Annotated in this window: 53 protein-coding genes, 1 tRNA gene and 3 pseudogenes (1 of these 57 only partly in view); 25 read left to right on the forward strand and 32 right to left on the reverse strand. The window is 68.4% G+C overall.

Features of this window, described 5'->3' with window-relative positions; translation table 11 throughout:
* A partial coding sequence (locus ACFRMN_RS14435) for an alpha/beta hydrolase (protein WP_383018515.1) occupies window positions 1-212 on the reverse strand: 212 nt, incomplete at its 3' end.
* A gap of 157 nt (window positions 213-369) precedes the next feature.
* Between ACFRMN_RS14435 and ACFRMN_RS14440 the strand changes: the two genes are divergently transcribed.
* Window positions 370-1,230, forward strand: coding sequence for a helix-turn-helix transcriptional regulator (locus ACFRMN_RS14440; RefSeq protein WP_383018518.1), 861 nt, complete (start codon window positions 370-372; stop codon window positions 1,228-1,230).
* A 39-nt stretch (window positions 1,231-1,269) separates the two neighbouring features.
* Window positions 1,270-1,455, forward strand: coding sequence for a hypothetical protein (locus ACFRMN_RS14445; RefSeq protein WP_383018522.1), 186 nt, complete (start codon window positions 1,270-1,272; stop codon window positions 1,453-1,455).
* 114 nt (window positions 1,456-1,569) lie between these two features.
* Here the strand turns inward: ACFRMN_RS14445 and ACFRMN_RS14450 are convergent, their stop codons facing one another.
* Window positions 1,570-1,968 carry a hypothetical protein gene (locus tag ACFRMN_RS14450; protein WP_383018525.1) on the reverse strand — a complete coding sequence of 133 codons (399 nt, stop codon included), beginning with the start codon at window positions 1,966-1,968 and terminating at the stop codon, window positions 1,570-1,572.
* 241 nt (window positions 1,969-2,209) lie between these two features.
* Window positions 2,210-3,124: an alpha/beta hydrolase gene (locus tag ACFRMN_RS14455; RefSeq protein WP_383018528.1), complete on the reverse strand. Its 915-nt coding sequence runs from the start codon at window positions 3,122-3,124 to the stop codon at window positions 2,210-2,212.
* A 108-nt stretch (window positions 3,125-3,232) separates the two neighbouring features.
* On the opposite strand from ACFRMN_RS14455, the gene ACFRMN_RS14460 reads away from it, so the two are divergent.
* Window positions 3,233-3,646, forward strand: a complete 414-nt coding sequence (locus ACFRMN_RS14460) for a MarR family winged helix-turn-helix transcriptional regulator (RefSeq protein ID WP_383018531.1) — start codon at window positions 3,233-3,235, stop codon at window positions 3,644-3,646.
* Window positions 3,647-3,678: 32 nt separating this feature from the next.
* On the opposite strand, the pseudogene ACFRMN_RS14465 reads toward ACFRMN_RS14460, so the two are convergent.
* Window positions 3,679-3,888, reverse strand: a pseudogene (locus ACFRMN_RS14465) ((4Fe-4S)-binding protein); the annotation flags it as partial.
* A 31-nt stretch (window positions 3,889-3,919) separates the two neighbouring features.
* Window positions 3,920-4,228 (reverse strand): GNAT family N-acetyltransferase, encoded by a 309-nt coding sequence (locus tag ACFRMN_RS14470; protein WP_383018534.1) that lies wholly within the window; start codon window positions 4,226-4,228, stop codon window positions 3,920-3,922.
* 376 nt (window positions 4,229-4,604) lie between these two features.
* Between ACFRMN_RS14470 and ACFRMN_RS14475 the strand changes: the two genes are divergently transcribed.
* Window positions 4,605-5,072 carry a MarR family winged helix-turn-helix transcriptional regulator gene (locus ACFRMN_RS14475; protein WP_383018537.1) on the forward strand — a complete coding sequence of 156 codons (468 nt, stop codon included), beginning with the start codon at window positions 4,605-4,607 and terminating at the stop codon, window positions 5,070-5,072.
* Window positions 5,073-5,471: 399 nt separating this feature from the next.
* Here the strand turns inward: ACFRMN_RS14475 and ACFRMN_RS14480 are convergent, their stop codons facing one another.
* The 3 genes from ACFRMN_RS14480 to ACFRMN_RS14490 all read right to left on the reverse strand — a co-directional run bounded on the left by ACFRMN_RS14480 (window position 5,472) and on the right by ACFRMN_RS14490 (window position 6,441).
* Window positions 5,472-5,705 carry a putative quinol monooxygenase gene (locus tag ACFRMN_RS14480; protein ID WP_383019058.1) on the reverse strand — a complete coding sequence of 78 codons (234 nt, stop codon included), beginning with the start codon at window positions 5,703-5,705 and terminating at the stop codon, window positions 5,472-5,474.
* A gap of 188 nt (window positions 5,706-5,893) precedes the next feature.
* Window positions 5,894-6,085, reverse strand: coding sequence for a hypothetical protein (locus ACFRMN_RS14485; protein WP_383018540.1), 192 nt, complete (start codon window positions 6,083-6,085; stop codon window positions 5,894-5,896).
* 200 nt (window positions 6,086-6,285) lie between these two features.
* A complete protein-coding gene (locus ACFRMN_RS14490) occupies window positions 6,286-6,441 on the reverse strand; it encodes a hypothetical protein (RefSeq protein WP_383018543.1) in 156 nt (51 codons plus the stop codon).
* 466 nt (window positions 6,442-6,907) lie between these two features.
* Between ACFRMN_RS14490 and ACFRMN_RS14495 the strand changes: the two genes are divergently transcribed.
* On the forward strand, window positions 6,908-7,978 hold the full coding sequence (locus ACFRMN_RS14495; protein ID WP_383019061.1) for an LLM class flavin-dependent oxidoreductase: 1,071 nt from the start codon (window positions 6,908-6,910) through the stop codon (window positions 7,976-7,978).
* Complete coding sequence (locus tag ACFRMN_RS14500) at window positions 7,975-8,721, forward strand: NADPH-dependent F420 reductase (RefSeq protein ID WP_383018546.1); 747 nt, start codon at window positions 7,975-7,977, stop codon at window positions 8,719-8,721. The genes ACFRMN_RS14495 and ACFRMN_RS14500 overlap by 4 nt, the downstream gene beginning before the upstream one ends.
* Before the next feature lie 210 nt (window positions 8,722-8,931).
* Here ACFRMN_RS14500 and ACFRMN_RS14505 read toward each other — a convergent pair whose 3' ends face one another.
* From ACFRMN_RS14505 to ACFRMN_RS14515, 3 genes are all read right to left on the reverse strand, one after another.
* Complete coding sequence (locus ACFRMN_RS14505) at window positions 8,932-9,585, reverse strand: NAD(P)H-binding protein (protein ID WP_383018549.1); 654 nt, start codon at window positions 9,583-9,585, stop codon at window positions 8,932-8,934.
* Window positions 9,586-10,887: 1,302 nt separating this feature from the next.
* Window positions 10,888-11,076 (reverse strand): hypothetical protein, encoded by a 189-nt coding sequence (locus tag ACFRMN_RS14510; RefSeq protein ID WP_383019063.1) that lies wholly within the window; start codon window positions 11,074-11,076, stop codon window positions 10,888-10,890.
* A 21-nt stretch (window positions 11,077-11,097) separates the two neighbouring features.
* The gene (locus ACFRMN_RS14515) at window positions 11,098-11,754 is read right to left on the reverse strand and encodes a hydrolase (RefSeq protein ID WP_382881561.1); all 657 of its coding nucleotides are present in this window, start codon (window positions 11,752-11,754) and stop codon (window positions 11,098-11,100) included.
* A 435-nt stretch (window positions 11,755-12,189) separates the two neighbouring features.
* On the opposite strand from ACFRMN_RS14515, the gene ACFRMN_RS14520 reads away from it, so the two are divergent.
* The 3 genes from ACFRMN_RS14520 to ACFRMN_RS14530 all read left to right on the forward strand — a co-directional run bounded on the left by ACFRMN_RS14520 (window position 12,190) and on the right by ACFRMN_RS14530 (window position 14,280).
* Window positions 12,190-12,714 carry a hypothetical protein gene (locus ACFRMN_RS14520; protein WP_383018552.1) on the forward strand — a complete coding sequence of 175 codons (525 nt, stop codon included), beginning with the start codon at window positions 12,190-12,192 and terminating at the stop codon, window positions 12,712-12,714.
* Window positions 12,704-13,567, forward strand: coding sequence for an AraC family transcriptional regulator N-terminal domain-containing protein (locus ACFRMN_RS14525; RefSeq protein WP_383018555.1), 864 nt, complete (start codon window positions 12,704-12,706; stop codon window positions 13,565-13,567). The genes ACFRMN_RS14520 and ACFRMN_RS14525 overlap by 11 nt, the downstream gene beginning before the upstream one ends.
* 176 nt (window positions 13,568-13,743) lie before the next feature.
* Window positions 13,744-14,280 carry a YbhB/YbcL family Raf kinase inhibitor-like protein gene (locus tag ACFRMN_RS14530; RefSeq protein ID WP_383018558.1) on the forward strand — a complete coding sequence of 179 codons (537 nt, stop codon included), beginning with the start codon at window positions 13,744-13,746 and terminating at the stop codon, window positions 14,278-14,280.
* On the opposite strand, the gene ACFRMN_RS14535 is transcribed toward ACFRMN_RS14530, so the two are convergent.
* The 6 genes from ACFRMN_RS14535 to ACFRMN_RS14560 form a co-directional block, all read right to left on the reverse strand.
* Window positions 14,252-14,902, reverse strand: coding sequence for a Tn3 family transposase (locus ACFRMN_RS14535; protein ID WP_383019066.1), 651 nt, complete (start codon window positions 14,900-14,902; stop codon window positions 14,252-14,254). The genes ACFRMN_RS14530 and ACFRMN_RS14535 overlap by 29 nt on opposite strands.
* Before the next feature lie 470 nt (window positions 14,903-15,372).
* Window positions 15,373-19,107, reverse strand: a complete 3,735-nt coding sequence (locus ACFRMN_RS14540; RefSeq protein ID WP_383018561.1) for a CHAT domain-containing protein — start codon at window positions 19,105-19,107, stop codon at window positions 15,373-15,375.
* A 905-nt stretch (window positions 19,108-20,012) separates the two neighbouring features.
* The gene (locus tag ACFRMN_RS14545; RefSeq protein WP_383018565.1) at window positions 20,013-22,835 is read right to left on the reverse strand and encodes an aKG-HExxH-type peptide beta-hydroxylase; all 2,823 of its coding nucleotides are present in this window, start codon (window positions 22,833-22,835) and stop codon (window positions 20,013-20,015) included.
* Window positions 22,832-24,019, reverse strand: a complete 1,188-nt coding sequence (locus ACFRMN_RS14550; RefSeq protein WP_383018568.1) for an FxsB family cyclophane-forming radical SAM/SPASM peptide maturase — start codon at window positions 24,017-24,019, stop codon at window positions 22,832-22,834. Before ACFRMN_RS14550 ends, ACFRMN_RS14545 begins: the two co-directional genes overlap by 4 nt.
* Window positions 24,012-24,257, reverse strand: a complete 246-nt coding sequence (locus ACFRMN_RS14555; RefSeq protein ID WP_383018571.1) for a hypothetical protein — start codon at window positions 24,255-24,257, stop codon at window positions 24,012-24,014. The genes ACFRMN_RS14550 and ACFRMN_RS14555 overlap by 8 nt, the downstream gene beginning before the upstream one ends.
* Window positions 24,258-24,585: 328 nt before the next feature.
* A complete protein-coding gene (locus ACFRMN_RS14560) occupies window positions 24,586-24,768 on the reverse strand; it encodes a hypothetical protein (protein WP_383018574.1) in 183 nt (60 codons plus the stop codon).
* Window positions 24,769-25,130: 362 nt separating this feature from the next.
* Here ACFRMN_RS14560 and ACFRMN_RS14565 point away from each other — a divergent pair, with 362 nt between their 5' ends.
* Both ACFRMN_RS14565 and ACFRMN_RS14570 read left to right on the forward strand, forming a co-directional pair.
* A complete protein-coding gene (locus ACFRMN_RS14565; RefSeq protein ID WP_383018577.1) occupies window positions 25,131-26,141 on the forward strand; it encodes a hypothetical protein in 1,011 nt (336 codons plus the stop codon).
* Complete coding sequence (locus ACFRMN_RS14570; protein ID WP_383018579.1) at window positions 26,138-26,599, forward strand: hypothetical protein; 462 nt, start codon at window positions 26,138-26,140, stop codon at window positions 26,597-26,599. Before ACFRMN_RS14565 ends, ACFRMN_RS14570 begins: the two co-directional genes overlap by 4 nt.
* A 37-nt stretch (window positions 26,600-26,636) precedes the next feature.
* On the opposite strand, the gene ACFRMN_RS14575 is transcribed toward ACFRMN_RS14570, so the two are convergent.
* The gene (locus ACFRMN_RS14575) at window positions 26,637-27,155 is read right to left on the reverse strand and encodes an NUDIX hydrolase (protein ID WP_383018582.1); all 519 of its coding nucleotides are present in this window, start codon (window positions 27,153-27,155) and stop codon (window positions 26,637-26,639) included.
* Between the two features lie 198 nt (window positions 27,156-27,353).
* Here ACFRMN_RS14575 and ACFRMN_RS14580 point away from each other — a divergent pair, with 198 nt between their 5' ends.
* From ACFRMN_RS14580 to ACFRMN_RS14605, 6 genes are all read left to right on the forward strand, one after another.
* Window positions 27,354-27,638, forward strand: a complete 285-nt coding sequence (locus ACFRMN_RS14580; RefSeq protein WP_383018585.1) for a hypothetical protein — start codon at window positions 27,354-27,356, stop codon at window positions 27,636-27,638.
* Complete coding sequence (locus tag ACFRMN_RS14585) at window positions 27,635-29,386, forward strand: hypothetical protein (protein ID WP_383018588.1); 1,752 nt, start codon at window positions 27,635-27,637, stop codon at window positions 29,384-29,386. The genes ACFRMN_RS14580 and ACFRMN_RS14585 overlap by 4 nt, the downstream gene beginning before the upstream one ends.
* Window positions 29,383-31,077: a hypothetical protein gene (locus ACFRMN_RS14590; RefSeq protein WP_383018591.1), complete on the forward strand. Its 1,695-nt coding sequence runs from the start codon at window positions 29,383-29,385 to the stop codon at window positions 31,075-31,077. The genes ACFRMN_RS14585 and ACFRMN_RS14590 overlap by 4 nt, the downstream gene beginning before the upstream one ends.
* Window positions 31,078-31,142: 65 nt before the next feature.
* The gene (locus ACFRMN_RS14595; protein WP_383018594.1) at window positions 31,143-32,264 is read left to right on the forward strand and encodes a tyrosine-type recombinase/integrase; all 1,122 of its coding nucleotides are present in this window, start codon (window positions 31,143-31,145) and stop codon (window positions 32,262-32,264) included.
* The gene (locus ACFRMN_RS14600; protein ID WP_383018597.1) at window positions 32,261-32,608 is read left to right on the forward strand and encodes a helix-turn-helix domain-containing protein; all 348 of its coding nucleotides are present in this window, start codon (window positions 32,261-32,263) and stop codon (window positions 32,606-32,608) included. Before ACFRMN_RS14595 ends, ACFRMN_RS14600 begins: the two co-directional genes overlap by 4 nt.
* Window positions 32,605-35,889, forward strand: a complete 3,285-nt coding sequence (locus ACFRMN_RS14605; RefSeq protein WP_383018600.1) for an ABC transporter permease — start codon at window positions 32,605-32,607, stop codon at window positions 35,887-35,889. Before ACFRMN_RS14600 ends, ACFRMN_RS14605 begins: the two co-directional genes overlap by 4 nt.
* Here the strand turns inward: ACFRMN_RS14605 and ACFRMN_RS14610 are convergent.
* A pseudogene (locus ACFRMN_RS14610) lies at window positions 35,886-36,116 on the reverse strand (hypothetical protein); the annotation flags it as partial. The gene ACFRMN_RS14605 and the pseudogene ACFRMN_RS14610 overlap by 4 nt on opposite strands.
* Before the next feature lie 47 nt (window positions 36,117-36,163).
* Here ACFRMN_RS14610 and ACFRMN_RS14615 point away from each other — a divergent pair.
* Window positions 36,164-36,475: pseudogene (locus ACFRMN_RS14615) on the forward strand (integrase core domain-containing protein); the annotation flags it as partial.
* Between the two features lie 86 nt (window positions 36,476-36,561).
* Here ACFRMN_RS14615 and ACFRMN_RS14620 read toward each other — a convergent pair.
* A tRNA-Pro gene (locus ACFRMN_RS14620) sits at window positions 36,562-36,638 on the reverse strand.
* Window positions 36,639-36,776: 138 nt separating this feature from the next.
* Between ACFRMN_RS14620 and ACFRMN_RS14625 the strand changes: the two genes are divergently transcribed.
* The 3 genes from ACFRMN_RS14625 to ACFRMN_RS14635 all read left to right on the forward strand — a co-directional run bounded on the left by ACFRMN_RS14625 (window position 36,777) and on the right by ACFRMN_RS14635 (window position 39,180).
* A complete protein-coding gene (locus ACFRMN_RS14625) occupies window positions 36,777-37,478 on the forward strand; it encodes a transketolase (protein WP_383018603.1) in 702 nt (233 codons plus the stop codon).
* A gap of 92 nt (window positions 37,479-37,570) precedes the next feature.
* Window positions 37,571-38,473: a transketolase family protein gene (locus ACFRMN_RS14630; protein ID WP_383018606.1), complete on the forward strand. Its 903-nt coding sequence runs from the start codon at window positions 37,571-37,573 to the stop codon at window positions 38,471-38,473.
* A 194-nt stretch (window positions 38,474-38,667) separates the two neighbouring features.
* Window positions 38,668-39,180: a DUF664 domain-containing protein gene (locus ACFRMN_RS14635; protein ID WP_383018609.1), complete on the forward strand. Its 513-nt coding sequence runs from the start codon at window positions 38,668-38,670 to the stop codon at window positions 39,178-39,180.
* Window positions 39,181-39,229: 49 nt separating this feature from the next.
* Here ACFRMN_RS14635 and ACFRMN_RS14640 read toward each other — a convergent pair whose 3' ends face one another.
* Window positions 39,230-40,132: a LysR family transcriptional regulator gene (locus ACFRMN_RS14640; protein ID WP_383018612.1), complete on the reverse strand. Its 903-nt coding sequence runs from the start codon at window positions 40,130-40,132 to the stop codon at window positions 39,230-39,232.
* A gap of 165 nt (window positions 40,133-40,297) precedes the next feature.
* Between ACFRMN_RS14640 and ACFRMN_RS14645 the strand changes: the two genes are divergently transcribed.
* From ACFRMN_RS14645 to ACFRMN_RS14655, 3 genes are all read left to right on the forward strand, one after another.
* Entirely contained in the window at window positions 40,298-41,155 is an 858-nt protein-coding gene (locus ACFRMN_RS14645) for an aldo/keto reductase (RefSeq protein WP_383018615.1), read from the forward strand.
* A 439-nt stretch (window positions 41,156-41,594) separates the two neighbouring features.
* Complete coding sequence (locus tag ACFRMN_RS14650) at window positions 41,595-44,993, forward strand: ThuA domain-containing protein (RefSeq protein WP_383019068.1); 3,399 nt, start codon at window positions 41,595-41,597, stop codon at window positions 44,991-44,993.
* A 17-nt stretch (window positions 44,994-45,010) separates the two neighbouring features.
* Window positions 45,011-45,889: a sugar phosphate isomerase/epimerase family protein gene (locus tag ACFRMN_RS14655; protein WP_383018618.1), complete on the forward strand. Its 879-nt coding sequence runs from the start codon at window positions 45,011-45,013 to the stop codon at window positions 45,887-45,889.
* Between the two features lie 86 nt (window positions 45,890-45,975).
* Here ACFRMN_RS14655 and ACFRMN_RS14660 read toward each other — a convergent pair whose 3' ends face one another.
* The 5 genes from ACFRMN_RS14660 to ACFRMN_RS14680 all read right to left on the reverse strand — a co-directional run bounded on the left by ACFRMN_RS14660 (window position 45,976) and on the right by ACFRMN_RS14680 (window position 49,997).
* Window positions 45,976-46,533 carry a GNAT family N-acetyltransferase gene (locus tag ACFRMN_RS14660; RefSeq protein WP_383018621.1) on the reverse strand — a complete coding sequence of 186 codons (558 nt, stop codon included), beginning with the start codon at window positions 46,531-46,533 and terminating at the stop codon, window positions 45,976-45,978.
* The gene (locus ACFRMN_RS14665; protein WP_383018624.1) at window positions 46,530-47,138 is read right to left on the reverse strand and encodes a helix-turn-helix domain-containing protein; all 609 of its coding nucleotides are present in this window, start codon (window positions 47,136-47,138) and stop codon (window positions 46,530-46,532) included. The genes ACFRMN_RS14660 and ACFRMN_RS14665 overlap by 4 nt, the downstream gene beginning before the upstream one ends.
* A 44-nt stretch (window positions 47,139-47,182) precedes the next feature.
* On the reverse strand, window positions 47,183-48,043 hold the full coding sequence (locus ACFRMN_RS14670) for an ABC transporter ATP-binding protein (RefSeq protein WP_383018627.1): 861 nt from the start codon (window positions 48,041-48,043) through the stop codon (window positions 47,183-47,185).
* On the reverse strand, window positions 48,040-49,059 hold the full coding sequence (locus ACFRMN_RS14675; protein ID WP_383018630.1) for an ABC transporter substrate-binding protein: 1,020 nt from the start codon (window positions 49,057-49,059) through the stop codon (window positions 48,040-48,042). Before ACFRMN_RS14675 ends, ACFRMN_RS14670 begins: the two co-directional genes overlap by 4 nt.
* 110 nt (window positions 49,060-49,169) lie before the next feature.
* Window positions 49,170-49,997 (reverse strand): ABC transporter permease, encoded by an 828-nt coding sequence (locus ACFRMN_RS14680; RefSeq protein WP_383019071.1) that lies wholly within the window; start codon window positions 49,995-49,997, stop codon window positions 49,170-49,172.
* Window positions 49,998-50,279: 282 nt separating this feature from the next.
* On the opposite strand from ACFRMN_RS14680, the gene ACFRMN_RS14685 reads away from it, so the two are divergent.
* Window positions 50,280-51,329: a LacI family DNA-binding transcriptional regulator gene (locus ACFRMN_RS14685; protein WP_383019073.1), complete on the forward strand. Its 1,050-nt coding sequence runs from the start codon at window positions 50,280-50,282 to the stop codon at window positions 51,327-51,329.
* 34 nt (window positions 51,330-51,363) lie between these two features.
* Here the strand turns inward: ACFRMN_RS14685 and ACFRMN_RS14690 are convergent, their stop codons facing one another.
* From ACFRMN_RS14690 to ACFRMN_RS14715, 6 genes are all read right to left on the reverse strand, one after another.
* Window positions 51,364-51,894: a GAF domain-containing protein gene (locus ACFRMN_RS14690; protein ID WP_383018633.1), complete on the reverse strand. Its 531-nt coding sequence runs from the start codon at window positions 51,892-51,894 to the stop codon at window positions 51,364-51,366.
* Window positions 51,895-51,907: 13 nt separating this feature from the next.
* Window positions 51,908-52,600: an ATP/GTP-binding protein gene (locus ACFRMN_RS14695; protein ID WP_383018636.1), complete on the reverse strand. Its 693-nt coding sequence runs from the start codon at window positions 52,598-52,600 to the stop codon at window positions 51,908-51,910.
* A complete protein-coding gene (locus ACFRMN_RS14700) occupies window positions 52,578-52,949 on the reverse strand; it encodes a DUF742 domain-containing protein (RefSeq protein ID WP_383018638.1) in 372 nt (123 codons plus the stop codon). The genes ACFRMN_RS14695 and ACFRMN_RS14700 overlap by 23 nt, the downstream gene beginning before the upstream one ends.
* 2 nt (window positions 52,950-52,951) lie before the next feature.
* On the reverse strand, window positions 52,952-53,389 hold the full coding sequence (locus tag ACFRMN_RS14705) for a roadblock/LC7 domain-containing protein (protein WP_383018641.1): 438 nt from the start codon (window positions 53,387-53,389) through the stop codon (window positions 52,952-52,954).
* A gap of 7 nt (window positions 53,390-53,396) precedes the next feature.
* The gene (locus ACFRMN_RS14710; RefSeq protein ID WP_383018644.1) at window positions 53,397-55,259 is read right to left on the reverse strand and encodes a sensor histidine kinase; all 1,863 of its coding nucleotides are present in this window, start codon (window positions 55,257-55,259) and stop codon (window positions 53,397-53,399) included.
* 343 nt (window positions 55,260-55,602) lie between these two features.
* Window positions 55,603-56,013, reverse strand: partial view of an SIS domain-containing protein gene (locus ACFRMN_RS14715; protein ID WP_383018647.1) — the end only. The gene runs 477 nt beyond the window's last position; only the last 411 of its 888 coding nucleotides appear in the window; its start codon lies beyond the right edge, outside the window; it ends in the stop codon at window positions 55,603-55,605.

A 56,013-nucleotide genomic window follows, 5' to 3' on the forward strand; every position in this document is an offset into this window, starting at 1 on the left:
TCGCTGTCGCCGTAGCTGGTGTGGTCGAACGCCAGGGCCGCATAGCCGAGTTCGGCGAGCCGGGCGCCGTAGGCCGCCGGGGACTGCTCCTTGGTACCGGAGGCGGCTCCGACCACGACGACGGCGGGGAGAGCGCCGGTGCGGTTCTCGGGGAGGTAAAGGTGGCCGACGAGGCGGTTGCCGTGACTGTCGAAGGAGATGTCGAGTCGCATGACTGACTGCCTTTCAGGGGAAGTTCTCTCGGGCTCGACCATGAGTATTCGGCGGTAACACCACTCTGACCAGGGGAAAGAGTCTTCCTGGGAAAGAGCTTTCCTAGGTTCGCCATACCCCTTCATGTCGGTCTGTCCATGGGAGACCATGAGTGGCATGAGCCCACGCACGGACCGTCCCAGGGAACTCGCCGCGTTCCTCAAAGCACACCGCGCCCGCCTCGACCCGGCGGACGTCGGCCTGTCCACACCCGGGCAGTCCCGCCGCGTCCCGGGCCTGCGCCGCGAGGAAGTCGCCCAACTGGCCTCGATCAGCACCGACTACTACACCCGCCTCGAACAGGGCCGCCTCGCCGGCGCCTCCCCGGTCGTCCTGGCCGCCCTGGCCGACGCCCTGCGCCTGGGCGAAGACGAACGCAACTACCTCTTCCAACTCGCCGGCAAAACCGACCAGCGCCCCCGCAAACAGACAGGGCCTGAACGAGTGCGCCCCCAGCTTCAGCAACTGCTGGACAACCTGCGCGACAGCCCCGCCCTCGTCCTCGGCCGCTACCTCGACATCCTGGCCTGGAACCCGCTGGCCACCGCCGTCTTCCGAGACTTCGCCCACGTGCCCCACCGCGAACGCAACTTCCTGCGCATGCTCTTCCTCGACCCCCGGATCCGCGGACGCTACACCGACTGGGCACCCCTCGCCCGGATCTGTGTCGGCTTCGTCCGCGTCACCGCCAACGGACACAGCGAACCCAGAATCTCCTCCCTCATCGGCGAACTCTCCCTCACCGACGCCGACTTCCGTACCTGGTGGGCCGAACAGCACACCAGCTACGAGACCACCGGCACCAAGCACCTCACACACCCCGACACCGGCGACTATCCCCTCGACTGGCAGGTCCTGCGCACCTTCGACGAACAGCAACTGCTCATGGTCATGACCGCACCGCCAGAGAGCAACAGCCTGGACGTGTTGCGCCGGCTCGCCTGCGCCACCCCCACCCCCACCGACTCCGACACCTGAGCTCCGGTCTCGGTGACTGCCCCGGACCCGTATCACGCCATGGAGGCCACCCTGACCAAGCAACTGGTCATGGTCGTCCCATGCCTCATCGATTGGTCCGACCCCACCGACCCCGGCCGCTGGTCGTTGTGGGTCAACGGACACCGGGCCTTCGGCAAGCCCGTCCTCCTCGGCTTCAACGCCGGCCGCCCCGCGCACGACCACGCCCACCTCACCGACCGCTAAGTCCTCGACAGCGCCATGGACGCCCTGCGCCGCATGCACGCCTGACCCCGGGACCATCGGACAGCCGCCCCCAGTCCTGATCACCGTCACCGCTCCGTGGACAGAGCGCCCCCGTCACGAGTGGTAGAGCACCCGCACGACCATCGTGTCGCCGGGCAGGCCGTCCAGGCAGGCGTTGAACATCCGCTCGTAGTCGGGGCCGCCGCCCTCCACCCAACGCCCGTCGAGGGTGAGCAGGGCAGGGGTGCACAGCACGGCGCCCACATGACGGGCCACATAGGTTATGCCGCGCGGCCCGCCGTGGCAGCGGGACGGCGGCAGGTCCTCGGGAGGTTCGGCCCAGTCGTCGTACCGCACGAGCCGGGGGTCGCCCTCCTGGCCGGGCAGCACATCGAAGGGACAGCCCGCCCCGGAGACGAACCAGTAGCCGTCACGGCTGCGCGGGTGCCGTCGGGGCGTCGAGGTGACGCGCGTGGTGGTGGCCCAGGCTCCGGTTCGACCGCCCCGTCGCACGCGTCACCGCGGTGCGGCGTCCCCGGTCGAGGCCCATTTCGGGGGTCACCAGGAGCTTCCATGAACGTGGCCGGCCGAATGATGGTGCCGGCGATGTCCAGATTCCGGACATGGGCCTCGATACGGCTCTTGGTGTCGAGATGGTCCACGCCCGTTGGCGAACCCGCGGCGACCGCCGGACTGTAGACGAGGTGGGCGACGCCGCGGCGCTGTGACCACGTGGGTCCGCCGGTTTGGATGCCTACAGGTTGTTGACGTAGAAGTTGGTGAGCCGTTCGACGGCGGCGTCGACGTATTCGGGCTCGTCGTACATCTCGTAGTGGCCGGCGCCCTCGATCACCATGAGGTCGACCGGGTTGGGGGCCATCTTCCACAGCTGCGTGCCCGCCTCGTAGGAGCCGGTGTTGCCGATGCGTCCGGCGAGGATGACCTGCAGTGGCTGGGTCATGAGCTGGTCGACCAGGTGGAACGCGTCGTAGCCCAGCAGGAGGGAGTCGCCGCGCGAGAGGCGGCGGTTGGTGGAGTGCTCGTTGCCGCCCCGCTCGGTGCGGTAGTAGGTAATGGCCTGGGTGGTGTCGATGTCGGTCAGCCCGGCTGACGCGGCGTCCTCCAGGGTGTCGGGCAGCCAGTTCACACGGGTCATCTCGCCGGAGCGTGTCTCTTCGGTGCGCGCGTCGGCGAGGGCGTCGAGTGCGGCGGCCGGGCCGTCGGGCTGGAAGCTGCGGAACGAGGTGCCCATGTTGCCGGGAACGACGGTTCCGACCGCCTTGATGCGGTGGTCCGTGCGGGCGGTGTGCACGGCGTAGCCGCCGCCGGCGCAGATGCCGAGGACGCCGATGCGCTGCGAGTCGATGCCGGGGGTCGTGGTGAGCGCGTCGATGGCGTAGGAGATGTCCTCACCGCGGCGGTAGGGGTCTTCGAGGTCGCGGGGCTCGCCTCCGCTCTGCCCTTGGTGAGCGGGATCGAAGACGAGCGCCGCGATGCCGCGGGCGGCGAGGCGGGACGCGTAGTTCGCACCGATCTGCTCCTTCACGCTGCTGCCGGGCGTGGAGAGCACCACGGCGCGCAGCGGCGCGGTGGTCTTGGCATTGTCGGGCAGGTAAAGGTCGGCCGCGAGCTCGATCGGTCCGCGCGGGATCGTGATGCGCTGAAGCATGGACAGCACCCTTCGTGAGATCATTGTTCCAAACTGCACTAGTACAAAAACGCTACTAGTGCAGTTTGGAACTAATACAGAACGGTACCACCTCATTGGGGGACTCACATGTCGGTCGACGGTGCGCGGCTGTGGACGCTGAACCAGCGGCTGCTGAGTGTCGTGATGGATGCCTGCACGGAGGAGCTGACTGATCTCGGGCTGGAGACGAAGGAGTTCTTCGTCCTGGCGGAGGTGGCCGCGTCGCCGTACCCGGCAGAGATCGCGGCGGCACTGCTGCTGCCCAAAGCAAGCGTGACGGTCTACGTCCGCAACCTCGTCGCCAAGGGGTTCATCCGGCGCGAGATCGACGACGCGGACCTGCGGCGCCACCGCCTCGCACTGACCTCCGCGGGCACAGAGGCGCGAGACCGTGCACTTGCGGCCCTGGCGGCGGAGTACGACCGCAGACTGGCGAGGATCACCCCGCAGGACCGCACCGAACTGCAGCGCATCCTTCAGGAGATGCTCTCGCCCGTATGAATCCATGGTGACGAGCGGTTCGCCTGTCCGGTGTACTGGAGCGCGCCCGAGGGACAGCGCCGCACCACCTCCGCCAGGCGCTCGGCCGTAGCCTGGTCCGGCTGGATCCACGGTCGCTTCGTCGGGTCGAACACCTCGGGCAGGCCATGGACGCATTCGGCGGCATGGAGGCAACGCCTGGCCTCGAAGGTCACCGTGATCGACTCCGCCCGGTAGGCCTTCCGCTCGGATTCGCCGCTCATGCCCGCCTCCGCTTCTGCCGTGCTCGGCTTTTCAGTCACTGACCTTGCTGCGGGACTGGTACAGCAGGTCCTGGTACTCGGGGTGCCGGCTGATCCAGCCCGCGAAGAAGGGACAGGTGGCCAGCACCCGCAGGTTGGCGGCGCGTGCCTCGTCAAGGGCTGTACGGGCCAGCGCGGACCCGACTCCCGCGCCCTCGTACTCCGCCTCGACCTCGGTGTGCACGAACGCAACGAGTTCCGTCGTACGGATGTATTCCGCGACGCCCGCCACCTTGGACTCTCCACCGACACGGGCCTCGTAGCGCTTCGCCTCGGGCACGTCGCTCACTTCGACCGTCATGTGTCCTCCTTGTGGGGTCTGATCCCGCTCTACTCGGCAGAATCCCGTCAGCCAGGACATCAGCCTAGCCCCACTAGGTTGATGCATCAACTTAACCCTCGACGAGGGCGTCCGCCGCGCAGAGCGAGCATGGACGGGGTGCCGGCCTCCGGACCCGCAGGAGACGCGGCTCGCACCACTCGCCCTTGACTCCAAACCGGACAAATTCGGTACGTTCTCCACCCGCCCGACAGGTATCGATCCCGGCACCTTCCGGCTCGCGCACCAGGGCCGGGCGTGAACCGCAGCATCATGGCCACGACGGACGCGGCCCCACTGAGGGGTGCGTCGCCGCCGCCAGTAGATGAGCTGTCAACGATTTCGTTAGACTGCCCTTATGGACGCACCACCGCGCTGGCTCGACCCAGAACAAAAGGCCGCCTGGGACAGCTTCATCCGAATGCAGGAGACACTCATCGGACGGCTGTCCCGACGCGTCCAGGCCGACTCCGGAATGTCAGCCTCCGACTACATCGTGCTCACCAGCCTCACCGAAAGAGGCAACGGGCGGATGCGCTTCTTGGATCTGGCCAAACTCGTGGAGTGGGAGAAGAGCCGGATGTCCCACCAGGTCACGCGGATGGCGAAACGCGGGCTCGTGGCCAGGGAGGAGTGCCCCGACGACGGACGCGGAGCATTCATCGTCGCCACCCCGGCCGGCTACAAGGCGATCGAAGAGGCCGCACCCCAGCACGTCGAGCACGTCCGCCGCCTTTTCGTCGATGCCCTGACCCCGAACCAGCTCAGCACACTCGGCCGGATCTCCAAGCGCGTCCTGGACCACATGGAGAAGCAGCCGGACTGACCGGGCGAGGGGACGCGACTGCCTGGATCACGCTGAGAACAGCCGCAGCAATGTACACGGGGGCTCCCTCCACTCCTCCCACGCCAGGACTGGAAGGGCGCAGGGTCAGCTGAGCTTTCAGCCAGGACCCTAGGGCAACATAGTGGACCTGTCAACTTCTGATGATCGGGACAGACGTAGCCGCACCCTGCATCACGTTCGCCGTCGGCAGCAGTCTCCGTGGTGCGTCAACTGACCTACGCCGTCACGTAGTTGATCGGCAGTGACGGCGGTCGCGGCCAGCACCGCGCCCGTCGGCCGCCCTTGGCGGCGGCAGGTCGGCCAGGGTCCAGCCCAACCGCGTCGGCTCCCCCGGCCCCAGGCTGCGTACCCACGTCGATGCTCGGCTGTCAACGACAGTCAGAGCGCTCCCCGCTGGGGCGTACCAGCCGGGTGGGGTCGCAAGACCTGCCCGTCCAGCTCGCCGACGATCTTCCCCTCGATCTCCTTCAGAAGGTGGCCTACCGCGGGCCCTTTGAGGTGCGGGTCCAGCGCCTCAGGGCTGGACCACTTCTCGATTTCGACGAGGCGGTCGTCGCCCTCGTGCAGAGCGTAGAGAAGACAGCCCTCATCTTCGACGTGAGCGCGGGTGATCGCCCGTTCGAGGGCAGATCGCTACAACAACCACGACTGCGATCATGGTCTCTCCGTTGCATGCTTGATGGTTCGATGGGCCGGCCGCAAGGGATCCGTCGGAAGACGTCTGCCACAGCGGCATCGCCTTCGGGAAGGAAGCCGCTGACTCTGGCGAGCGCGATGACGCGGTCGCCGTCCTCGAACGTTCACAGCATGGTGTAGCGGAAATGGTCGGGGAGAGTTGGCACGATTGCCCGAAGGCCTGCACGGCCGTCGGTAATCGCCGGGTTGTACTGGATGCAGTTCTCGGTGAGGTGTCGATCCAAGGCCGTCAAGTCCCGCCGCTGGTTGAGTAGTTCATCCATGGCCTTGGGCGCGGTTTCTTTGTTGACCGACATAAGAGGTCTCCATTCTCTGGCGCTATCCGCGCAGGCGGCGACAAGGCCGGCGTCGGGCGGCGCTGCCGACGCAAGAAGGCGCCGTACGGGCGCCGCCCCACCTGGACGCTCAGGGACTCAACCGGCGCTCGGTGTCCTGGAACGATGAGCGCAGGACCGGTGCTACGAGACGATGAGATCGAGATGTCCACCCGCCGGGTCTACACCATTGTGTTGCCGTTGGCAGATTCTTCGGGAGAGACGATGTCCTGGACTACGTCCCAGTGTTCCACGATGCGTCCGTTGTCCAGCCGGAAGATGTCGACGGTGGCCACGGGGTTCGGGGCCCAGCCGTGGACGATGCTGTGGGTGAACACGAGGTCGACCCGGGCTGCGATTCCCGGTTGTCATGGCGGACTACACGATCATCTGAGCGCCGCCGGGCCTGTTAAGAGGGGCGCCCCCGGCCGGCGAACTGCCCGACCAGGCCCCCCCGGTCGGCCCTGTTGTGGACTAAGCACCAGTTCGCTGACGTGCAGTCGCACCCACCACGCCACGATCTAGTTGACACGTAAACCATAGGGTGTCATTGTTTACGTGTCAACTAGATCGGCGGAGGTGGTGTGGGTGACCAAGGGATTGCGAAGCAGAGCATCCGACTGTTCGGCGAACCGGCTCCCCTCCCCCGTCCGCGCGCGAACTGCCGGCCGGCGATGACGACACGCGAGACCTGACCGGCAGGGAACTCGTGCGGGTCGCCCGGGACGGACGTCCCGCCCGGTCGTCACGAACCACGCACCACCACACCCCGACACAACGAAAGCGTTGAACGAAGTGAACACGATGGATGTTTCGCAAATCGAGTTCGGTATCGACAGCTTCGGAGACCGGCCCCGAAACGACCAGGGCGTGATCGTCTCGCACGCGCAGGCGATCCGCGCTGCGGTGACCGAAGCGGTCCTTGCCGACCAAGTCGGAATCGACGTTGTTGCGTTGGGCGAGCACCACCGACCCGAGTACGCGATCTCCAGCCCTGAGACAGTACTGGCGGGCATCGCGACCGCCACGAAACGTATCCGGCTCGCCTCGGGCGTGACGGTGCTGTCCTCGGACGACCCGGTGCGAGTGTTCCAGCGGTTCGCCACGGTCGATGCGCTCTCCAACGGCCGCGCCGAGGTGATCCTCGGACGCGGTTCCTTCACCGAGTCGTTCCCCCTGTTCGGGTACGACCTAAAGGACTACGAGGTGTTGTTCGAGGAGAAGATCGACCTTTTCCATCGGCTCCTGGACGAGAGGCCGGTCACCTGGGAAGGCACCACGCGCGCCGCCCTGCACAATGCAGACGTGTACCCGAAGACGGATTCGGGACGTCTCAACACCTGGGTAGGGGTTGGCGGGACACCACAGTCCGTGCTCCGCACCGCTCAATACGGCTTCCGGCTCATGCTCGCAATCATCGGTGGCGCCCCTGACCGGTTCGCTCCCTACGTGGATCTGTACCGGCGTGCTAGCCAGGAGTTCGGCACGACCGCGCAGCCGATCGGGACGCATTCGCCCGGCTTCGTCGCCTCCACTGACGAAGAGGCCATGGAGCTCTTCTACCCTGGGTACAAGGAGATCCGCGACCGGATCGGGGCGCAGCGCGGCTGGCCGCCGCTCCGCCGGGAAGAATTCGACGCCGAGGTGGACCGCGGGTCGCTGTATGTCGGCTCGGTTGAGAAGGTCGCGGCCAAGATCGCCCATGCTGTCCGGGTACTGAACGCGGGCCGGTTCGACATGATTTACTCCGCCGCCGGCACCGTTTCGGCCTCCGCACGTCTACGTTCGGTCGAGCTGTACGGCACCCAGGTCATCCCTCGGATCCGCGAGCTTCTGGCCGAGCAGCCCGCGGCCACGGCGGGAGCGACGCGATGACCAGCCCTGTCACCACTATCGGGATCCTGGGTGCCGGGAAAGTCGGTACCGTCCTGGCGCGCCTGGCGGTCGCCGCCGGCTATCGAGTCCTGATCTCCGGGTCCGGTGACCCCTCCAAGATCGCGCTCACCGCCAAAATCCTCACCCCCGGAGCGACCGCCGTGTGGCCGGCCCAGGCCGCGGATGCCGCCGACGTGGTGGTCCTGGCTCTCCCGCTCGGCAAACACCGCGACCTCCCAGTTGCGAAGCTGGAAGGAAAGCTGGTCATCGACGCGATGAACCACTGGTGGGAGGTCGATGGTCCCCGCGACGCGATCCTCCCGCCCGAGACCTCTTCGAGCGAAGTCGTTCAGCGGTTCCTGACGGGCGCACGTGTCGTGAAAGCCCTCAACCACATGGGCTACCACGACCTCGAAGACGGGGCTCGTCCAGCTGGCGGCCTCGGACGCAAGGCCATCGCGATCGCCGGTGACTCGCCCGAGGATCTCGCCGTCGTGTCTGCGCTGATCGACACTCTCGGATTCGACCCACTCACCATCGGCGACCTCGCGGCGGGCGTCCGGCTTGAGCCCGGAACCCCCGCCTTCGGAGCCAATGTCGACGCCGACCAGCTCCGCCTGCTTACCGCCACCCCTGCTCCGAGGGGTGCCGGAGCCACCGGCGAAGCGGTCACACGTACCATGACCGCAGTCATCGTCAACAGCGTCATCAGCACAGCCGCCGTAGCGTCGCCGCATCAGTGAGTGTTCTCAGAGTGGTCGCTGATCCGGTGACTGGGCCGGCGTTGACGACGCCGATGGCATTCCGTTCAGCTGAGTGATGGCAGAGGCCGCCTACGGCTTCTCAAAGGCTGACGGGTCGAGCTGAAGCAAGCCGGCGACCTGGTCAGCAGTCGTGGCAAGCACCGTTGCACTACTCAGTCCAGCTGCCGAAGTCCAGCGCCAATGCGTAGTTCAGGAACGGACGTTCGCACGGACCGCCTCCTCGATGGGTGTCGACCCCGTGTTGAGTTCGAGGATCTGCCGACCGATCCGGGGCTCGTGGAGCAGTTCAGCGAGGGTAACGGCGACGTCTTCGCGAGCGATCTGCCCATGGAGCTCCGCCGGCCCGAGAGACACGGTGCCGGTTCCCGGATCGTCGAGGAGGAGTGAGGGACGGAGAATCAACCAATTCAGATCGCTTCGGCTGAGTGCGACGTCTGCACCCTTCTTCACGGCGAAGTAGTACTCGACTTCGTCCCCGAGGTCACGCTCCCGCCATGATTCCGGAAGCACCGACACCAGCGCGAAGCGCTCCACATCGGCAAGGCGTGCCGCCTTGATCGCTTTGACGACCCCATCGCCGTCGACGGCCGTCGTGACCTCCCTGCTGCCGCCGTTCGACCCTGCACTGAAAACGATTGCGTCAACGTCGGTGAAAGCTGCTGCCAGTTGTTCCACCGTCATGTCGGCAAGATCGCCGACTCGCGCGTTCACACCTCGCGCTGCCAGGTCAGCCTGCTGATCGTCTCGGCGGGCCAACCCGTGGACGGTGTCTCCTCGCGAGCGAAGTTCCTCCGCCAGCAGACCCCCGATACCGCCGGTGATGCCCACGATGAAGACGTCCACGTTGATGCTCCGCTCTCCCGACGCGACTCTCCGGCACCGTCGCACGACCGGTACCTAAGCGATTAACGGTCTGATTCCGCGCGGGCATTCCAGACATGCGGAGGCCGGCGGTCCTATGAACTCCTCACACGATCTTGCTGGCGTGCAGCGGCTGATCGGGGGCTCTGTTGAGTAGGTTCCGCTGCCGGTGCCAAGGTCGTTCACAGGCTTCGCCGGAGTCATGCCGGGATGAAGCTCGGCCACCAGGGTGGGACGTTGCCCGGGCACAACGGGGCGGGGTAGGAGTCCGGCATGCCGAGCCATGTGACAAGGAACCAGGTGAACCACAGGGTGAAGATGAGCCCTGCGGTCAGGGCCGTCCTGCGATGACGTCTTCCGAGGGTGCTGTGCAGAATCACCCACGGAGCCGCAGTGGCGATCCATATGAGAGGCGCAAGAAGCAGCAACGTCATGGCGTTGGCCGCTGCGCTGCCGCCGATGTCACAAGCTGCCCATGCCCTCCCAATGGCAGCAATGGTCACCACCGCCGTCAGCCCACCGAAGAGGACCCCAAAGCCAGTTCCTCTGAACCAGCGGCTCGGAGGACTCGACGGCTCTGCTCCCACGATTATCTCCCCGCCTCGCCGTAGATGTGGAGAGTACCAACGTTCTGAAGCAGCCGGCCGGGGCCCTGACCGGCCCTGACACCAATCAGTCGTTCTTGGGGGTGCCCTCACTCGCAGTGCTGGTGACGGCACGCCCCGGGCCGACGAACGGGCCGCCGGAATCTCCGGCGGCCCGTTCTCGAAGGCTGCGATTGGCCTCCGTCACTCGGCGGTGAGAGCTTCCGCGTAAGGGAAGATGAGCTTGCCGGAAGAAGATTCCTGTGGGGATACGACGATTAGGAACACAGGAACAACAGGTCACTGCCGCTTTGGGCGACCGCGTCGATTACGGGAGCAAATCCTCGGTCGACAGCGGATATGTGACTTCGTGGACCACCTGTATGCCGTACTTCTTGGCATTCGACTTGGCGCCGAGAACGGGATTGCGCGAGAACTCGGCGTCAGCAGACACGAGCGCCACGGTTTCCGGCCGGGGAGTCCGCTCCGCGGCGAGCGCGAAGAACCCTCCGTGAGCGCGGCGTTCGGATCCGGACCGGTGGGGATCATGGCGAAGTAGTTCGGATAGAGGAGCGCGTTGTTGACGCCGAGACCCATCAGCCCGACGAAGAAGCGCTCCCGCTCCACTATCAACGGCATGCCGGCAGCAGGGTGTTGGTGCCGTATCCACCGATGACGAGATCCACATCGTGCTCGTCGATCAGCCGCTCGTAGATCCTGGGAACGTTGTCGGCGTTCCCAGGGTCGTATACCGGACGAACTCGACAGGACGGCCGAGAAGTCCGCCTCGGCTGTTGACGTCCTGACGCCAGATTTCATGGGCCAGACGGGCCGACCGGCTGTTGTCCGCGAGGGAACCGGTTAACGACAGGCAGTACCCGATACGGATCGGTGCCGGGTGGCGGCGATGTCAGGCCTCGCTTTCGGTGGGCGTGGCCAGGAGTTGCATCTCCCAGGCGAAGGCCACACCGCTGGCACCGCCGTGCTGCGCCTGGACCTCGGCGGCGCCCTGCACGGTCTTCTCGCGGGCCCAGTCGCGCTGCCACTCGCCCAGCACGGCCATCCAGGTGATCGGGACCACGCCCGCCTGGATCATGCGCTGCACCGCCATGTCGTGGGCCTCCTTCGAGACACCGCCCGACGCGTCGGTGACGACGAAGACCTCGAAGCCCTCGCCCGCCGCCTGTATCGCCGGCATGGCCACACAGATCTCCGTCCAGAGGCCAGCGATGATCAGCTTCTTGCGTCCTGTCGCCTTGACGGCATCCACGACACGCTCGTCCTGCCAGGTGTTGATGAAGGTCCTGTTGATCGGCTTCTGCTCCGGGAACACATCCTGCAGACCCTGGACAAGAAGGCCACCGCGCTCCTCCAGAACGGTTGTCAGAATGGTCGGAACGTCGAACACCTTGGCGGCCTTGGCGAGCCCGACGGTGTTGTTGATGACCATCGTCGGTTCGTGGCTGTGCAGGTTGGCGACCTGGAACGGCTGGTGGTCGATGAGGGCGAGCACGCTTTCCTCGGGCGTCAGCAGCGCGCCGAGTCCGGCCTTGTTCTCAGTACTCATGAGATTCCCCTTCTGGAACTTTGCGTCCGCGGGTCTCCGGCGGTGCACCGACATCTCGATGCCCCGCGGTAAGGCAGGTGCGGGCTGACCGGGCCGGCGACCCCAAACCATTCGGTTGACGCATCACCTACGCTAGAGGTCGATTATTGACGCGTCAACTAGCGTCAGTCTTGGGCGTTAAGGCGAGCTGGCCAGGCATGGCCATCGGCGTCCCTGAAGCGCAACTAGGTCCTGTCCGGTCGATCTTCGCGGGCCCGCGAGGCGGGGGCACTGAGCACTGTGCATCGTGAAGTTGCAGGTCATGGGTCTGGCGTGTGCTGTCTTCGGCGTGCTTGTGCCGGTCGTGAGCGGCAGTCCGGGGCGCAGATCGTCTGGCAAGGGTGGGTTCGCGGTTTCCCGCCCGCCGTCGCGGGTTGCGTCCCTACGCTCCGGCGTATGACGGCCCCTGAGGCGCTGGAGCGGATCACCGCGCCACGCGCGGAGCTGGACGGACTCGAAGAGCAGCTGGTCAAGCAGCTGTCGGAGGTACGGGCCGAGCGGGACGAGCTCGCGGTGGCGGTGCGGGTGTGGCAGCGGATGAGCGAGCAGCTCGCCGACGAGCAGGCAGCGGCCGGGTCGCCGGTCGTGCGGGTCGCGGGCCGGGCGGTGCGGCTGGTCCCGGACCGTGCGCCGGGAGTGGACGAGGCCGCGCTGCCGGTGGACTACCAGCGCATTGTGGCCGCGGTGCGGCAGGCCGCAGGTCCCATCGCGACCCGGAGCCTGTCCATCGCGGCGACCCAGGCCGCGCAGATCTGGCGGGTCCACCGAGTCGGCTCCGTGATCTCGGGGTGGAGCGGAACTTCACCGCCCCGGCCCGAACCGGCTGTGGATCACCGACCCCCGGGGCCCGGCTCTCCGCCCGCCGCGCGGCACATTTCTGGCCGGTCAGGGGCTGTGCTGCAATCGACTCATGCCTCTTGATGAACTCCGCGCCCTGCTGAACCGGCATGTGCGGCCGGACCAGTACACCGGCATCGAGGGGGTCCGCCTGTCGAGGTTCGAGATCTCCCTCCCGCCCACCCCGACGACCTCCGGCACCATGCTGGTCCTGGTCGCCCAGGGCACCAAGCGCCTCATGCTGGGCGAGCGGACGTACGAGTACCGGGCCGGCCAGTACCTCGTCGCGTCACTGGACCTGCCGATCACCACGAGTTTCGACGCCGACCCGCAAGAGCCCTCGCTCTGTGTCGGGCTGGCCCTTGAGCCCGCCGCCATCGCCGATCTCCTGCTGGCCGAACCCGAGACGGCACCGCGCGACCCGGGCGGAGCACGGCCGGCTCTCGCCGTCGGCGACGCCTCGCCCGAGCTGATCGATGCCGTGGTCCGCCTGCTGCACCTGCTGGATCACCCCCGCGACCAGGCGACCCTCGCCCCGCTGATCAAACGCGAGATCCTTTGGCGGCTGATCACCGGCGACCAAGGCGAGCTCGTGCGCCAGCTCGGCCTCGCCGGCAGCAGCCTCACCCACATCTCACAGGCAGCCCGCTGGGTCCGGGAACACTACGCCGAGCCGTTCCGGGTCGAGGATCTGGCCCGCCTCGCGAACATGAGCACCTCCTCCTTCCACCGCAACTTCCGGGCCGTCACGGCGATGACCCCCATCCAGTTCCAGAAGCAGATCCGTCTGCAGCAGGCGCGGCTGATGCTGGCGACCCACGCCGACGACGTGACCGGCGTCGCCCTCCGCGTCGGCTACGAAAGCCCCTCACAGTTCAGCCGCGAGTACCGGCGCCTCTTCGGCACACCGCCCAGCCAGGACACCGTCGCACCATGACAGGCGCCCGTACCGGTACTGGTCTCGCCACCGCACGGCAGGAATGGGCAAGGACGCGAGAGGATCTTTCTTCCTCGGCCGCACCGCCGGATGGTTCTCTGGACATGTCTTCTTCTGGCCTGCGATAGCGCGCGGAACGCTGCGCGCCGGGCCTTGTCGACCCAGGAGGTGTGGTTGTGACCGAACAACCCAAGAGGGCTTCGCTGCCTCACGAGTTTCATCCGCGGGTACCGTCCTTCACCGTCGCGAGCGAGGATTTCGAACCCGGCGCGGTACTGAAGGACGCGCAGGTCTACGCGGCCGGGAACACCTCTCCGCACCTGAGGTGGGAGGGCTTCCCGGCCGGGACCAAGAGCTTCGCCGTGTCATGCTTCGACCCGGACGCGCCCACCGGCAGCGGATTCTGGCACTGGTCCGTCTTCGACATTCCGGCCTCGGTGACCGAACTGCCGGTGGGCGCGGGCAGCGGCAAGTTCGAAGGGCTCCCCGAAGGCGCCATCCAGGTACGCAACGACTACGGGAGCAAGGACTTCGGCGGCGCCGCACCGCCGGCCGGCGACCCGGCGCACCGCTACGTCTTCACCGTCTACGCCGTGGACCAGGAGAAGCTCGGCCCGGACTCCGACGCCTCGCCGGCCTTCATCGGCTTCAACCTGCGCTTCCACACCCTCGCACGGGCTCAGGTCATCGCCGAGTACGCGGCCCCCGCGTAAGCGCCGGCCAAGCCGTCGCCGGGCACCGGGACGGCGGCTTCCTCCCGCGGTAGCGAGCGCCTGCACGCTCGGGGACGGCCCCTGCCAGACCATGCTCCCGGGGTTCTGGCAGGGAACTTCCTCTTCGGCGGGGAGCACCACCGTGCCCAGCACATCTCCTCAGTCCGTGGTCGTACCCCAGGGAGATGACCTCCGCTGCGGTCAGATTCCACGTAACTGATACGAAGATGGTCTTCTGGGCTTCGCCGACCTCCAGCACGGCCTCGTAGACGGGGTGGGAGGCGGTGCGGGTGAAGCGCCGCAGGATGGCCTCGGTGGAGGCGGTACCGACGCGGATCACGGCGGCGTACTTGACGAGCTGGTCGTAGTTGTTCTCGATGACGTCCCAGCGGATCGGACGGGTCATCGCGTCGGCGAGGTTGTCGTAGGTGTTTTCTTCCTCGCGTCCGGGCCGGTAGAGCTTGACCTTGTTGATCTGCTTGATCCGGGGCAGCAGGTCGTAGCCCAGGAGTCTCGTCAGCCCGAAGCCGATTTCCGACCGTGCGGGTGCCGATAAATCATCCGTCCTGCTCAGGCAGCATGTCGGTACTCGTCGAGGGTTCCGCCGAGTCGACCCCGTCAGCGGACGTTCCGGCGTTCGATCCGTTCTGGTTCGGTGCTCGGTTCGGGCAGTGGGCGGAGCGGAGCGGCTTGCGCCAGGGCCCGGTGGGGCCGATGCCCGTTGTAGAAGGTCTGGAACTCGCGCGGGGCGTGGAGAAGGTGGTGTCGAGTGCCTGCGTGCACGTGGAGTCCCGGTCGCGGATCAGCACCATGCGGAACGCCGTGTCATCTGTCGGGTAGGCCCACGCCGACACCGTGAACGAGGACTGCGAATTCACCACGGGACCTGACGAGTCCGCGTACCCGGTCTGCTGGGTGCTGGTGGAGGTGTCGTTGAGCCACAGCGAACGGTCGGCGTCGCCGGTGCGGGAGAGCGTCGACCAGCCTGTTCTTGAGTTGGCTTGGACCGTAGGGGCCGTTCTTGACTTTGCTCGGGAGCGATTGACTGGATCCCGGGCGAGTGCTGAACGTCCGGCACCGCGCGGGCAGGGCTCAGCGTGCCGCGGGGTTGCCCTGATGGGTGAAGGCGGCCCACAGGTGAATCTCGTGCAGGTCGGTGCGGGCGGCCCCGCGGTGCAGTGGGTCGCCCAGGCCGGGCGGGGACCGGCGGTCCGGGTTGAGCATCCACAGCTGGGCGGCGCGCAGTGCGTCGGCGGGAGCGAGGTCCTGGCTGGTGAGGAAGTGGTGGAAGACGGCCATCATCAGCGCGGTCGCGCTGTCGTTGACGGCCCAGCGGGAGCCAACCACGTCGGCCGCGCCCCGGGCGACCAGGGCGGTGGAGAGGGTCAGTGCCTCGTCGTGGTCGCCCGTGCTCAGGTCGGTCTCGCAGGCGCTGAGCACGACCAGCGGGCCGTCCGGGCCGGGCGCCGCGGCCGCGGCGTGGTCCAGGATCCGGGCGACGGTCAGCTCGCCATCGGCCAGCGACAGCGCCGATCGCGTGGGACTCGGACCGGCCACGCCGTGGCAGGACATGTGCACGACCGCCGCCGGCTGACCGCCTCCCGGCAGCACGGCCAGCAGGTCCTCGCAGCTACCCGGCGCATCCGGCACGCCCTCGGCCGCCACGAACTCGCCGTAGCGCCGGGCGTCCGGGTAGCAGGCCGAACGCAGCGCCTCCGTCTCGATCTCGGCCCACACCAGGCTGAGCCGCGGGTCGGTGACCAGCACCCGGCGCCCGCTGGTGGGCAGCCGGTCGCGGGCGGCGGCCCGCAGGAACTGCGCCCCGGACGGGGCGTAGCTGAACACCGCGTCCTGACAGGCGTACCGGCAACCCCCCAGCGGGATGTGCTCGCGCGCCGCATGCCAGGGGACGACGCCGAGGGGGCCGCAGGGGATCAGCACGATCCTCGGCGGTCGGCCGAGGGGTTCCAGGGAGTTGAGGACCGGTCCTACGGCGGCGGGCCAGGCCCAGTCGCACAGCTCGCTCAGCGCCGCCCGCCATTCCGTCTCGGCGGCCTCCCACGACGCACGCAACGCGTCCGGGTCGGCCGCCTTGCGGGAACGGTCGGCGGCGGCGGCAAGGTAACGCTCCAGCTGGTGACTACCTGGGGAGAGCAGCAGCGGCAGGGCAAGCACGGCGGGCTCGGCGCTGCCGGGGCGCAGGATCAGCGCGCGTCCCGGGATGTGGGGGCGGAAGCCCTCGCCGGGGACCAGGTAGACCAGCGCGTCGGCCCCCGAGGCGGCCAGCGCGGCGGTCAGCGCGGCGACGTCCGGAGTGCCGAGCAACTCCCGTGCGCCGGTGCCGTTTCCCGCCTCCAGTACGGCGAGAGCCTTGCGCCGCAGGCTGCTCGGCAGCTCAGCGCCGGGGGCCGGGGCCGCCACCACGACCGCTCCCCCCGGCAGGAGCGGATCCCCCTCAGCCGGATGCGCCTCGCCCGCGTCCCCCTCAACCCGGTCCCCCTCGCTCGGACCCCGCTGGAGTGGATGCCGCAGTGCCTGTGCCCGCCACCGCTCGGCCAGGTCGGAGTGACCCCGGTCCGCCAGCAGCCGGGGCACGCCGTGTGCGGCCGCGGCCGTCTGGAGCACCAGGGCCCGACCCAGCTCCAGCGCCTCCACGGCCTCGGCGGGCCGGCGGTCCTCGGCGCACCGCAGGGCCAGCCACAGCACGTGGCCGGTCGCGGTCCGGGCCACCGACAGGGCGTGCTCGGCGCCGAGTTGGAGGAGGACATCGGCGGCAATCAGCTCCAGTGCCTCGCGGCGAGTGTCCAGGCTCGCCTTCCGGTCCTCACTCGCGCGGCCGCCGTCGGTCACCACGCTCATCCAGTGGGCCGTGGACAGCTCCGTCAGAACCTCGACGTTCAACGGCAGGCCGTGGCCTTCGGCGGCCAGGGCACGGGCCCGGCTCAGCTCGGTGATGCACGGGTCGAGCAGGCTGAGGTCACTGCGGTGGGTGGTCGCGCGGAGCATGGCCTGGCCGAGGGCGAGCCGCAGTCGGGCTTCTTCCCAGGGCGCCGTCCGCGATTCCTCGATCACCCGGTGGACCTCCTCGATGGCGCGGTCGATGACCTCCCGGCGGGGGTCGGCCCTGGCCAGCAGGGCCATCATCTGGGCCCGCACAGAGGGGAAGTACGGTGCGAACAGTGGCGGGACCGTGGCCGGATCGGTCTCCACCGCCTCCCGCAGGTACCGGGCGGCGGCGCGAAGGTCGGCCTGGTCTCCGGTCCAGGCGGCACGTTCGCTGTGGGCCAAGCCCAGCGTGCCGGTGATAATGAAGCGTGTGACCACGTCGGGCGCAGGGGAGGCGTACCGGTCGCTCAGCGTCTGGATCAGTTCCTCCGCCGCGCGGGCCAGCGTGGCCCGGTCCCGGCTGCGGCGGGCCTGCAGGAACCCGGTGTAGAGGCTGAACAGCGCCTGGACATCGTCGCGTTCATCGGCGGCAGACAGCCCCTTGACCATCGACAGGGCGGCGACGCCATCCTGGAGGCTGCCTCCGAGCGTGGCAGCGGCGGCAACGCGATGGGCGAGGAGGACGGCCAGGAACCGCCGGGCGGCCGCGGCCTTCGCCCCGTCCGCCGGAAGGGCGTCAATCCATTCCCGGAGCCATGCCGCGCTCCGCTCCACGCGCGCGATCTCGCCGTTCGACACCCACAGGTTGTCGATCGAGGTGGACAGGATCAGTTCCAGGCTCAGCCCTCGCCGCCAGGCCGAACGCGCCGCGGGGTCGGGGTCCGGCAGCATCGCGGCCCTGTCCACCTCGCCGAAGTCCAGTGTTTCTGGCATCCGGAGGTTCCCCGCCACCAGCAGGGCCGCGTGGAACTTGGCGACGCGGATCCGCTCGGGTGCGTCCGTAGGCATGGCGAGCAACGCCTCCCTGGCCGCCTGCGCGGCGCTGTGGACGCGTTCGGCGAGCGACCGGGGATCCTGCCCGCCCGATCTGAGCGCGGCGAGCAGCGCGCGCAGCGGCGTGAACTCCGGCTGGTCCAGGCCCAGATCCGCCAGCTCCCGGCCGGCGTCCGCCATGGAGACCGGGGGACCGTTCACGGTGACGCACAGCCACTCCAGCAGGCGCGCGAAACGCACCGCGTCCCGGCGCGCCCAGCCCACCACCCCCTGGACGGCGTCGGCCGGCACCTCCTCCACGGGCTCCCCGCGGGGCACCACACCGGCCGGCCCCGCTTCCTCACCATCGTTGCCCTCCTGGGGCGGAGACGGCGAACTCCCCCCGGGCGGGTCGGGGAGCGAGGACAGCAGCGTCGCGACGCGCTCCATGACGGCCAGCACCCTCTCCCGCGTCGTCAGGTCACCGGCGACGATGCGGGCGAGAACGTTCAGGGCCTCGGTCAGCTGCTCCCGCAGCGATTCGGCCAGGGCCGGCAGCCCAGAGCCGTCGCGTGCCTCCGGAGGAATGCCCGACGGGATGAGCAGCTCGGCCAGGTGTCTCCGGGCCGTCATGGCGAGCTGGTCGTTCAGCGGCATGGCACGGTCGGTCCACCGGAGATGACTCAGGGCGGCCGCCCGCTCCTGTGGATCGGCGTGGGGCCGGCCCTTGAGCCGCGCCTGCATCAGCAGCCCGAGCCAGGGCACCACGGCCGCCCGGGCCGGGTCGTCCGCCGGTAACAGCCTCTCGACGGTGGCCAGATGCTCGGTCACGAACCGCAACGCGGCCAGCCGCGGATTCTGCCGCACGTGGGGCCACAGCTCATGCGCCTGGCGAACGGCGACGGCGGCCCAGGACCGGAGCCCCGCGACGTCTCCCTCGCCTTGGCCCCGCTGCTTCTCGTCGGCCATGCATCCCCCGTTATGTTCTTCGTGGTCCCGCAAGAGGGCCGCTGGCCTCCGAGCCCAGCATGACTGTTCCCCCCTGTCGAAGGCATGACCTGAGAGGGTGAAGATCCGGTGCCAGGTGCCGTCCCGCTGCCGGCGGCGGAACAGGTCGTACACCCGGCCCACGGCCCGTACCGCAGCGATGGTGAGTGTCCAACTGCGTGACAACGGCGACGAATACCGGCAGACGACCGCGAACGTCTGCGGACCGTCAGCGCAGTTGAGAGGCACACCAGCCCAAGGCAGCACCCCCGGCCCGAGTTGCTTCGGGACGAAGAGGTCGTGGGTTCGAACGACGCAGGCTCACCAGGGCGCATGAGCATGGGAAACGACGCCGAACCGTGAGAACTACGGAGAGACATTTGCACGGGTCAGAGCGAATTCCACCGAGGAAGCCCAGGTCACAACCCCACCCCGGACACTCGCACCTGTCGGGACGACAGGATTTGAACCTGCGACCTCTTGACCCCCAGCAATGCGCTCGACACCGCATTGTCAGGCGTTCTTGAGCGCGTCGGGACGACGCCGGCCATTACCTCCCTGCGCCCGCATACGCGCGCAGGGTCTCCAGCGCCATCGCCTCTGTTCAACACGAGAAGCGTCACGAAGGAGATCACGCCACATCTTGCTGAGGTCGAGGGGGATGTGCACACCGGACGAGGTTATTGAACGTGTTCCACTTTGCATGGCGAGTTATTGAACGCGTTCGACCTTTCCTTCCTCGTGCACCTCTGTAGGCCCTTCGTCAGTCGATGACCTGCGCGGATGCATTATCGGCACCCGCAGCAACAGTCATGCCGGGTCGGAGGCCGGGAGCCCCTTCGCGAGGCCACGAAGAAGGTAACGGGGTCCCGCAGGGAACGAACGGGTCAGGAAAAGGAGATGACGAACGGGCACTCCGGACCGTGATGATCCCCCCGGGCCTCGTAGCCCGCGATGTAGGCATCCGCACGGCCGACGTGGATGATGTTGCCGTCGACGGTGCAGCGATCGCCCGCGCGGAGCAGGTCCCACAGCGGATCCGTGTCCTCGATCGGATAGAGGGACTTGGCACCGGAGTAGGTGATGGTGACCGTGCCGTCGTTCTGGTGGACGGTCTCCCCCTCGAAGCCGTACATCCGGAGCTCGGAGACACACAGCAGCGGCTTGGCTATGGCCCGCTCGATCGCCTTGGCGTAGCTCGGGAGTTCGATGCGGATGACCTCGTGGAGGCGGTCGGCGAACTTCATGGTGGCGGAGCAGGAGTAGGAGCAGGGCATGTACGGGACCAGGCCGTACAGCGTGTGCCGGAGGTGGGGGTTGCACAAGGGGTTCGGCCTGCCCTGGGTGTTGCACAGCGCCGCGTAGTAGGTGTTGTCGTCGTTCCAGTTGTTGCGCTGCCGGAAGAAGTCCTGGCAGCACGCGGGGTAGCCGAGGGCCTCCCCAAACGTGTCGTGGTCGGCCCGGTGTTTGTCGACGACCTTGCCGTCGACGATCAGCGGGTACCAGCCGGAGCCGACCACGCGGTCCAGAGCGGCCTGGTCGCGGGCGAGGAAGACATGGGCCTCAGCGCCTTGCCGCAGGTCGGGAACGAACGCGGCCCGGGTGGTCGTAAGGCGGTCGGGGGGCACCTGGGCGATCTGCGGCGAGAGCCTGTCGAAGCAGGCGTCCACGTGGTGGACGAGACCGAGTGTCTCGGTGAGCGCGCGCAGGGCGGGCCAGCCGTCACGCGGGACCCACAGGTCCATCGCCGGTTTCAGCCCGTTCGCCACGGCGATCAGCGTGGGGAGTTGGGCGCCACCGCGCGTGGCCTCGGCCAGGTCCCAGTACCGGCTGGCCCGCAGCTCGCGTTCGACCGCCTCCGTCACCGGCAGGTGCACCGGGCGTACCGAGGCAGGGCCGGCATCCGTTCTTTCCGGCAGACGTAGGCCCCATGCGAGCGCCTCCGCCGTCGTGCGCATGTCCTGGTCCGCGGAGAGCGGGGAGCGCCGTGCCATGAGGGCTTCGGTGTGCGTGAGGATGTAGAGCGCTTCGTCACGGCGGCCCAGACGGCGGAGCGCGAAGGCGTAACACTGCCAGAAGTACGGACTCTGCGGATCATGGTTGACGCAGGCCGCGTAGCGCACGCGGGCGGTGCGGTAGTCCTCGGACACATACGCGAGATGTGCCGCCGCGAGGTCCGGGATCAGGCCCTCGCCCGGGACGGTGTCCGGCAGGACGTCGGCGGCGGTCCCTCCGCGTAGCTGATGCAGGTCACGTACAGCCTCAAGAAGGGAGTCCGCCGGATACCAGCGTCGGACGATCGCCCCCGGGTCCCAGTCGTCCGGGAGGCCCAGGGCGTGCAGGGTGGCGACAGTGACGGCGTCGCCGCGGGCAGGCCGTACCACAGACGCCGGCCCGGGTGCCGCCCTCGCGGCCGGAGCCGAATGCCGTTCGTCCCAGCGGGCGCGATGCGCGGTGCGCTCGGCGTCGACGCTACGGCGTTCCCCCGGCGGGGGTGGGGGCAGGGCCCGGTCACATGCCTCGATCCGGTCGGTGACCGCGTCGACGAACGCGGCACCCAGAGACGTCAGGGCGGCCGCCGCCCGCAGTTCGTCCAGCCCGTCGCGGACCTGGCGGACGACCCGGTAGGCGCGGTTCACGACGCTCTGCGGGGCCAGACCGCCGGCGTCCGGGGTGTCCAGGACCGCCCGGTAGAAGTCGGCGACGCTCACGAAGCTGTAGACGGCGTGCAGCAGTCCGCTCAGCGGCCTGGGGTCGTCCCGCCAAGGCGAGTAGTGGACGGCCTCGCCGGAGTCGTCGGCGATCAGCGGGTCGAGCGGCAGGACAGCGTTGAGCTTCTGGTGACCGTATTCGTGCACCAGCGCCTCCGCCGTCGCCATCCGCTCGCCCAGCGCCAGTGCGACCAGACCGGGCGCCTCATGGAAGCTGCCGCTCACATGCACACGCGACGGGTCCGGGGACAGGACCGGGACGATGACGCCGAGTCCGCCGACAAGCTCCTCGGCAAGGGGCGCGCACACTGCTCCGATGAGGTCGACGTGGCGGTTCAGCTCGTCGTGCCAGCGCTGCCCCTCGACCGGGTCCAGCTCGGCGTACGTGAACCGGGCCCGTCCGCCGAGCCTCAGGTCCCGGTCGAGCCAGTTGAGCTCCATGCCGCCGGCGAGCCGGGGTACGCGTAGCTGCTGTCCGCTCCAGGTCAGGCGGCCGTTGTCCACGGTCAGGGAGGTACGGGCCCATGGTGCCACCCCCTCCAGGGCCAGGCCGGAGCCCGGCAGGCTGATCCGTCCCGCGGCGTCCGCGCGGACATCGGCTGTAAGCCGCCCGTGGCCGTGCAGAAGCAGCGCCGAGAGCGCGAAGCGTGCGAACTCCCGTAGATGTGGGAGGAGATGGACCTCAGGAAAACGCTCAGGGGCTCGCCGCCCGACCAGGTTCCAGGCCACATCCACCCAGAACGCCACGCTCGGATGGTTGAGCACCCGCTTCTGCGTGCCGGCCGGAGCGGCGCCGATCGCCTCCAGACTCGTCTGAAGGCCCGACTCCGCCAGAGTGCCGGGGGCCCTCTCGGCGAGCAGCGCCGCGAGTCTGCGGATGCCCACCAGGGTGTGGAGGTACCGGGCCGCGAAGACCGCACGGGTGGTACCCGTCCAGCCGGTGGGAGCCGCCAGCGACGTGATGGTGGTCCGGTCGAGCCGGGGGACGGTCGCGGTCATCCTGCTTTCCCTTTCTCGCGTTCGACGCGTCTGGGCAGGCGTCGCAAGTCCTTTCCGGCCGTGCCAGTGATCACACGGATGAGCTTCTTCAGATCGGCACAGTAAACGGACTCGTTCCGGAATCCGTTCTGCCGCGAGTATCTGTGCGGAAAGTATCCGCCCCCGCATATGCGGACCAGTTCACATTCCTGGCAGGTCTCCCCCAGGGTCCGCCACTTGTCCTGACGCGCACGCACCAACGGCGACCTCAGCGCAGCGTCGAAACTGTCGTCGAATATGTTCAGATGCAGCTCGCAGGCTCCCGGGTAGGTGACTTTCAGGGTGTCCACCGCCTGTATTTCCCCATTGGTCTCGACCACGGTGAAGTCGACTGGCTGCAGCCCCCACTCCTCGGAGCTGTCCGCGGCCCCCAGGTAGAGGGCGATGACGTCACGGAACCGCCTGATCCTGACGGGCTGCGGGCGTTCCGCGTACCACATGTCAAAAATGCTGAGCAGCCAGTCCGCGTACGGGGTGGTGTCGAGCCGCTCCTTTCCCGGAGGGCGCAGGTCGTGATGGCCCAGTGGCAGGAGGAAATCGATGGACGGCGGATCGAAGGAGCGAAAATAGGAGTACGTCTCGGCTGGGTCCGAATCGAGGTCGATCACGGCGAGGATCCCACCCCACAGCCCTCGGGCCCGCGGGCTGCTCAGCAGTTCGATCGAACGCTCCACCTGCGCGAAGGACGATCTGCCCGCGTGGTCCAGACGGTGCCGGTCGTTGACCGCACGCGGCCCGTCCACGCTCAGTCCGAAGGAGACTTCCCACTCCCGGCAGAAGTCCAGGACTTCCTCGGTGTACGCGGTGCCATTGGTCTGTCCGTTCCAGCGGACCCTGACGTCCGGTGCCGTGCGCGTCACCGCCTCACAGACCGCACGGAGATAGTCCACCCCCAGCAGCAGCGGCTCGCCTCCGTGGAGGGTGAGGTCCACCTGTTCCAGGCCGTGTTCACAGGCGTGCTCGTTGATCCGGCGACCGAGCTGGGCGGCGGTCTCCAAAGACATACGCGTCGGCTGGGACCGCCACGACTGGTCGGCGTGCCGATAGACATAGCAGTAGTCGCAGTCGAGGTTGCAGCGCGAGGCGACCTTGCAGATGAAGGAGCTGAATGGCTTGGTCCCGGATTCCAGGACCGTGTCAGGCACGACCGGACCACGTACTGGAACTGTGTGAGCTGAAACTGCTGAAACTGCTGTGGCTGCTATGGCTGTGGTGATGGCTGTGTTTCGACCCCGTCTCGGGGTCCGCATCACTGAATATCTCCAGCAGGATCTGGCCGAGTACCGTGCCGTCGAGCGAATCGATCGACATCAGATCGAGTTCCGGCAGTTCGAGTTCGATGCCATCCGTTCGCACATCCGCGAGATCACGCTTTTCGGGCATCCATGCCTCCAGCCGCTTGTCGCCACACTTGCCGCCTCAATCACGATCCCCTTTTGTTGATGCACCGTCAACACCCGAAGGGTGCCGGAACTCCGCAGCGGAAAGGATGTGCTCCACCGTCGCCGAGACCTCGCCGCGCGTGGCGCCCAACCCGTAGGTGCCGTGCCGCGCGGCGGCCCACGCCGCCCACGCGCGCAGGGCCGCCTCGTTGGCAGCCTCGGCGCCGCGCAGCAGGGTGTGGCTGTAGTGCTCCGAGGAAAGGGTGACAGTCGTGTTGCTTCGTCTCGCTTACCTGACCGTCACCAACGCGTTCGCAGCTCTGCGGCTGTTACCGATGAGCGACCGCGACAAGGACACGAAGATCCTCGTCCTGCGCCACCGGATCACCGTCCTCGAACGGCAGCCCGGTCCGGACCGGGCTAAGTCCGCCCCGGAAGACCGGGCTCTCCCCGCCGCTCTGCCGGTACCACTGCCCCGCCAGGTCCCGCGCCGACTGCGGCTGCTGGTCCAACCCGAAACGGTACCGCGCCGGCACCGGGACTTGATGAAGCAGCTCCACGCCCGCACATGCAGGCCCAAGAGGCCAGGCCGACCACCCACCGCCCCCTCGATCCGCATCCTGATCCTGCGCCCGGCCCGGGAGACCCCGCCGTGGGGCCTACCGCAGGGTGCACGGCGAACTCGCCACACTCCCGGCATCACAGCCGCCGCCTCCACCGTCCGGGAAGTCCTCCAAGCGATGCCGACCCGGTCCCCGCAGCCGACGGAACATCGCCACTGCCCTGGACCCTGCCACTGTCCCGGCCCCAGGCCGTCGCCCTGGTCGGCATCGTCCGCACCGCCGCGATCATCACCGCTGCCGCCATCTCAGGCATGCGCGCGAGTGAGCTGATGGAATTGCGCATCGGCTGCCGACGACCGCCCGACGAGGCCGTCCCGGGCCTGACTCGCTACCGGATCGCAAGCAAGATCGTCAAAGGGCAGCCGCTGGGCGGCACCGACGACGAGTGGGTCGTCATCGCACCGGTCTATCGCGCGATCGAACTCCTCGAGCAACTGCACGACGCCCCGGCAGAAGGAGCCCTGCTGATCGGCAGGTTCTCCTTCAACGTCCGCTTCAAGTGGTTCAAGAACTGGGCTAACTCCGAGGCCGGCCAACGACTTGGCCTGGCGCCAATCCCCGGGGGACCAGTCAACTTGCGGATGCTGCGGCGCACTTTGTCGCTGGAAATGGCCTACCGGCCCGGCGGCGTCCTGGCCACCAAGATCTACATGAAACATATCGCCGTGGCCACAACGGAGGGCTATGCCTCGCGCCCTGGCGGGGCCCAGGCCGAGCTGTTGGCCGAGGTCAACAAGCACGAGAGCGAGCGCAATCTCCAACTGGTACTGGAGGAGTTCCGAAACTACCAGGATGGCGTTCTGCCCGCCGGTCCCGGCGCCCGCAGCCTCACCGAGTTCTTCGCCGGCATCGACGCCCAACTCGATGCCGCCTCGGCCACCGCCCCGAAAACCCAGCGCAACGACCGCGACGTCCTCAACCTCCTGACCAAACGCGCCAACGTCCTGCACCTCGGACCGGCGAACTACTGCTGGTTCACCGCCCCTTCCCGGGCGCTCTGCCTCAAACTCGCGGGCACCCCCACCGCGGACCGTCCGCTGATCGGGATGTGTGACTCAGCCCGCTGCCCGCAGGCCACCCATCACCCCGGTCACCGCCCCGTCTGGGCCGAGCACGCCGACAGAACAAAGATCTTCATCGGCCAACTCGGCACCACCCGCAAGACCGAACGCACCCGGCTCCAGGCCGACTACGACCGAGCCCTCCGAGTCGTCGCCGAGATCGACGCCGCCAGCGCCACCACGGACGAGGAGTCCGCATGAGAATCTCTGCAACCCAGCGCACCGAGAACGAGAACCGCATCCGAGCCGCCATGGACCGCCTCCTACGCGGCGAGATCCCGCCCGGCGGAAAATGCGACATCAAGACCCTCGCCAACGAGGCCGCCGTCGACCGCACCGCGTTCTACGGCACCCGCCCCTACGGTCACCTCCGCGTCGAGTTCGAACGACGCCTGCGGGCCCTCCAGGATGCCGGCGAAATCCCCGACCCCCGCGAAGCCCAGATCGCCCGCCTCAAGGCAGAGAACGCCAAGCTCAAAGCCCGGATTGCCCAGTCTGACGAGACGATCGACGAGCTCACCGACTTCCGCTCTCAATCCCTGGCTCGCCTCGCCGCGCAACACGAAGAGATCGTCCGGCTCCGCGAAGCCTCCGCCCGAACCACCCAAGTCAGGCGGCTTCCAGCACCACGAACCACGGTGATCGGGTCCTGCAGCTGAAATGCCCGCCCTGGACCGAGGCCACCCGCATCGCCTATCACCCAGCCAGTTCGCCCGCACCGCTGCCGGATCCGGACTCCAAGTATCGACGCAGAGCTTCCCGCCCTCCCGGAACGAAGCACCATTGATCAATCACGTCGCGCAGTTCGTCCAACGTCAGCCAGTCCTGCCAGCCGATCTCACCCGGGTCCGGGACCAGGTGTTCCGACACGACAGCTTCATGAACCCCAAACCACACGGGGCTGATCCCCTCCCGGCAAAGGAACTTGAACATGAAGCGCACGGGCACACGAACGCCCAGCTCTTCGGACAGTTCCCGGGCCGCGGCTTCCTCATACGACTCGCCCACGTTCACGGCGCCACCGACCATCACGTCGTAGTAGCCAGGGAACCGGGAATGCGTCTCGGACCGCCGCAGCACCAAGGTCCGCCCTGCCTGATCACGGCAGATCGTCGTGGCAATGCGATGCGGCCAGTGCTGACGCTCCGCGTCGCCTCGTTCGACGACTCCCAAGACGCGGTCCTGCTCATCCACATGTTCCACCAATTCGCTCACGGAGGCACGATCTCAGTCCCCACTGACAGCGCGGCCCGAGGAACACGAGAGAGAGTGACCTGCATCACAGGAGATCCTGCGGAATACAACACAACCGACCATCTGCGTCGCGAAAGCCGCCTCTGCGAGAGGACCTGCTCAATCGCCACACGGAGTCATCCGCACACGGCCTCTGCGGACACAAGGCACACCTTCGCGTTGAAGATGCTGGTCGCGCTGATGCACGCCATGGACAAACGGTTCGGACTCACCCCGGAGGAGCGGCGGGACTTCCGCCTGCTCTATGGGGATGCCTGGCGGATGGTCAAGGACCTCCTCGATCACGCGAGCGAGGAGACCACCCGCAAGATCTACCTCGCCCCCGTCTCGGACCTGCAGATCCGGTCCCTGCTGCTGGACGAGACCGACCCGGGCACCAACGAACTGCTGGCCCGGATCGCGAAGACGTCGGAACGCGTCCTGGACAGCGAGGCACCGGCATGAGCACGCGAGGACGCCGCGCTGCTTTGCCCGGGGACGACGGGCACCGGCGCAAGCCGCCGCTGGAGCCCGGTGAACTGCTGGTCTGGCACGTGGCCGAAAACGGGGCGACCAAAGCCAGTTACGACTTCGGCCAGCTGGCGGTCGGTCCGCTGCTGCAGCGCGAACTGGCGGAGGCGTTCGCCGTTCAGTGCGGGCCCACCGGCACCTGGAAGACGCTGCCCTCCAGCCGGGAGTCCTGGCTGATCTTTCTCTACTTCAGCCGCTTCCTGGCCGAACAGGAGCAAGTCCCGCAGTCTCTGGGCGAGTTGACCCCGGACATCTGGGCGGGCTGGCGGTTGAGCCACACACCGAACTCCACGGGGAGTCGGCAGGTCCGCAAGGTCGCCCGGCTGCTGAAGCAGCATCCGTTGGTGCCCGAGGAGACCCGGAAGCTGATGAACAAGCGGATGCCGAAGGAGAAGGCGCCGAAGGAGATCGCCTACAGCGAAGCCGAGTTCGACCGCATCAAGCTGCTTGCCACGCAGCGGTTCCGCCCGGCCCTGCATCGCATCCGTGCCAACTGGCAGCACCTCCTTGACTGGCGGGCGGGCAGGTTCGAAAGAGGTACAGACGACTGGCTCGTCGGTGAGGCACTGGACCAGCTGGTCCGCACCGGCTCGACGCCGTTCCTCGTCCGCTCGGATGGCCGCCTCCGTCCCGACCCGCGTTACACCCAAGCCCTGGGCGGCAACCGGGCCGAGGACACGTGGATGCGGCTGTTCATGACCACCGATGAGGGTTGCGCACTGATGGTCCTGATCATCGCGGCCTACGGGTGGAACGCGACCCCGGTCGTCGAGATGAAGGTGCCCGATGCAAGCCCCGACGCGGGCAACGAGGGGCAGATCATCTACCGGGTCGAGTTGGAGAAGCGGCGCCGTCGCCCGGCGGACGGCTACGAGACGAGGAACCTGGCCGACTGGGGAGCGAGCTCTCCCGGGCGGCTGATCACGCAGGCGATCGAGTCCACCGCTCCGGCACGGGAGATGCTGAAGAACGTGGGGGCACCCACCGACCGGCTGATCGTCTGGCGGCTTGCTCAGCGGCGGGCCGCTTACGGCGAGGGGGCGGCCAGCCTGTTCGATAGCCACTTCCACGCCAATATCTGGCGCAACTGGCGCCAGGAGCTGGGCGGCGAGGGCTCGTTGAACCTGCGGCGCCTGCGCAAGACCGTGGTGATCGCGCATCAGCGGCAGCCCACGCAGCACAGTCAGGACACCCACGACGGCGCTTATGTCCTGGCGGACCCGCGCACGCACGCGGCGGCCCAACCGGTGATCACCGACGGGGTCGAGGAGGCGCTGGAGGCGGCCAGGTCGTCGTTCAAGGCCCAGATCAGCCGGGCGGACACGAACGTGGAGAAGGACACCCCGACCACCAGCTGCAGCGACTACACCCACAGCCCGTTCGGGGAACAGGGGGTGCCTTGCCGGGCGTCGTTCCTGCTCTGCACGGCCTGCCCGAACGCCGTGATCACTCCGCGTCACCTGCCGCGGCTGGCCTATCTGCTGCACGTGCTGGAGGAGCTGAGGGCGGTGCTTTCGCCGGAGGTGTGGGACCAGGACTGGTGCGAGCCCTTCGCGCGGATACGGAACCTGCGCAAGGCCCCCGCCTTCACCGACACGGAATGGAACGACGCCCTGGAGACGGCAAGTGCCCACGAACGAAGGATCATTGACCAGCTGCTGAAGAAGGGATTCGACGCATGACTCTGGCCTTGAACGCCCGCTTCGCGACCCCGGCGGCCGACGCCTTCGTGTTCGATCCTGACCGGGCGGTCGAGGGCCGCCGCGACTTCGTGCCCCGCTACGGCGACGACGGCTGGTCGTTGCTTGCGCTGACCCAGAACCCGTCGCAGACGGACGACATCATCCGCTGGCGATGGTTCCCCGAGGTCTTCAGGGAGCCGTTCCGCTACGCATCCTGGACGTTGATCAACTACCCGCTGCCCGACCGGGACGTTGCCCTGCGCGGCGCGGCTATGCGCTCCAAGCTCAGCGTCGGCCGAATCACGAGGACGGTCAGTGACTGGTCAATGTTCGCCCAGTGGCTCGACGAGCGCGGGATCAAGCAGCTCTCGCTGGTGACGGCCGAAGACTTGTCGGACTGCAGCCGTCATCTCGACAAGGCACGGGGGTTGGCCCGCAACACGGCCACCAGTCATCTGATCGCGCTCTCCCGGCTGCACTACTACGGACGGTTGTATCTGCCCGGCTCCGACCGGCTCGTCGCGCCGCCCTGGGTCGAGGAGGGCATGGACGACTACCTGCCGGCGGCCTCGCCGCTGGGCGAGAACGTCACCGAGCCGATCGCCCCGGCGACGATGGGGCCGTTGCTGGTCTGGGCCCTGCGGTTCGTCGAGGAGTACGCCGACGACATCCTGGCCGCCTTCGAGGAACACCGACGGCTGGTCGAGATCGCGGAAGGGCTGAAGGGCCCGTTCAAGAAGGGATCGGGCCTGCGGCTGGTCACCTACCTCGAACAGCTGGAGGCCGAGGGCAGACCCGTCCCGGCGTTGATCGGAGACACGAAGATCTCGACGCCGGGGGTGTTCCTGGCCGGGCTGACGGGGACTCCGGCCGTGAGGGTCCACCAGGTCATGAACTATCCGCGCTGGAAGGCATACAAGGTCCAAAACCCCGGCCGGTGCCTGCTGGATACCCCCATCACCGCGAAACTGGGCGGGGAGCCCTGGCACGGTCCGTTCGACTTCCACGACGTCCCCGGGATCCTGAAACACCTGGTCACCGCCTGTTTCATCGTCCTGGGCTATCTCACCGGGATGCGAACCGGGGAGATCCTGGCGCTGGAGAACGGGTGCTGCCCGGATCCACAGGGGCCGCCGGAGGCGGCCCGGCGGCACCTCATCTATGCCCGGCAGTTCAAGGTCGCCCGCGACGACGACGGCAATCACCGATCCGCCGGAGTCGTACGCGAAGCTCCCTGGGTGGCAGTCCCGCAGGTCGTCACGGCAGTGCGGGTGCTGGAACAACTCGGCGGGCACGGACTGCTGTTCGCAATCGAGGTCCACGAACCGCTCCAGCCCGAGCGCCGCAGCGGCAGGTCGCTGGCGATCGCCACGATGAGCAACCGCATCGAGTCGTTCATCGAGTGGGTCAACACTCATGCCCAGAGCCGGGGACGACAGGCTGAGGCAATCCCGGCCGACCCGCATGGACGGGTCGGCACGGGCCGCTTCCGCCGCACTCTGGCCTGGCACATCGCCCGCCGACCCGGCGGACTGGTGGCACTGGCAGTTCAGTACGGGCACATGCGCACCGCGGTGAGCGCCGGCTACGCCGACCCTCGGGAATTGCATCAGATGGGCGAGAAGTCGCAGGTCGCCTGCTCACTGCGAGGGCTTGACGGTCTCCGACGCTACTACGGACTAGCAGCCTGAGCAGGTATGTTGCCGAGGTGGTCCCGTTTGATGCATGATTTGCCCTCCAGAAGGGATGGTCTGGAGTGGTGCATCAGCAGAAGGTGGCCCTGGCCGGGGCAGCTCATCTGGAGCTCGTGTCCGGGGTGGTTCAGCTGCGTCCGGAGGACGCGATGTTCGACGCGATGCTGAGGGGCTGGCGGGCTCAGCAGAAGTCGCGAGGCTTGAAGGACGAGACGATCGACCCCAGGGAACGGCTCGTCCGCCGGTTCCTCGAGTTCGCGAACGACTACCCGTGGCAGTGGACACCGGCCCACATGGATGAGTGGTCCGCCTCGCTGACGGGCGAGAAGCATCTGGCGCCGTCCACGATCCGCAGCTACCAGGGTGACATCCGGCTGTTCACCGAGTTCCTCATCCACGGCCGCTACGGCTGGGGACCTGCCTGCGAAGAAGCCTTCGGCGTTCACCCGGTGGCGATCGCTCACGAGTGGAACACCCTGCCCCACCTGCAGGACTACGAAGGCGATCCGGAAGCGAGGCCGTTCACCCGCGAAGAACTGCAACGGTTCCTCGACTACGCCGATGACCAGGTCGCACGTGCCGTGAAGTCCAAGCGCAAGGGCGCCCTCGCGGCCTACCGCGACGCCACCCTCTTCAAGGTCATCTACGGCTGGGGCCTTCGTCGGACCGAGACGTCGAAGCTGGACGTGGTCGACTTCGGACGGAACCCGAAGGCTCGCCAGTTCGGCCGGTACGGCACGCTCAACGTCCGCTATGGCAAGGCGAAGAAGGGCCAGCCGCCGCGACGAAGGAACGTGCTGTCGGTGATGGACTGGGCCGTCGAGGCGGTCGAGGACTATGTCGAGAACGTCCGGCCGCGCTTCGGTTTCCCCGATCACCCGGCTCTGTGGATCACCGAACGCGGAGGACGCCTACAGCCGAGCTCGATCAACGATCGGTTCGAGGCATACCGCGACGCACTAAAGCTCCCAAAAGAACTAGTTCCGCACTCAATTCGCCATTCTTACGTCACGCATCTGACCGAGGACGGGGTGGACCGGCGCTTCATCCAGCAGCAGGTCGGTCACGAGTGCGACAGCTCCACGGCCATCTACACGCACGTCAGCGACGACTTCATGAACACTGCCTTGAGCAAGGCCCTGGCCCCGGCGTTCGCCGGCGTCTGTCGAGGAAGGACCCGATGATGGCCGCCAAGCTCGACTATCACTGGCACCTGCGCAAGGTCATGGCGGACCGCGGGATGTTCTCCACCACCGACCTCATCCCACCGCTGAAGGAACGCGGCATCACACTGTCGTCGAGCCAGGTCTACCGACTTGTCGTCGAGCGACCCGAACGCCTCAGCCTGAAGATCCTCATGGCCTTGCTCGACATCCTCGACTGCACCATGGACGACCTCATCGAGCCCATCGCCGTGGCCGGCTCCGCAACGAAGCCGAAGAAGGCCGCCGCAGGCGGCACTTCGATCTCCGAAGGAGTCGGCGACCTGCGCCCCCGGAGGGCCCGGATCACCGGAGTCGACCGGTGACCGGTCTCGCCGACGAGGTCCTCGCGGATCCAGTCGGCCTGGTCGTGCGCCTGGTCGGCAACGTCGAAAAGCACCTGCCCGCCGAGCACATCCGCGACATCGTCCTCACAGTCGTACGCGCACGAGCAGGCCGCCGCAGTCTCGCCCAGGCCCTGCACGACGACCCGTCGCTGCTGCGGACCGGACAACCACCGGCGCCCTACTGCGTCGCCAAACTACTCATGGCCCTCCACGACGCCGGAGCCCAGGACGTCGCACTGCCCCGCTGCGGCGAGTGCGGACGCGCATGCCGCTACGTCGGCAGCAGCAGCGGCGGACGGTGGGGATGCTCGCCCTGCTTCGACAAGCCGGCAGTCTGCGCGGGCTGCCACGAAGAACGACGCGTCACCAGCCGGGACCGCAACGGCGAGCCCCGCTGTCAGAACTGCCCCGACGCCGACGGCGATCCGCTCCGGGAACTCACCGAGCTGATCACGAACCTCGATCCCGCCCTCAACACCGACGCGGTCCTGGCCGCGCTCGGCCGTGCCACCGTCCGGCCCGCCGGGCAGCGACGCCTGGCCTGGGCCGTCGTCGCCCGCCCCGAGCTGCTGACCGGGGCCGGTTACGAAGCCCCCACTCCTGCTGCCCTGCGGTTCATCAATGAGCTCGTCGAGGCCGGGGCGACCAAGGTGGTCCGGCCTGCCTGCCCGCGCTGCCACGGAGTGAAGGCGCTGTCCAAACTGCTGGAGGGCAAGAGGATCTGCCGGGCCTGCTTTGCCCGCCACGCGGCCGTCCCCTGCTCCGGCTGCGGGGCCGTGCGCGAGCCCGCCACCCGCGACTCTGAGGGCCGGCCGTTGTGTCCGAACTGCATGATCAGACAGCCCTCGAACCTGGAGGAGTGCGTTGGCTGCCGCCGACGCATGCCCGTCGCGACCCGACTGCCCGACGGCCCCCGCTGCAACAACTGCCGCCCAAGGATCACCGCAGAGTGCGGCATCTGCGGACGAATGGCGGCCTGCGAGATGTCCCGGGCCACCGGCCGGCCGTGGTGCGAACGCTGCCAGCACCGGTGGGTGACCTGCAGCGGCTGCGACTCCGTCGCCCAGGCCCGCGGCGGCACCTGGGAGGCGCCGTTGTGCGCGAAGTGCACCAACCCCGACCCCGACTTCTGGGGCCGCTGCCCGGTCTGCACCACCACCTGGCAGCTCAGCCCCCGCCCCTGCCAGCGATGCGTCCTCGACCAGCGAGTACGCGACCTCCTCGGTGACGCAAGCGGAGCCCTCCGCCCTGAACTCGCCCCGTTCCACGAAGCCTTGACAAGTGCCGAGCGCCCCGACGTCGCCATCGCCTGGGTCTCGCGCTCAAAGGCACGCGATCTCTTGGAGCACATTGGACGCGACGAGCGGCCAGTCACCCACGAGGTCCTCGACGAACTGCCCCCGGGCAAAGTGCTGGCCCACCTGCGCAGTGTCCTGGTCGCGACCGGCACCCTCCCGCCCCGCGACGAACGGCTCGTCGACCTGGAGAATTGGATCACCGAGACCGTCCAGGCCCGCACCGATCTCGCCGAACGTCGGATCCTGCACGGCTATGCGGTCTGGCACCACATGCGCCGGCTCCGCAGACGCCTCGGCGAAGACCACACGACTCGACTCCAGGATCTGAACGTTCGCTGTCACGTCACCGCAGCCGACAGCTTTCTGACCTGGCTCAACAACGAAGGACTCACACTGGGAACGTGCACCCAGCCGGACCTGGAACGTTGGATGGCCGATGCCACGGTCAGCTACCGCGACGAGACCGGCCACTTCGTACGCTGGTCGGTACAGCACCGGCACGGCCGCGGACTCACCTACGGCACCGTCCGCTGGACCGGACCCCAGGGTGCCATAGACAGCGAGAAACGGTGGGCCGACGCCCGGCGCCTCCTCACCGACGACACGCTGCCGACCCCGGATCGCGTCGCCGGCCTGCTGCTGATCCTCTATGCGCAGAAGATCGCTACCATCAGCCAACTCACCGCCGACGATGTCCACATCGACGGCGACACCGTCGCGATCACATTCGGCAGCTCGCCAGTAGTCCTCCCCGCACCGCTGGCCAGCCTGGTCCGTGAGCTCGTCGCGACCCGCTGCGGGGCAAGGCCAAGATCGGCACTCCGGACGATTGCCCCTGGCTGTTCCCGGGCGGCCATCCAGGGCGCCCTCTCACCGACAGCCAGATCGGCAAGCGCCTCCACAGCATCGGGATTCGGCCCAAACAGGATCGGTCCACTGCCCTGTTCACCCTCGCGACCGAGCTTCCCGCCGCGATCCTCGCCCGGATGCTCGGCGTCCACATCAAGGTCGCCGCGGGCGACGGTCCTGGCCTTGCTCGGTGTGGTGATGGTGGCGCTCCTGGGAACCTGCCTTCTCAGTCTCTCCCACTTCCCGAAGCCCCATCACGTTCCGGTGGGCTTCGTAGGGCCGGCAGCCCAAGGTGAGCAGCTGGCGCAGAAGGGAGGTGACGCCCTGAACGTCAAGTCGTATGCGGATCGCACAGAAGCGGTGCAGCACATCGGGAAGTTCGACGTCTACGGGGCCCTCGTCGTGACTCCTCAGGGAAGCGAATTCCTGAAGTCGACCGCCGCGTCGCCTCAGGTAGCCGCCACGCTCACCACGGTGCTTGGCCAGCCCAACACCAAGGTGACGGAGATCAGTCCACTCCCGGCTGACGACTCAGCAGGGGGGAGCATCGCGGTGCTGGTCCAACTCGCCGTGCTCGCCGGGACGATCGGCGCCGTGGGACTCGGCCAGCTGGTTCCGCGCTACCGCGCCAATCTGGCAGCAGGCGAGTTGCCACTTCTGTTCACGGTTATCTACTCACTGTGCATCGGAGTGCTGGCGACTGCGATCGCATCCGGCTTCGGGGTGGGTACAGGCACAGGATTCTGGGCCACATCACTCGCCCTCGGACTGATCACTCTGGCCGTGTGCGCCTCCGTCAGCGCCTTGGTATCGGTGGTCGGGATCGCCGGGTCCGCGGTCGGTGGCCTGCTATTCTTCCTCCTGGGCGTTCCCGCCAGCGGTGCCGCAACTGCCATGCCCATGATGCCCGAAGGCTGGAAGGCCCTGGGCCAGGCCCTGCCGCCAGGTGCCGGGGCGACGATGCTGCGCAAGGTTCTCTACTTCCACGACGCGAGCATCAGCCATCAGGTCCTCGTACTCGGCCTGTACGCGGGTATCGGGCTCCTCGTACTCGGCCTCGTCAACGCCTTCGCCGGAGCTCAGCGCCGGCGAAGCGTGGCCGGCCTCCCCTAACCCTCCGGCAGCGTAAGAGGTCGTTCCATCAGATCGTGCTCGGACGGGAGCTGAACCTCAAGGTCCCCCGTCCCGTGCTGGCCGGGCCCGGACACGTCCCAGGTGAACCCGGGCTCAAGGTCGACCTCCTGCGGGTGAACCTTGAGATAGGCGAGGATCTTGGTCTGACGCGGCGAGCAGACGCAGGCGAAGTTCCACGCCCGCCGATAGGCGCGGTCCTGCTTGCGCGCACCGTCGTGGTTGACCGGCTACCGCAGGCTCAACCACGCTACGAACGTCGCAGCGGGTCCTGACCGACAACGGCTCCTGCTACAAGTCCCACCTGTGGCGCACCTCCCTTGCCGAACAAGGGATCTCACACAAGCGAACCCGGCCCTACCGGCCCCAGACCAACGGGAAGGTCGAGCGGTTCAACCGCACCCTCCTCGACGAATGGGCCTACGCCAAGCCCTACCGGACCGAACAGGAACGACGCGACGCCTACCCCCAATGGCTCCACACCTACAATCACCACCGCGGACACACCGCGCTCAAGGGCCAACCACCCGCCAGCCGCGTCCCCAACCTCACAGGGCAATACACCTAGACCGGCTGGTCCCCAACTGGTCCCCAAGAAACACGGAAAAGGCGGTACCGGATTTCTCCGATACCGCCTGCGACCTGCGAAAACGCTGGTCGGGACGACAGGATTTGAACCTGCGACCCCTTGACCCCCAGTCAAGTGCGCTACCAAGCTGCGCCACGTCCCGATGCCCGTCTGACCTGGGGTTTCCCTGGCCCGAACGCGCATGAGAACAATACCGCACTCGGACCTGTGGTCACGAATCGCTTTCCGGGCGGATCGGGCGCTTGACCTCAAGCGCGGTTGAAGTTGCACCGTGGGTTGCATGAAGACGACAGACATCACCTCCGTAGCGGGATACCAGGATCTGAACCGGCTGCTGGCCCTGATGACGGGGGACGAGAAGCACGGAACGGCCGCGACCTCCACGCTGGACGCTCTGTGGGTGCTGTACGACCGGGTCCTGCGCGTGTCGCCCGAGAGTGTCGACGCGCCGGGGCGGGACCGGTTCCTGCTTTCCAAGGGGCACGGGCCGATGGCGTACTACGCCGTCCTCGCCGCCAAGGGATTCATCGCCGAGGAGACGCTGCCCGGTTTCGGCTCGTACGACTCGCCGCTCGGGCATCACCCCGACCGGACGCTGATTCCGGGCGTGGAGATCAGCAGCGGTTCGCTCGGGCACGGACTGCCGCTCGCCGTGGGCAGTGTGCTCGGGCTCCGTGCGCGGGGGCTCACCGACCCGCGTGTGTGGGTGCTGATCGGGGACGCCGAACTGGACGAGGGCAGCAACCACGAGGCGATCGCCTACGCGGGTCCGGCGGGACTCGATCAGCTCCACACGCTGGTGATCGACAACGCGTCCGCGACGTACGGCTGGCCCGGTGGCATCGCGTCGCGGTTCGAGGCGGCCGGCTGGTCGGTCCCGGCCGTCGACGGCCGGGACCACGAGGCGCTGTACGCGGCCTTCACCGCGCCGCACGCGGGGCGACCCCGGGCGGTCGTGGCCCGCGTCGAGCCCAAGTCCTGAGCGTCGCGCCACGTTCGACCACCAAAGGCACTCCGCCAACAGCACTCCGCCGACCGCATCAGCCGACCGCACCCATCAAGAGGGGCATTTCCATGGACACCATGCGCGACCGCTTCATCTCCACCACCTCCCAGTTGCTGGACGACGACCCACGGCTCGCCGTCGTCCTCGCCGAGATCAGCCGGGACGGCTTCGACGCCGCGGAGCGGCGCCATCCGGACCGCGTGATCAATGTCGGGATCCGTGAACAACTGCTGATCGGAGTGGGCGGCGGACTGGCCCTCGCCGGCCTGCGGCCCATCGTGCACACCTTCGCCGGCTTCCTGGTCGAGCGGCCTTTCGAGCAGGTCAAGCTGGACTTCGGTAATCAGGGCGTGGGCGGCGTGCTGGTCAGCGCGGGGGCCTCCTACGACTGGCCCGCGGGCGGTTTCACCCATATGGCGCCCGGTGATGTCGCGCTGATGGACACACTCGACGGCTGGGCGGTGCACGTACCCGGCCATCCCGACGAGGCCGAGGCTCTGCTGCGGCGATCCGCCGCCGGGGACGGCCGGGATTATGTACGGCTGTCCCTCCAGAGCAACGAGCGGGCACGGCCCGTGACCGGCGCCGGGTTCAGCACCGTACGCGAGGGGCGCGCCGGGGTGGTGATCGCCGTCGGGCCGATGCTGGACAACGTGCTGGCGGCGACGGAGGGGCTGGATACGACGGTGCTGTACGCGACGACCGTGCGGCCCTTCGACGGGGCGGCGCTGCGCCGGGCCGTCACGGGCGGTGACGCGGCGGATGTCGTGCTCGTCGAGCCGTATCTGGCCGGCACTTCCGCTGCCGCGGCCAACGACGCGCTGGTCGAGACCCCGCACCGGGTGCTGGGACTCGGTGTGGCACGCCGCGACCTGCGCCGGTACGGACAGCTGGAGGAGCATCTGGCGGGGCAGGGCCTTGACGCGCGGTCGCTGCGGGAGCGGATCTCCGGGTTCCTGACGCGTACGTGAGGCTTGGGTGGTAGCGGATCGCCTCCTCGGAGCGCATCGCCGGGCCGCGCGAGGGAACCTGGAAGGGACCGGGACCCCTCGATCCGGAAGCCGCCGCTGTCGAGGGCGCCGTGGAAGACCTGCGACGTACGGAAGACGACGACGTACGGGAGACACCGTACGGAAGCGGAAGACGTACAGAAGTGGAGCCTGCCATGACCGCGAGCGTTGATCTGCTCATCGACGCCTTCGGCCGTATCCGCGAGACCGTCCACGAGGCGGTGGACGGCCTCTCCCCCGACGAGCTGGCCCTACGGCTGGACGACGGGGCGAATTCGATCGCCTGGCTGATCTGGCATCTCACCCGGGTCCAGGACGATCACATCGCCGACGCGGCCGGTACGGAAGAGGTGTGGATCGCGCAGGAGTGGTCGGAGAGGTTCGAGCTGCCGTTCTCGCGCCGCTCCACCGGATACGGCCACTCCCCCAAGGACGTGGCCTCGCTCGGCGGGATCTCCGCGGAACTGCTCGCCGATTATCACGACGCCGTTCACGAGCGGACGGTGAAGTACCTCGGCCCGCTCAAGGACGCGGACCTCCGCCGGGTCGTCGACGACGCGTGGACCCCGGCCGTCACTCTCGGCGTACGGCTGGTCAGCGTCATCTCCGACGATCTTCAGCATGTCGGGCAGGCCGCGTTCATCCGGGGGTGGCTGGAGCGGCCCTGAGTCGTACGGAGACACCGGCCCGCGGAGACACCGGCCAGGAGAGGAGATGTCAGGCGGCGGGGGTCCGCGCCCCGGCGCGTGTCAGGTACGACAGCACCTCCCGGGCCGCCGGGCCCGTGCGCTGGTCCTCGGGTACGGCCGCCGAGACCTCCCAGAGGTGGTCCTCCGCACCGGCCAGCGGTACGGTCCCCAGCGCCGCGGCCTGCTCCTTGCGCGCGATCGGGCGGGGCACCACCGCGATGCCGAGACCGTGCCCGACCAGCTCGATCAGACTGTGCACGTCATTGACCTCCAGAGCGACCCGCCGCTCGATGCGGGCGGCGGCGAAGGCCCGGTCGGTGAGGCCGCGGGCGCCCCAGTCCTCGTGGAAGTCGACGAAGACCTCGCCGCCCAGCTCGGCCCATTCGGCCTTCTGCGCCCCGGCCAGCGGATGATCGGGATGGCAGAGCAGCACCATCGGCTCGCTGGCCAGCGGCACCAGCCTTACACCGTCGGGCACGGTCCCGGACACGGCGACGAAGGCGAGGTCGAGCCGTCCGTCCGCGACATCCTCCACGAGCGAGGCGGAGCCCGCCTGCCTCAGCCGTACCTCGACCTCGGGGTGCTCCGCCCGGAACCGCGCGAGCAGACCCGGGACGTGTACGCCCGTGACGCACTGCTCGGTGCCGACGGACAGGGTGCCGCGCAGCAGCCCCTGCACCGCCGCGACCGCCTCCCGGCCCGCCCGTACGCTCGCCAGCGCGCGCGATGCCTCCACGAGCAGGGCGCGGCCGGCGCCGGTCAGCTCGACCCTGCGGGTGGAGCGTACGAAGAGCCGCGCGCCCAGCTCGCGCTCCAGGGCGCGGACGGAGGCCGAGAGTCCCGACTGCGAGACCAACAGCCGCTGGGCGGCCCTGGTGAAGTGGCGCTCTTCCGCGACGGCGACGAAGTATTCGAGATGTCGGAGTTCCACGACGTACGAGCCTAATCCAGCTGGGATGGCGGGAGGTCTCGTTTGAGAAGTCTCATCACTCAATGCGTTCGTTTTCTTCTATTGGACGTCTCAGGGGCCGACGGCAAAGCTGGAGGGTGTCCGCCGGACCCGGCGGGCGTCGCAGCAGGAAGGGTGCTCCACACCATGAAGACTCGCCGCATCGGAACCGTCGAGGTCAGCGCGATCGGTCTGGGCGGTATGCCGATGTCGATCGAGGGACGGCCCGACGAGGCCCGGTCCATCGCCACCATCCACGCGGCGCTGGACGCCGGGGTGACCCTGATCGACACGGCGGACGCCTACCACCGGGACGCCAACGACGTCGGCCACAACGAGGCCCTGATCGCCAAGGCACTGGCCTCCCACAGCCGGGGCTCCGAGGTGCTGGTGGCCACCAAGGGCGGCCATCTGCGCCCCGGCGACGGCTCCTGGACGCTGGACGGTTCCCCCGAGCACCTCAGGCGCGCCTGTGAGGCGTCGCTCGGCCGGCTCGGCGTGGAGGCGATCGGGCTCTACCAGTTCCACCGTCCCGACCCGGAGGTTCCCTACGAGGAGTCCATCGGCGCACTGCGCGATCTGCTCGACGAGGGCAAGATCCTTCAGGCCGGTATCTCCAATGCCGACCCGGATCGGATCCGGTCGGCCAATGAGATCCTCGGTGGCCGGCTGGCCTCGGTGCAGAACCAGTTCTCACCGGCCTTCCGCTCCAGCGAGCCCGAGCTCGAACTCTGCACGGAGCTGGGCATCGCGTTCCTGCCGTGGAGTCCGTTCGGCGGAATCAAGCGCGCGGGTGAACTCGGCTCCTCGTACGCGCCGTTCGCCCGGATCGCGGAGGCTCACGGCGTGAGCCCGCAGCGGGTGTGCCTGGCGTGGATGCTGGCCAAGTCGCCCACGGTGCTGCCGATCCCGGGCTCCAGCCGTCCGGAGACCATCATCGACTCGGTCGCCGCGGCCGACCTCGTACTGACTCCCGCCGAGGTGGCGGAGCTGGACGCGGCCTGACGACACCCGTACACACCGAAACACACGCACCACTGACCCGCCCCGGCGCGATGGCCCGGGGCGGGTCAGCCGTATGTCCGGAGCTCGGAATCGACACGACCCGGAATCGGTACGACCCGGAACCAGCACCACCCGGAATCGGCACCACCCGGCGCCAATTCCCCCGTCCCTGGTACCAGTTCCCTCACCCCGGGCGCCAACTCCCGTATCACAGAGAGCCCTTCCGACCCATTGACCCCCTGTAACAGCTGAACCTACGCTGTGCGACGTACTCCAGAAAGCGCTTTCTAACCCGCAGCTCGGCTCACCAGCACCGGGAGCGCCCATGAGAACATCCGTGAGAACGCCCACGAGAACGTCGTCCGTCAGAGCTCTGCCCCCGTCCTCCTCCCCCGTCCTCGTCATCATCGCGCTACTGGCGCTCGTCCTCGGTCTCGGGATGGCCGCGCCACCCCGCGCCGACGCGGCTCCGTACCGCGTTCTGGTCTTCTCCAAGGTCACCAACTTCACGCACGACTCGATCCCCGCCGGAATCAAGGCTGTTGAGCAGCTGGGCAGCGAGAACGGGTTCGAGGTGGAGGCCACCGACGACGCCACGGCCTTCACCGCGGACAATCTCGCCCGCTTCCAGGCGATCGTCTTCAACAACACCAACTCCACCCCGGAGAGCGGTGATCTGCTCAACGCCGACCAGCGCGCCGCCCTCCAGGGCTTCGTACGAGCGGGCGGCGGCTGGGTCGGTCTGCACGCCGCGTCCGCCAGTGAGCGCGACTGGGGCTGGTACGAGGGGCTGGTCGGCGCGATCTTCGACAAGCACCCCGCCGTCCAGACCGGCCGGGTGAAGGTACTGGACCAGACCCACCCCTCCACCCAGGGCCTTCCCCAGCTCTGGGAGCGCACGGAGGAGTGGTACAACTGGCGCACCAACCCCACCGGCAAGGTGCACACGCTCGCCCAGATCAAGGTGAACGACGGCGTCGACGGGCTGGACGAGGGCGTCGACCAACCGTGGTCGTGGTGCCAGAACTACGACGGCGGACGCTCCTGGTTCACCGCCGGCGGCCATGACTCGTCCTCCTTCCAGGAGGACACGTTCCGTAAGCATCTGCTGGGCGGGATCCAGTGGGCCGCGGGCAACAAGCCCGGCGACTGCACCGCCACCAAGACGGGCGCCTTCCAGCGCACCGCGCTGGCAACCAGCGATCTCGCCGACCCCTTCGAGCTGGCCGTCGCCCCGGACCGCAGGGTCTTCTTCATCCAGCGCACCGGCAAGCTGAAGGTGATCGACCAGAACACGCTCCAGGTCTCGACGGCGCTGGACTTCGCGTACACCCCCGAGATGACGAGCCAGTCCGACGGGCTTCTCGGGCTGGCGCTCGACCCGGATTTCGCGGCGAACAACTGGCTCTATCTGCTGCACTCCGACAAGGTCGAGAAACGGATCAATCTCTCGCGCTTCACGGTCACCGGAAACACCGTCGACCCGGCCTCCGAGAAACGGCTGCTGACCGTTCCCACACTGCGCGGTGAGGGCCGGGCGAATTCCCATATGGCCGGTTCGATCGCCTTCGACAAGAACGGCGATCTGTATGTCGCGACCGGCGACAACACCGATCCGTTCGCCTCCGACGGATTCTCCCCGATCGATGAGCGCGAGGGCCGCCGCGCCTGGGACGCCCAGATGACCTCCGGCAATACGAACGATCTGCGCGGCAAGATTCTGCGGATCACCCCGGAAGACGACGGCACCTACTCCATCCCGGCGGGGAATCTCTTCGCACCGGGTACGGAGAAGACCCGTCCCGAGGTCTATGTGATGGGCATGCGCAATCCGTTCCGTATCACCACCGACCCGCTGAGCGGCGCTCTGCTGGTCGGTGATTACGGACCGGACGCGCGGGAGGCCGTGGCCGACCGGGGTCCTGAGGGTACGGTCGAGTACAACCGGATCACCGAGGCGGGGAATTACGGCTGGCCGTACTGCACCGGCAATAACACCCCGTTCAATGACTACGACTTCGCGACCGGTACCTCGGGGGCGAAATTCGACTGTGCCAAGCCGGTCAATGACTCGCCGAACAACACCGGCCTGCGGGATCTGCCCGCGGCCAAGCCGGCGATGGTCTGGTACGGGTACTCGGCCTCGCCCGAATTCCCGGAGCTGGGTACGGGCGGCGCGGGGCCGATGAGCGGTCCCGTCTACGACTTCGACCCCGAGAACACCTATCCGTCCAAGTTCCCTGAGTACTTCGAAGGGAAATGGCTCACCTACGAGCTGACCAGAACCTGGTTCAAGGCGTTCTCGCTCCAGCGGGAGGACCAGACCTTCACGGATCCGCGCTTCGATCCGGTGAAGGCGGGTGATCTCCACTCCATCAACGGGGTCTTCGGCGATCTGAAGTGGAATCAGCCCTTCGACGCCGACTTCGGGCCCGACGGAGCGCTGTACGTCATCGACTTCGGGCTCGGCAGCGGAACGGGCCGGGGCGGCAGCAACGAGGGCTCGGGCATCTACCGTATCGACTACGTCGCCGACGGCCGGCTGCCCGACGCCAAGTCCACGGCGACCCCGGACAGCGGCCCCGGGCCGCTGAAGGTGACGTTCTCCAGCGAGGGATCGGGCCTCCCCGGCGGCAAGCCGGTGTCCTACGCGTGGGACTTCGACGGCGACGGGACCACCGACTCCACCGAGCCGAATCCGTCCCATGTCTACCGGGACAACGGCCGGTTCACGGCGCGCCTGACCGTCACCGGGCCCGGCGGGCTCACCGCGCTCTCCGTCCAGGAGATCACCGTCGGCAACACCAGACCGGTCGTCACCATCCAACAGCCCCCGAACGGTGGGATGTTCAGCTTCGGCGACACGATCCCGTTCACCGTGAAGGTGAAGGACCTGGAGGACGGGAAGACCGGACCGGGCGGCAGCATCGACTGCTCGCGGGTGGTCGTGCAGTCCCAGCTCGGCCATGACAGCCATCTGCATCCACTGGACAACTACACCGGTTGTGCGGGGGAGATCGTCACCGATGCCGGGGACAGCCATGGCCCCGGGCAGAACCTGTACTACGGCATCACCGCGCAGTACGAGGACAAGGGCGCCGAGGGCGTACCCGCGCTGACCGGCTCGACATCGCTGACGCTGCGTACGACCTTCCGGGAGGCGGAGCACCGCACCGCGACCGGCGGCGCGAACGACGGCACGGTGATCGCCGACCGCGCCGACTCCTCGGGCGGCAAGCGGGTGACCGAGATCGAGGACGGTGACTGGATCTCCTTCGACCCGGTGCATCTGAAGGGCATCACCTCCGTGACGGTGGGCGCCTCGTCGGGCGGTCTGGGCGGCGACATCGAGTTCCGTAACGGCTCACCGACCGGACCGTTGCTGGGGAAGGCGACCATCCCCAACACCGGCGGCTTCGGCAATGTGGTCTCCCCCACGGTCAAGCTGAAGAGCCCCGGCGGCTCGGTGAAGCTGTACGCGGTCTTCACCAACCCTGACTGGTCGGCGGGGAAGCCGGACCTGTTCGCGGTCGACTGGCTGCACTTCAACGGCCCCGGAGTGGAGAAGAAACCGGCCACGAAGGTGTCGCTCAAGGCGACGCCCGCCGAGGGGAGCACGCCGCTGGCCGTGCAGCTCACCAGCACCGTGAAGCCGGCGGCCGGACGCACCATCGCCTCGTACCACTGGGACTTCGGTGACAACACCAAGGGCTCGGGTACGGAGGGGCCGAGCGCGGCCCACACCTACGCACGGCCTGGCGCGTACACAGCGCATCTGACCGTCACCGACGACAAGGGCGACACGACGACCGGCGCGGTCCCGATCCACGTACGCTGAGAGGAGAGAGAGTGACGATGAACGGCACCCGAAGAGCGTTCCTGGGCACGGCGGGCGCGGCGGTCGGTCTGGCGGCGCTGGGCGTGAGCACCCCCGCGGCAGCGGCCACCACCACTCCCAGCACCCACACCGGTCGCCGACGGCGGCGCATCCCGCCGTCCGGGATCGGTATGCACCTCTATACGATGCGCACCCCGCTCGCGACGGACTTCCGGGGGACGCTGGAGCGCCTGGCGGAGATCGGTTACGCGACGGTCGGTGTCAGCGGCCGACACGGCCACAGCGCCGCCGAGATCCGGCGGATGCTGGACGCCACCCGGCTCAAGGCGGTCCTGGAACATGTCGCCTACACCACGGTCACCGGCAGCGGTCTGCCGCAGGCGATCGAGGACGTCCGTACGCTGGGCGGCTCCTGGGTGGTCGTGCCGAGCCTGCCGGCGGAGCTGCACTCACCGGCCGGATACCGGGAAGCGGCACGGCAGTTCAACGCCGCCGGGCGCATCGCCAGGGAGTCCGGGCTCAAGGTGCTCTTCCACAATCACGACGGCGATCACGACGTGGTCGACGGCGAGAGCCTGTACGGCATCCTGCTCAAGGAGACCGACCCGGAGCTGGTCGGCTTCGAGCTGGACGTGTACTGGGCGGCGAAGGGCGGGGACGACCCGCGCCGGCTGTTCGTGACAGATCGCCGCCGGTTCCCCGCGCTGCATGTGAAGGACATGGCGCCGAACGGCGGCTTCGAGGACGTCGGTTCGGGTGTCCTGGACTTCGCGGCGATGTTCGACACGGCGCGCAGCGGGGGCGTACGGCAATGGCTGGTGGAGCACGACGCGCCGGCCGATCCGTTCGCGAGCGCGCTGAACAGCTACCGCTATCTGTCGGCGCTGCGGTACTGAACGTACTGAACCTACTCAGCACCGGCGTTCGTCGTCCGTAGTGGCTCCCGGCCTCCGTCACCGGCGGCCGGGAGCCACTTGCCCCCTTAGAGGCCGCGTGGATAGGTGGGGGTGGAGGAAGGGGCGGGCAGCTCCTTGTAGAAGAAGGTGGTCGGGCGGAGCGTGCCCGCCGGGTCCGCCGCGTGCCCGGGGACCGTCCCGACCGCGGTCCAGCCCGAGGAGCGGTACAGCGTCTCGGCGGGGCTGCCCGTCTCGGTGTCGAGCAGCAGCAGTGTCACTCCGGACTCGGCCGCCGCCCGCTCCCCGGCACTGAGCAGCGCCCGGCCGAGGCCCTTGCCGCGGGCGTCGCGATGGACCATCAGTTTCACGATCTCGGCGCGATGGCGGGCGTTGGGCTTGTCCGCGAACGCCACGCCGACCGTGCCCGTGATGCGCCCGGCGTCCCTGGAGACCCGTACGGAGAGCTGTCCCGCCCGGACGGCCGGGATCCGCGCCCGCCACCAGGCCGCCGCGGTCGCCGGGTCGAGGGGGGTGAGAAACCCGATCGAGGCGCCCCCGAGAACGGTGTCGATCAGCAGCTCCACGAGATCGTCCACGGCGTCGAGGAGTTCGTCGGCGGACAGCGGCACCACCTCGGGGCTCATGAGTGGACCACCACGACCGCGTACCGTACGGGCGCGGGCCCCGGGCAGTGGAACCGCGTGGGCCCCCACAGGCGCGTCCGCAGGCAGTCACCCGCGTTCAGGGTGTGCCGCTCGCGCCCCATCGTGAATTCGACCGAGCCTTCGAGCACCCAGATGTGCTGCTCCATGCCCGGCACCGGAGGCCGCTCGTACGAGATGTCCGCGCCCGCGAGCAGGGTGCCCTCGACCACTTCCGCGCGCAGGCCGGGCTGGGGCGGGGAGACCGAGCGGCGTACGAAGCCGGAGGCGGTGTCCTTCCATTCGGTCTGGTCGGCCGCTCTGACCAGTTGGGCCGGTTCCGCCTCCACCTCGCTGAGGAGCTGCGACATGGTGCGTCCGTACGACGCGCACAGCCGGCCGAGCAGCGAGGCCGTGGGGCTGATCTCGCCCCGCTCGGCGCGTGACAGCGTCGAGCGGCTTACCCCGCTGCGTGCTGCCAGCTCCTCCAGGGACCAGCCGCGCTCGCCCCGCAGTTCGGCGAGGCGAGCGGCGAGCAGTACGTCGAGGGCATCGGGTCCGGAGTCGCGTCCGGGGGTGCGTCCGGGGCCGGTGTCATTCTCTCTCACATGTGGAACGGTATCCCACATCTGAGACATCACTCATCTCGGTTTCAGTCCTGCGCCGAGGCCGCTCCCAGCAGTCCCCGGATATGCCCGGTCGCCTCCTGGAACTCCGGCCGTCCGAGCGTCTCCGTATAGTCGCGCTCGGCCTCCAGACCCACGTCGATGATCTCGGTGATCGTGCCCGGGCGCGGACTCATCACCACCACCCGGTCGGCGAGATAGACCGCCTCCGAGATCGAGTGGGTGACCAGCAGCACGGTGGTGCCGGTCTCCCGCCAGATGCGGTTCAGCTCCATGTTCATCTGTTCGCGGGTGAGGGCGTCGAGCGCGCCGAACGGCTCGTCCATCAGCAGCACGGGCGGCTCGTGCAGCAACGCCCGGCACAGGGCGACCCGTTGCTGCATCCCGCCCGACAGCTCATGCGGATAGGCGTCCTCGAATCCGCTGAGACCTGTCATCTCGATCAGCTCGGCCACGCGCCGGCGCGCCGGTTCGGCGGGCATCCGGCGCATCTCCGCCTGGAGAAGGATGTTGCGCCGGGCGGTACGCCACTCAAGCAGCGCCGCCCGCTGGAAGACGTATCCGATGTCGTGCCGCGGTCCGTCGACCCGTTCACCCTGGAGCCGTACGGCGCCCGAGGACGCCGTGAGGAGGCCCGCGACCAGCTTGAGGAGCGTCGACTTGCCGCACCCCGAGGGGCCGACGATGGCGACGAACTCCCCCATCGCGATATCGAGCGAGACCTCCTGGAGGGCCGTGACATCGCGCTTCTTCGTACGGAACCGGACGGCGACGTCCTCAAGACCGACCGCCGCCGTCCGCCCTCCCGCCCCGGTCTCGCCTTCCACCGGGGCGCCGCCCTTCGTGTCGGCCGGCTTCCGGAGCGTCGTATCCCTGGCCATCGTCATCCCTTCAGCGCCGTGCCGCTGTCCCAGTACTCCGCGACGGCCTTCGGGCTCTTCACCAGACCGGCTTCGGAGAAGACATCGATGGTCTGCTGCCAGTCGCCCTCGGTGTTGACGCCCGGGGCCTTGCCACGCGTCGCGTCGGTGTGCAGCAGTGTGACGGTCGTCTTGAACTGCTCCAACAGGACGTTTGTGGGCGGCAGTTGCTCCGAGGCGCCGTCCATGTCCGCCACGGCCGCGTCCGGCGCCTTCTCCGCCGCCGCCCATGCCTCACTGACGGCCCGCACCATGCGTCCGGCCAGCTCACTCCTGCCGGAGAGGACCTTCTGACCCGCGATCAGGCCGTTGGAGTAGAAGTTGAGTCCGTGCTCCGAGAAGCGCAGATACGACACGTCCTTCTTGGCCTTGTCCTGCATGGTCGGGCCCTGGTCACTGGCGTAACCGAGCAGCGCGTCCGTCTTGCCGGAGATCACCGCGGCGATCTTGCCCGCCGGGTCGGTGTTCTGGATCCGGACGTCCGACTCCTTGAGATCGTTCTTCTTGAGGAAGATCGGGAATGTCTTGGTGAGCGCGTCACCGGCCGTGCCCGCGATGGTCTTTCCCTTGAGATCGGCGGGGGTGGAGACGTTCTCGCTCGCGAAGAACTGCACCGAGGAGGGCGTGGTCTGGAGGAAGACGCCGAGGCTCTTCACCTGCACGCCCTGGTCCACTCCGCTGAGTACGGCAGGTGTGTCGGCCCAGCCGAAGTCGGTCTGGCCCGCGGCGGTCGCCTGCACGGTCTTCTGCGAGCCCTGGCCCGCCCGGATCGTCAGATCGATGCCGTGCTTCTCGAAGATCTTCTGCTGCTTGCCGTAGTAGAACGGTGCGTGTTCGCCGTACGGATACCAGTTGAGGGTCAGCGTCACCTTGTCGAGCTTCTTGCCGGAGTCGCTGGTGGTGGTCCCCGAGCCGCCCTCGCCACAGGCCGTGGCGACCAGGAGCAGCGGTACGAGGCCGATCAGGAGTCTGCGCGCGTGCATGGCTGGCCCTTCCCTGAACGGGATCGAATCGGTCACGTTGATCGAATCGGTCGAGCGGTCGAGACGGTCGAGTTGATCGAGCGGTCGAGACGGTCGAGCGGTCGAGACGGTCAGTACGAGGTGGTGACGTTGGTGTCCCGGCGGCTGGCGTGCCAGGGCAGCAGCAGCTTCTCGGCGATCTCGACCAGGACGAAGAGGACGACGCCGATCAGTGACATGACGAGCAGTCCCGCGAAGAGCATCGGGGTGTCGAGGTTGCCGTTCGCCTGGAGGATCACATAGCCGAGCCCCTCGTTGGCGCCGACGAACTCACCGACGACCGCGCCGGTCACCGCGAGGGTCACGGCGACCTTCAGACCGGAGAAGAGATGCGGCAGCGAGGCCGGGAAGCGGATCTTGGCGAAGGTCTGCCAGGGCTTCGCACCCATGGTGGCGGAGAGCTGGAGCATCTCCGGATCGACCGCCTTCAAGCCGGTGACCATGGAGATCACCACAGGGAAGAAGGCGATGAGGACGGCGATCAGGATCTTCGGTGTGATGCCGAAACCGAGCCAGACCACGAACAGCGGCGCGATGGCGATCTTGGGCACGACCTGGGCGAAGAGCAGAATGGGGTAGAGCGTCTTCTCGACGGTCGAGGAGTAGACCATGACGACGGCCGCGAGCACCCCGACCACCACCGCGATCACAAAGCCGAGCAACGTCTCATACGTCGTCACCCAGGTGTGCTGCCAGAGGTAGTCGGCCTTGCCCGTGAGCACATCGAGGGTCGCGCCGGGCGAGGGGACGAGATACGGCTCCACCAGTTCGGCCGCCGCGATGATCCACCAGACGGCGAAACAGCCCGCCAGCAGGGCAACGGGCCGCCAGCCGGCCTCGACGGCACGGGCCAGCCGCTCCGCCACCCCCGGACCTTTCCGTTCGGCGACCCCGGACACTTCCCTGTCCGGTACGGGCGAGGGTGCGGGTTCCGGCGGCGGCGCTGATGCCGGTGCGACGCTCTGGCTCACTGTGAACTCCTCGGGAAAACCGGGCAGTTATAAGTGCGCTGTTCGCCTACAAGCGCTTTCAGAAAGCGCTTTCTGATAAGGTGATCGCCACGCTAATGACTGCCCGTCCGTACGGTCAATAGGTCGTCCCGAAGTTTCGGGGTCCGCCCCGGGCCCCGCCGCCACCGCGACCCGGGGGTCGAGTTGAGTGAACGGGAAGCACAGGCCCATGTGACGCTGGACGCCGTCGCCCGCCGCGCGGGTGTCTCCCTGGCGACGGCCTCCAGAGCGCTGAACGGCACGACGAGAGTCCGCGAGGAGCTGCGCCAGCGGGTGCGCGCGGCGGCCGATCTGCTCGGCTACATCCCCAACGCCCATGCCCAGGCGCTCGCCAGCGCCTCCAGCAATACGGTGGGGCTCATCTGCCACGATGTGGGCGACCCGTACTTCGCCGCGATCGCGGGCGGGGTGATGCGGGCGGCGGCCGAGCAGGACGTCCTGGTCATGCTCGCCAGTACGTTCCGGGAGCCGGCCAGGGAGATCGCCTATGTCTCGATGCTCCGCGCCCAGCGCGCCCGCGCCATTCTGCTGATCGGTTCGGGCTTCCAGGACCCGTCCTGGGAACGGAAGTTGGCCGCCGAGGTCGCCCCATACGTCCGCGCGGGCGGGCGGGTCGCCGTGGTGAGCCGGCATCGGAGTCTGCGCGCCGACGCCGTACTTCCGGAGAATCGCGCCGGGGCCGCGGCGCTCGCCCGTGCTCTGCTGGCCCTGGGACACCGGGAGTTCGGGGTGCTCAGCGGGCCGCGCGAACTCACCACGGTCTCCGACCGGCTGGCCGGCTTCCGGGAAGGGCTCGGCGAGGCCGGGGTCACCCTCCGGCCCGGTGCCGTCGTACACGGCGCGTTCACCCGCGACGGCGGCTACACGGCGGCCAGGGAATTGCTCGACGGGCCCGCTCGCCCCCGCCCCACCTGCGTCTTCGCGGTGACGGACGTGATGGCGGTGGGCGCGCTCGCCGCTTTCCGGGAGGCGGGCGTACGGGTCCCGGAGGACCTGTCACTCGCCGGCTTCGACGACATCCCGCTCGTACGGGAGCTGACTCCCCCGCTCACGACCGTCGCCCTGCCGCTCACCACCATGGGGGAGAGCGTGATCTCGCTCGCGCTGCGTGAGCCGCGCGGAGCGCGCTCGCGGGTACTGCGGGTCGGCGGCGAGGTCGTACTGCGCGCCAGCACTGGACCGCCGTTCTCCGCCACCACCCCCTTATGGGACTCGTGTTGACAGACCGTCAGGATGACAGGACGGAGGACGGAAGTCAGATCAGGCCGTCCTCCCTGCGGTGGATCTGCGCCATGAGCTCCGCGGCGAAGGACTTGATGGTGTCCAGACCGGTCCGCCCCCAACGCCTCGGCTCGGTGTCGGCCACGCAGACGGTGCCGAGCGCCATTCCCGTACGGTCGATGAGCGGCGCCCCGAGATAGGAGCGGATGCCGGTCTCGTCGACCAGCGCGTTCCCGGCGAACCGGGGGAAGTCCCGTACGTCCTCCAGGACCAGCGCCTTGTGCCGTACCACCACATAGGGGCAGTAGCCGTGGTCGCGGGCCATGAACCGCTCTCTTCCCACGCCCGGCGGAGCGTACAGACCGGCGAAGAACTGCCGCTCCTCGTCGATGAAGTTGACCATCGCGTACGGAGCGCCCGTCAGCTGGGCCAGCTGCTGGGCGACGGCGTCGAAGGCGGGTTCGGCGTGCTCCCCCAGCCCGAGCCCGCGCAGCCGGATCACACGGTCGGGCGCCTCCCGGTCGACGGGGGTGAGCAGCAGACGGCCGATCGGGTCGTACATCATGCGCGTAGCTCCGTCACTCTGAGATGGCCGTCGGCGGGGCCGGGGCAGCGGTGATCAGATGCTGTACGAGCGTGACCAGCGTCTGGATACCGGAACTGGCGATGCGCGCGTCGCAGAGCACGATCGGCACCTCCGGCCTGAGATCGATCGCGGCCCGCACCTCCTCCGGCTCATAGCGGTACGAGCCGTCGAACTCATTGACGGCGACGACGAATCCGATCCCGCGCTGCTCGAAGAAGTCCACCGCGGAGAAGGAGTAGTCCAGCCGTCGGGTGTCGGCCAGCACGATCGCGCCGAGTGCGCCGCGGGACAACTCGTCCCACATGAACCAGAAGCGCTCCTGGCCCGGCGTCCCGAACAGATACAGCACATGGCGCTCGTCGAGTGTCAGTCTGCCGAAGTCCATGGCGACCGTTGTCGATGTCTTGGCCTCGACGCCCGTCAGATCGTCGGTCGCGGCACTGACCTGGGTCAGCAGCTCCTCCGTACTCAGCGGCGCGATCTCGCTGACGGCTCCCACGAACGTCGTCTTGCCGACCCCGAAACCGCCCGCGACCAGGACCTTCAGGGCGGCGGGAAAGGGCGCGGGAACGACGGGTACGACGGGTACGACGGGTACGGCAGGATCGGCATGGACGGCATGGACGGCAGGAGCGGCGGGGGCGTCAGGAGCGGCAGGGACGTCAGAGCTGTCGTCGTAGACCATCGAGGACTGCCTCCAGCAGGAATCGATCAGTGGGGTGGTCGAAGCTGTGGGGCGGTCTCGCGGTGATCGCCCCACAGTCCACGAGATCGGAGAGCAGCACCTTGGTGACCGTCACGGGAAGCCGCAGATGCGCCGCGACCTCCGCGACCGAGGTCGGTCCCTGGCAGAGGTCCATGGCATGGGCGTGCTCCGGCCCGAGATGCGCCTGCGGACCCGATCCTGTGGACATGACCAGCGTCAGCAGGTCCAGGGCCGTCGTCGGCCGGGTCCTGCCCCCGCTCACGGCGTACGGGCGGATGAGCCGGCCGGCCGCGTCGTCGAGCCACGGCCCGTCCGTCGGAAGCGGCACCGTCAGCGCCCCGCGGCGCTCGGGGAGAAACCGGCCTCATGCCTGAGCGGGGTGGCCAGATACGGCCGTACGCTCTTGACCAGCATCGCCATCTCGTAGCCGAGGACGGCAGCGTCCGCCTCACGGCCCGCCAGCACGGCGAGACAGGTGCCCGAGCCCGCGGTGGAGACGAAGAGCAGGGTCGAGTCGAGTTCCACGACGACCTGGCGGACCTCCCCGCCGTCACCGAAGCGCACCCCGGCGCTGCGGCCCAGGGAGTAGAGGCCGGAGGCGAGCGCCGCCATGTGGTCGGCGCTGTCGGGGTCCAGGCCGTGCACGGACCTCACCAGACCGTCGGAGGAGAGCAGCACCGCGCTGCGGGTGTACGGGACTCGCTGGACCAGACCGCTCAACAGCCAGTCGAGGTCGGAGACATGGCCGGTCGGCACTTCGCTCGCCATGGTGCATCTACTCCTTGGGGGTGGTGCCGTGGCGCTGCGGTTCCGGCGGTTCCGCGAGGGGCTCGGGCAGAGGGTCGGACAGCGGGTCGGGCGAGGGGACGGACTGGCGGGCGGGCTGGGACTCGGCGAGGACGATGCCCCGCTGGAAGGCGGCCATCAGTCCGGGGTCGTGGAGCACGGCCTCCTCGACGGGCGGCGGCGCGGGCGGGGCCTCGCGCAATTGCGGGACCATATGTTCCTGGCCGCGGCGCCTGGGCAGTTGGGGCCGGCTCGCGGTGGCGTGGATCGTGCCGTCGCCAAGAGGCTCGACCAGCGGTCGGGCCGGGTCCGGTGCGGCGGGCGAGCGTCGCCGGTCGGGATGGACGGCGCCGGGGCGCGCGGCGGCGGGGGTGGGACGGTCGACGCCCGTGTCACGTACGGGCAGTGGGGCTGGGGCGCCCTGGGGTGGCGTCGGCCCGGACGGAGGCGGGGGCGGGGGCTGCTGGGACGGGAGCCGCGCCTCCTCGTACATCTGCGGCTGCGGCTGCCCCGGTTGCGGGTGGGACTGGGGTTGGGGGTGGGGTTGGGGGTGAGCCTGCTGCTGAGTCCCGTACGTCTGGTGCTCGTCGGTCCGCTCGTCGGTCCGCTCGTCCGCCCGGTCGGAGCCGAGCAGCGCCTGCGGCAGGACCAGTACGGCCTGGATCCCCCCGTAGATATTGGACTGCAGACGTACGGCGATGCCGTGCCTGCGCGCCAGGGCCGACACCACGAAGAGCCCGATCCGCCCGTCCTGGAGCAGATGCGCGACATTGACCTGGTCGGGGTCGGTGAGCAGACCGTTCATCTTCTTCTGCTCGTTGAACGGCATTCCGAGGCCGCGGTCCTCCACCTCGATCGCCAGACCCGCCGTCACATGCTGCGCGCGGAGCAGTACTTGGGTGTGCGGGGAGGAGAAGAGCGTGGCGTTCTCGACCAGTTCCGCCAGCAGATGGATGACATCGGCCACGGCATGGCCGCGCAGAGTGCCGTCGATCGGCGGTACGAGCTTGATCCGCGGGTACTGCTCGACCTCGGCGATGGCCGAGCGCAGGACCTCCGTCATGGTGACCGGCCTGCTCCACTGGCGCCGGGAGATCGCCCCGCCGAGGACGGCGAGGTTCTCGGCGTGCCTGCGGATACGGGTCGCCAGATGGTCGACGTGGAAGAGGCCTTTCAGCAGCTCAGGGTCCTCGACCTCGTTCTCCAGTTCGTCGAGCAGCTGGATCTCCCGGTGGACGAGGGACTGGAGCCGACGGGCCAGATTGACGAAGACCTCCACCTTCTGTTCGTCTCCGACGCTGCTGGACAGCCGGGACGCCTGCACCACAGCGGCGACGGCGGCATCCCGGGAGCGATCCAATTCCTGTGCCAGCAGGTCGAATTCGTCACCGCCGGGAGTGGCGGGCGGGCCCGGGGCGGGGCGTGCGGGCACCCGCTCGCCGCGTCGAAGCTGCTCGACGACCGCCCGCAGTTCGGTCTGCCCGCGCGCGCTGGAGCGGCGCATCGCGTTGCAGCGGTCCAGGACGGACTTCGCGGTACGTTCCGCGCCGAGGGCGGCCGCCGCGATGGCGGCGAAGGCGAGCAGCGCCATACCGAACAGGGCCGTCCAGAGCGCGGCTGTCGGTTCCGTCGCGGTGGAGCGCAGGATGAGCACGACGACGGCGGCGCCGCAGAGAGCGGCGACTATCGCGGGAAGGACTGCGGTGCGCAGGAGTTGAGGCCGTATGCGGGCGTCGGGCGGCGTCGGCGTATCCGCCCTGGCCGGGGACGAGAACGAGCGGGAGCCCGGCCTGCCGTGCCGCCCGCCTTCGCGGCGCTCCGGCCGCGCGACAGGTGCGCGAAGTTGAGACATCAGTGTCCTCGGTACGTGGGGCCCCAGGAAGCGGCGTCGTGCGGGTGTTCCGGTTCCGGCGGCAGCGGCAGGACCTGCGCATACCGCGTACGCCCTCCGTTGATCACCGAGCACACACGGTAGTCGCCAAGCGTTCCTTCGCGGTGGGCAGTTGACGAAGTTCCCCATAGAGCATCCCGCTCTGGTATGAGGCATCGCACATCAGCGCGAAATACACGTTCGGCCCGATGCGGGGCACCGGGCCGAACTCCCCTCCGAGGACTGGAGAGACGTACAGAGAACAGAGACGTACAGAGAACAGAGTGAGGAAAAGAAAGGAAAGGTAAGGGAGGAGTGCGGGCGTTCAGGAGGACGGCGAGAGAATCACGGAGCGGCTGAGATGGCGCGGATTGTCCGGGTCGAGACCGCGCCGGTCCGCCAGCGCGAGGGCGAGCCGCTGGATCCGTACCAGCTCGGCCAGCGGGTCCAGCGTCCCCGGCACCCACAGCCCGCCGGTGGCCCGCACCTGCTCCCCCAGCCCCTCGGGGGCCGGCCCGAGCGCCCACGTGGCCGTCCCCTGGGTCGTGATGCTGATGGGACCGTGGCGGTACTCCATCGCCGGATACGCCTCGGTCCAGGCCAGGGCCGCCTCCCGCATCTTGAGCGCGCCCTCCTCCGCGAGCCCCACCGTCCAGCCCCGGCCGAGGAAGGTGAACTGCGTGCACTCGCTCACCCCAGCGGGCAGTGGCTCCGCGAGGGCCGTCTCCGCGTCCGT

Origin of the sequence: Streptomyces sp. NPDC056835, assembly GCF_042789485.1 — a bacterium.
Lineage (GTDB): Bacteria > Actinomycetota > Actinomycetes > Streptomycetales > Streptomycetaceae > Streptomyces.

Coding starts and splice junctions, on each gene's coding strand:
- ACFRMN_RS14440 (WP_383018518.1), top strand. CDS start 370: ATGAGCCCACGCACGGACCGTCCCAGGGAACTCGCCGCGTTCCTCAAA.
- ACFRMN_RS14445 (WP_383018522.1), top strand. CDS start 1,270: ATGGAGGCCACCCTGACCAAGCAACTGGTCATGGTCGTCCCATGCCTC.
- ACFRMN_RS14455 (WP_383018528.1), bottom strand. CDS start 3,124: ATGCTTCAGCGCATCACGATCCCGCGCGGACCGATCGAGCTCGCGGCC.
- ACFRMN_RS14460 (WP_383018531.1), top strand. CDS start 3,233: ATGTCGGTCGACGGTGCGCGGCTGTGGACGCTGAACCAGCGGCTGCTG.
- ACFRMN_RS14470 (WP_383018534.1), bottom strand. CDS start 4,228: ATGACGGTCGAAGTGAGCGACGTGCCCGAGGCGAAGCGCTACGAGGCC.
- ACFRMN_RS14475 (WP_383018537.1), top strand. CDS start 4,605: ATGGACGCACCACCGCGCTGGCTCGACCCAGAACAAAAGGCCGCCTGG.
- ACFRMN_RS14485 (WP_383018540.1), bottom strand. CDS start 6,085: ATGTCGGTCAACAAAGAAACCGCGCCCAAGGCCATGGATGAACTACTC.
- ACFRMN_RS14495 (WP_383019061.1), top strand. CDS start 6,908: ATGGATGTTTCGCAAATCGAGTTCGGTATCGACAGCTTCGGAGACCGG.
- ACFRMN_RS14500 (WP_383018546.1), top strand. CDS start 7,975: ATGACCAGCCCTGTCACCACTATCGGGATCCTGGGTGCCGGGAAAGTC.
- ACFRMN_RS14515 (WP_382881561.1), bottom strand. CDS start 11,754: ATGAGTACTGAGAACAAGGCCGGACTCGGCGCGCTGCTGACGCCCGAG.
- ACFRMN_RS14520 (WP_383018552.1), top strand. CDS start 12,190: ATGACGGCCCCTGAGGCGCTGGAGCGGATCACCGCGCCACGCGCGGAG.
- ACFRMN_RS14525 (WP_383018555.1), top strand. CDS start 12,704: ATGCCTCTTGATGAACTCCGCGCCCTGCTGAACCGGCATGTGCGGCCG.
- ACFRMN_RS14540 (WP_383018561.1), bottom strand. CDS start 19,107: ATGGCCGACGAGAAGCAGCGGGGCCAAGGCGAGGGAGACGTCGCGGGG.
- ACFRMN_RS14545 (WP_383018565.1), bottom strand. CDS start 22,835: ATGACCGCGACCGTCCCCCGGCTCGACCGGACCACCATCACGTCGCTG.
- ACFRMN_RS14555 (WP_383018571.1), bottom strand. CDS start 24,257: ATGCCCGAAAAGCGTGATCTCGCGGATGTGCGAACGGATGGCATCGAA.
- ACFRMN_RS14565 (WP_383018577.1), top strand. CDS start 25,131: ATGCGCGCGAGTGAGCTGATGGAATTGCGCATCGGCTGCCGACGACCG.
- ACFRMN_RS14570 (WP_383018579.1), top strand. CDS start 26,138: ATGAGAATCTCTGCAACCCAGCGCACCGAGAACGAGAACCGCATCCGA.
- ACFRMN_RS14585 (WP_383018588.1), top strand. CDS start 27,635: ATGAGCACGCGAGGACGCCGCGCTGCTTTGCCCGGGGACGACGGGCAC.
- ACFRMN_RS14590 (WP_383018591.1), top strand. CDS start 29,383: ATGACTCTGGCCTTGAACGCCCGCTTCGCGACCCCGGCGGCCGACGCC.
- ACFRMN_RS14600 (WP_383018597.1), top strand. CDS start 32,261: ATGATGGCCGCCAAGCTCGACTATCACTGGCACCTGCGCAAGGTCATG.
- ACFRMN_RS14625 (WP_383018603.1), top strand. CDS start 36,777: ATGAAGACGACAGACATCACCTCCGTAGCGGGATACCAGGATCTGAAC.
- ACFRMN_RS14630 (WP_383018606.1), top strand. CDS start 37,571: ATGGACACCATGCGCGACCGCTTCATCTCCACCACCTCCCAGTTGCTG.
- ACFRMN_RS14635 (WP_383018609.1), top strand. CDS start 38,668: ATGACCGCGAGCGTTGATCTGCTCATCGACGCCTTCGGCCGTATCCGC.
- ACFRMN_RS14645 (WP_383018615.1), top strand. CDS start 40,298: ATGAAGACTCGCCGCATCGGAACCGTCGAGGTCAGCGCGATCGGTCTG.
- ACFRMN_RS14650 (WP_383019068.1), top strand. CDS start 41,595: ATGGCCGCGCCACCCCGCGCCGACGCGGCTCCGTACCGCGTTCTGGTC.
- ACFRMN_RS14655 (WP_383018618.1), top strand. CDS start 45,011: ATGAACGGCACCCGAAGAGCGTTCCTGGGCACGGCGGGCGCGGCGGTC.
- ACFRMN_RS14660 (WP_383018621.1), bottom strand. CDS start 46,533: ATGAGCCCCGAGGTGGTGCCGCTGTCCGCCGACGAACTCCTCGACGCC.
- ACFRMN_RS14670 (WP_383018627.1), bottom strand. CDS start 48,043: ATGACGATGGCCAGGGATACGACGCTCCGGAAGCCGGCCGACACGAAG.
- ACFRMN_RS14675 (WP_383018630.1), bottom strand. CDS start 49,059: ATGCACGCGCGCAGACTCCTGATCGGCCTCGTACCGCTGCTCCTGGTC.
- ACFRMN_RS14690 (WP_383018633.1), bottom strand. CDS start 51,894: ATGATGTACGACCCGATCGGCCGTCTGCTGCTCACCCCCGTCGACCGG.
- ACFRMN_RS14695 (WP_383018636.1), bottom strand. CDS start 52,600: ATGGTCTACGACGACAGCTCTGACGTCCCTGCCGCTCCTGACGCCCCC.
- ACFRMN_RS14705 (WP_383018641.1), bottom strand. CDS start 53,389: ATGGCGAGCGAAGTGCCGACCGGCCATGTCTCCGACCTCGACTGGCTG.
- ACFRMN_RS14710 (WP_383018644.1), bottom strand. CDS start 55,259: ATGTCTCAACTTCGCGCACCTGTCGCGCGGCCGGAGCGCCGCGAAGGC.